Annotated in this window: 59 protein-coding genes and 1 tRNA gene (2 of these 60 running past the window's edge); 38 read left to right on the plus strand and 22 right to left on the minus strand. The window is 68.8% G+C overall.

Translation table 11 applies throughout. From position 1 onward, the window contains the following. The 5 genes in view from OH802_RS07945 to OH802_RS07965 are tightly spaced (at most 60 nt apart) and all read left to right on the plus strand, a layout consistent with a single transcriptional unit that may run on beyond the window. On the plus strand, window positions 1-689 hold the 3' portion of the coding sequence (locus OH802_RS07945) for an alpha/beta fold hydrolase (protein ID WP_406026770.1). Its footprint begins 142 nt before the window's first position; 689 of the gene's 831 nt are visible here — the last part of the coding sequence; its start codon lies off the left edge, out of view; the stop codon is at window positions 687-689. Further along, complete coding sequence (locus OH802_RS07950) at window positions 686-1,621, plus strand: metal-dependent hydrolase (protein WP_406026772.1); 936 nt, start codon at window positions 686-688, stop codon at window positions 1,619-1,621. The genes OH802_RS07945 and OH802_RS07950 overlap by 4 nt, the downstream gene beginning before the upstream one ends. Further along, a complete protein-coding gene (locus tag OH802_RS07955) occupies window positions 1,618-2,694 on the plus strand; it encodes a PDR/VanB family oxidoreductase (RefSeq protein WP_406026774.1) in 1,077 nt (358 codons plus the stop codon). The genes OH802_RS07950 and OH802_RS07955 overlap by 4 nt, the downstream gene beginning before the upstream one ends. Window positions 2,695-2,754: 60 nt before the next feature. Further along, window positions 2,755-3,288, plus strand: a complete 534-nt coding sequence (locus OH802_RS07960) for a GNAT family N-acetyltransferase (RefSeq protein WP_406026776.1) — start codon at window positions 2,755-2,757, stop codon at window positions 3,286-3,288. Continuing rightward, window positions 3,285-3,563: a hypothetical protein gene (locus OH802_RS07965; protein ID WP_406026778.1), complete on the plus strand. Its 279-nt coding sequence runs from the start codon at window positions 3,285-3,287 to the stop codon at window positions 3,561-3,563. The genes OH802_RS07960 and OH802_RS07965 overlap by 4 nt, the downstream gene beginning before the upstream one ends. A 6-nt stretch (window positions 3,564-3,569) precedes the next feature. Here the strand turns inward: OH802_RS07965 and OH802_RS07970 are convergent, their stop codons facing one another. Continuing rightward, window positions 3,570-4,340 (minus strand): IclR family transcriptional regulator, encoded by a 771-nt coding sequence (locus OH802_RS07970; protein ID WP_378819342.1) that lies wholly within the window; start codon window positions 4,338-4,340, stop codon window positions 3,570-3,572. A 70-nt stretch (window positions 4,341-4,410) separates the two neighbouring features. Here OH802_RS07970 and OH802_RS07975 point away from each other — a divergent pair, with 70 nt between their 5' ends. The 7 genes from OH802_RS07975 to mgrA all read left to right on the plus strand — a co-directional run bounded on the left by OH802_RS07975 (window position 4,411) and on the right by mgrA (window position 10,434). Continuing rightward, on the plus strand, window positions 4,411-5,214 hold the full coding sequence (locus OH802_RS07975) for a 2-keto-4-pentenoate hydratase (protein ID WP_406026781.1): 804 nt from the start codon (window positions 4,411-4,413) through the stop codon (window positions 5,212-5,214). A 5-nt stretch (window positions 5,215-5,219) separates the two neighbouring features. Beyond that, the gene (locus tag OH802_RS07980) at window positions 5,220-6,218 is read left to right on the plus strand and encodes an acetaldehyde dehydrogenase (acetylating) (RefSeq protein WP_406029251.1); all 999 of its coding nucleotides are present in this window, start codon (window positions 5,220-5,222) and stop codon (window positions 6,216-6,218) included. Next, complete coding sequence (dmpG, locus tag OH802_RS07985; RefSeq protein WP_406026783.1) at window positions 6,215-7,240, plus strand: 4-hydroxy-2-oxovalerate aldolase; 1,026 nt, start codon at window positions 6,215-6,217, stop codon at window positions 7,238-7,240. Before OH802_RS07980 ends, dmpG begins: the two co-directional genes overlap by 4 nt. A gap of 32 nt (window positions 7,241-7,272) precedes the next feature. Next, window positions 7,273-7,671, plus strand: coding sequence for a helix-turn-helix domain-containing protein (locus OH802_RS07990; RefSeq protein ID WP_406026785.1), 399 nt, complete (start codon window positions 7,273-7,275; stop codon window positions 7,669-7,671). Continuing rightward, window positions 7,655-8,899 (plus strand): type II toxin-antitoxin system HipA family toxin, encoded by a 1,245-nt coding sequence (locus tag OH802_RS07995; protein ID WP_406026787.1) that lies wholly within the window; start codon window positions 7,655-7,657, stop codon window positions 8,897-8,899. The genes OH802_RS07990 and OH802_RS07995 overlap by 17 nt, the downstream gene beginning before the upstream one ends. A 66-nt stretch (window positions 8,900-8,965) precedes the next feature. Continuing rightward, the gene (locus tag OH802_RS08000; protein ID WP_406026789.1) at window positions 8,966-9,376 is read left to right on the plus strand and encodes a DoxX family protein; all 411 of its coding nucleotides are present in this window, start codon (window positions 8,966-8,968) and stop codon (window positions 9,374-9,376) included. Further along, window positions 9,373-10,434 carry an L-glyceraldehyde 3-phosphate reductase gene (mgrA, locus tag OH802_RS08005; RefSeq protein WP_406026791.1) on the plus strand — a complete coding sequence of 354 codons (1,062 nt, stop codon included), beginning with the start codon at window positions 9,373-9,375 and terminating at the stop codon, window positions 10,432-10,434. The genes OH802_RS08000 and mgrA overlap by 4 nt, the downstream gene beginning before the upstream one ends. Window positions 10,435-10,444: 10 nt before the next feature. Here the strand turns inward: mgrA and OH802_RS08010 are convergent, their stop codons facing one another. Then, window positions 10,445-10,897, minus strand: coding sequence for a DUF4440 domain-containing protein (locus OH802_RS08010; RefSeq protein WP_406026793.1), 453 nt, complete (start codon window positions 10,895-10,897; stop codon window positions 10,445-10,447). Between the two features lie 85 nt (window positions 10,898-10,982). Between OH802_RS08010 and OH802_RS08015 the strand changes: the two genes are divergently transcribed. The 4 genes from OH802_RS08015 to OH802_RS08030 all read left to right on the plus strand — a co-directional run bounded on the left by OH802_RS08015 (window position 10,983) and on the right by OH802_RS08030 (window position 17,683). After that, complete coding sequence (locus tag OH802_RS08015; RefSeq protein WP_406026795.1) at window positions 10,983-12,458, plus strand: amidase; 1,476 nt, start codon at window positions 10,983-10,985, stop codon at window positions 12,456-12,458. Between the two features lie 97 nt (window positions 12,459-12,555). Further along, entirely contained in the window at window positions 12,556-14,364 is a 1,809-nt protein-coding gene (locus tag OH802_RS08020; RefSeq protein ID WP_406026797.1) for a serine hydrolase, read from the plus strand. Between the two features lie 25 nt (window positions 14,365-14,389). Beyond that, window positions 14,390-15,709, plus strand: a complete 1,320-nt coding sequence (locus OH802_RS08025) for a M20 family metallopeptidase (protein ID WP_406026799.1) — start codon at window positions 14,390-14,392, stop codon at window positions 15,707-15,709. A 138-nt stretch (window positions 15,710-15,847) separates the two neighbouring features. Beyond that, on the plus strand, window positions 15,848-17,683 hold the full coding sequence (locus OH802_RS08030) for a bifunctional metallophosphatase/5'-nucleotidase (protein ID WP_406026801.1): 1,836 nt from the start codon (window positions 15,848-15,850) through the stop codon (window positions 17,681-17,683). A gap of 81 nt (window positions 17,684-17,764) precedes the next feature. Here the strand turns inward: OH802_RS08030 and OH802_RS08035 are convergent, their stop codons facing one another. Continuing rightward, the gene (locus OH802_RS08035) at window positions 17,765-19,237 is read right to left on the minus strand and encodes an MFS transporter (RefSeq protein ID WP_406026803.1); all 1,473 of its coding nucleotides are present in this window, start codon (window positions 19,235-19,237) and stop codon (window positions 17,765-17,767) included. 83 nt (window positions 19,238-19,320) lie between these two features. On the opposite strand from OH802_RS08035, the gene OH802_RS08040 reads away from it, so the two are divergent. After that, entirely contained in the window at window positions 19,321-19,794 is a 474-nt protein-coding gene (locus OH802_RS08040) for a MarR family winged helix-turn-helix transcriptional regulator (RefSeq protein WP_406026805.1), read from the plus strand. Between the two features lie 21 nt (window positions 19,795-19,815). Here the strand turns inward: OH802_RS08040 and OH802_RS08045 are convergent, their stop codons facing one another. Further along, on the minus strand, window positions 19,816-20,517 hold the full coding sequence (locus OH802_RS08045) for a TetR/AcrR family transcriptional regulator (RefSeq protein WP_406026807.1): 702 nt from the start codon (window positions 20,515-20,517) through the stop codon (window positions 19,816-19,818). A gap of 156 nt (window positions 20,518-20,673) precedes the next feature. Between OH802_RS08045 and OH802_RS08050 the strand changes: the two genes are divergently transcribed. Next, a complete protein-coding gene (locus OH802_RS08050; RefSeq protein ID WP_406026809.1) occupies window positions 20,674-21,549 on the plus strand; it encodes a helix-turn-helix domain-containing protein in 876 nt (291 codons plus the stop codon). Between the two features lie 31 nt (window positions 21,550-21,580). After that, window positions 21,581-21,653: transfer RNA gene (locus tag OH802_RS08055), tRNA-Lys, on the plus strand. Window positions 21,654-21,711: 58 nt separating this feature from the next. On the opposite strand, the gene OH802_RS08060 is transcribed toward OH802_RS08055, so the two are convergent. The 3 genes from OH802_RS08060 to OH802_RS08070 form a co-directional block, all read right to left on the minus strand. Further along, complete coding sequence (locus tag OH802_RS08060) at window positions 21,712-22,179, minus strand: MarR family winged helix-turn-helix transcriptional regulator (protein WP_406026811.1); 468 nt, start codon at window positions 22,177-22,179, stop codon at window positions 21,712-21,714. A 13-nt stretch (window positions 22,180-22,192) separates the two neighbouring features. Further along, window positions 22,193-23,254 carry an alkene reductase gene (locus OH802_RS08065; RefSeq protein WP_406026813.1) on the minus strand — a complete coding sequence of 354 codons (1,062 nt, stop codon included), beginning with the start codon at window positions 23,252-23,254 and terminating at the stop codon, window positions 22,193-22,195. A gap of 67 nt (window positions 23,255-23,321) precedes the next feature. Next, window positions 23,322-24,227 carry an NADP-dependent oxidoreductase gene (locus tag OH802_RS08070; RefSeq protein WP_406026815.1) on the minus strand — a complete coding sequence of 302 codons (906 nt, stop codon included), beginning with the start codon at window positions 24,225-24,227 and terminating at the stop codon, window positions 23,322-23,324. A gap of 451 nt (window positions 24,228-24,678) precedes the next feature. Between OH802_RS08070 and OH802_RS08075 the strand changes: the two genes are divergently transcribed. After that, window positions 24,679-24,882: a cold-shock protein gene (locus OH802_RS08075; protein WP_045548871.1), complete on the plus strand. Its 204-nt coding sequence runs from the start codon at window positions 24,679-24,681 to the stop codon at window positions 24,880-24,882. Window positions 24,883-25,126: 244 nt separating this feature from the next. After that, entirely contained in the window at window positions 25,127-25,273 is a 147-nt protein-coding gene (locus OH802_RS08080; protein ID WP_165111317.1) for a hypothetical protein, read from the plus strand. 5 nt (window positions 25,274-25,278) lie between these two features. Here the strand turns inward: OH802_RS08080 and OH802_RS08085 are convergent, their stop codons facing one another. Then, entirely contained in the window at window positions 25,279-26,412 is a 1,134-nt protein-coding gene (locus OH802_RS08085) for a hypothetical protein (protein WP_406026819.1), read from the minus strand. Window positions 26,413-26,462: 50 nt separating this feature from the next. Between OH802_RS08085 and OH802_RS08090 the strand changes: the two genes are divergently transcribed. The 5 genes from OH802_RS08090 (at window position 26,463) to pstB (ending at window position 31,523) form a co-directional block, all read left to right on the plus strand. Then, window positions 26,463-27,329 carry an NUDIX domain-containing protein gene (locus tag OH802_RS08090; RefSeq protein WP_406026821.1) on the plus strand — a complete coding sequence of 289 codons (867 nt, stop codon included), beginning with the start codon at window positions 26,463-26,465 and terminating at the stop codon, window positions 27,327-27,329. A 177-nt stretch (window positions 27,330-27,506) separates the two neighbouring features. Next, window positions 27,507-28,604, plus strand: coding sequence for a phosphate ABC transporter substrate-binding protein PstS (gene pstS, locus OH802_RS08095; protein WP_406026823.1), 1,098 nt, complete (start codon window positions 27,507-27,509; stop codon window positions 28,602-28,604). A gap of 100 nt (window positions 28,605-28,704) precedes the next feature. Next, entirely contained in the window at window positions 28,705-29,664 is a 960-nt protein-coding gene (gene pstC / locus OH802_RS08100; RefSeq protein WP_406026825.1) for a phosphate ABC transporter permease subunit PstC, read from the plus strand. Next, a complete protein-coding gene (gene pstA / locus OH802_RS08105; protein ID WP_406026827.1) occupies window positions 29,661-30,740 on the plus strand; it encodes a phosphate ABC transporter permease PstA in 1,080 nt (359 codons plus the stop codon). The genes pstC and pstA overlap by 4 nt, the downstream gene beginning before the upstream one ends. Before the next feature lie 9 nt (window positions 30,741-30,749). Next, on the plus strand, window positions 30,750-31,523 hold the full coding sequence (gene pstB, locus OH802_RS08110) for a phosphate ABC transporter ATP-binding protein PstB (protein ID WP_406026829.1): 774 nt from the start codon (window positions 30,750-30,752) through the stop codon (window positions 31,521-31,523). 71 nt (window positions 31,524-31,594) lie between these two features. On the opposite strand, the gene OH802_RS08115 is transcribed toward pstB, so the two are convergent. From OH802_RS08115 to OH802_RS08125, 3 genes are all read right to left on the minus strand, one after another. Continuing rightward, window positions 31,595-32,596 carry an anion permease gene (locus OH802_RS08115; protein WP_406026831.1) on the minus strand — a complete coding sequence of 334 codons (1,002 nt, stop codon included), beginning with the start codon at window positions 32,594-32,596 and terminating at the stop codon, window positions 31,595-31,597. A gap of 4 nt (window positions 32,597-32,600) precedes the next feature. Then, a complete protein-coding gene (locus OH802_RS08120; RefSeq protein ID WP_091045846.1) occupies window positions 32,601-33,218 on the minus strand; it encodes a DUF47 domain-containing protein in 618 nt (205 codons plus the stop codon). Between the two features lie 82 nt (window positions 33,219-33,300). After that, the gene (locus OH802_RS08125; RefSeq protein WP_406026833.1) at window positions 33,301-35,496 is read right to left on the minus strand and encodes an RNA degradosome polyphosphate kinase; all 2,196 of its coding nucleotides are present in this window, start codon (window positions 35,494-35,496) and stop codon (window positions 33,301-33,303) included. 122 nt (window positions 35,497-35,618) lie between these two features. Here OH802_RS08125 and OH802_RS08130 point away from each other — a divergent pair, with 122 nt between their 5' ends. Further along, window positions 35,619-36,665 (plus strand): alpha/beta hydrolase, encoded by a 1,047-nt coding sequence (locus OH802_RS08130; RefSeq protein ID WP_406026835.1) that lies wholly within the window; start codon window positions 35,619-35,621, stop codon window positions 36,663-36,665. A gap of 88 nt (window positions 36,666-36,753) precedes the next feature. Here OH802_RS08130 and OH802_RS08135 read toward each other — a convergent pair whose 3' ends face one another. Then, window positions 36,754-39,363 carry a hypothetical protein gene (locus OH802_RS08135; RefSeq protein ID WP_406026837.1) on the minus strand — a complete coding sequence of 870 codons (2,610 nt, stop codon included), beginning with the start codon at window positions 39,361-39,363 and terminating at the stop codon, window positions 36,754-36,756. Window positions 39,364-39,465: 102 nt separating this feature from the next. Continuing rightward, window positions 39,466-39,825, minus strand: coding sequence for a DsrE family protein (locus OH802_RS08140; protein WP_406026839.1), 360 nt, complete (start codon window positions 39,823-39,825; stop codon window positions 39,466-39,468). Window positions 39,826-39,885: 60 nt separating this feature from the next. On the opposite strand from OH802_RS08140, the gene OH802_RS08145 reads away from it, so the two are divergent. Genes OH802_RS08145 through OH802_RS08155 form a run of 3 tightly spaced genes read left to right on the plus strand, consistent with a single transcriptional unit; the run spans window position 39,886 to window position 41,808 of the window. Continuing rightward, window positions 39,886-40,389 (plus strand): FABP family protein, encoded by a 504-nt coding sequence (locus OH802_RS08145; RefSeq protein WP_350661015.1) that lies wholly within the window; start codon window positions 39,886-39,888, stop codon window positions 40,387-40,389. Window positions 40,390-40,407: 18 nt separating this feature from the next. Beyond that, window positions 40,408-40,839: a Fur family transcriptional regulator gene (locus tag OH802_RS08150; RefSeq protein WP_406026841.1), complete on the plus strand. Its 432-nt coding sequence runs from the start codon at window positions 40,408-40,410 to the stop codon at window positions 40,837-40,839. Window positions 40,840-40,848: 9 nt separating this feature from the next. Then, complete coding sequence (locus OH802_RS08155; RefSeq protein WP_406026843.1) at window positions 40,849-41,808, plus strand: YgfZ/GcvT domain-containing protein; 960 nt, start codon at window positions 40,849-40,851, stop codon at window positions 41,806-41,808. Between the two features lie 54 nt (window positions 41,809-41,862). Here OH802_RS08155 and OH802_RS08160 read toward each other — a convergent pair whose 3' ends face one another. The 3 genes from OH802_RS08160 to OH802_RS08170 are packed head-to-tail and all read right to left on the minus strand — an operon-like array spanning window position 41,863 to window position 44,418. Further along, window positions 41,863-42,834 (minus strand): ADP-ribosylglycohydrolase family protein, encoded by a 972-nt coding sequence (locus tag OH802_RS08160; RefSeq protein WP_406026845.1) that lies wholly within the window; start codon window positions 42,832-42,834, stop codon window positions 41,863-41,865. Between the two features lie 9 nt (window positions 42,835-42,843). Next, complete coding sequence (gene mshD, locus OH802_RS08165; RefSeq protein WP_406026847.1) at window positions 42,844-43,662, minus strand: mycothiol synthase; 819 nt, start codon at window positions 43,660-43,662, stop codon at window positions 42,844-42,846. 9 nt (window positions 43,663-43,671) lie between these two features. Continuing rightward, window positions 43,672-44,418 (minus strand): response regulator transcription factor, encoded by a 747-nt coding sequence (locus OH802_RS08170; protein ID WP_160026765.1) that lies wholly within the window; start codon window positions 44,416-44,418, stop codon window positions 43,672-43,674. A 122-nt stretch (window positions 44,419-44,540) separates the two neighbouring features. Here OH802_RS08170 and OH802_RS08175 point away from each other — a divergent pair, with 122 nt between their 5' ends. Continuing rightward, entirely contained in the window at window positions 44,541-44,810 is a 270-nt protein-coding gene (locus OH802_RS08175) for a MoaD/ThiS family protein (RefSeq protein WP_160026766.1), read from the plus strand. Between the two features lie 75 nt (window positions 44,811-44,885). Here the strand turns inward: OH802_RS08175 and OH802_RS08180 are convergent, their stop codons facing one another. After that, window positions 44,886-45,320: an Hsp20 family protein gene (locus OH802_RS08180; RefSeq protein WP_350661003.1), complete on the minus strand. Its 435-nt coding sequence runs from the start codon at window positions 45,318-45,320 to the stop codon at window positions 44,886-44,888. A gap of 94 nt (window positions 45,321-45,414) precedes the next feature. Here OH802_RS08180 and OH802_RS08185 point away from each other — a divergent pair, with 94 nt between their 5' ends. The 6 genes from OH802_RS08185 to OH802_RS08210 all read left to right on the plus strand — a co-directional run bounded on the left by OH802_RS08185 (window position 45,415) and on the right by OH802_RS08210 (window position 49,015). Continuing rightward, window positions 45,415-45,705 carry a MerR family transcriptional regulator gene (locus OH802_RS08185; RefSeq protein ID WP_406026852.1) on the plus strand — a complete coding sequence of 97 codons (291 nt, stop codon included), beginning with the start codon at window positions 45,415-45,417 and terminating at the stop codon, window positions 45,703-45,705. Between the two features lie 29 nt (window positions 45,706-45,734). Next, window positions 45,735-46,196, plus strand: coding sequence for a thioredoxin family protein (locus OH802_RS08190; protein WP_406026854.1), 462 nt, complete (start codon window positions 45,735-45,737; stop codon window positions 46,194-46,196). A 241-nt stretch (window positions 46,197-46,437) separates the two neighbouring features. Then, window positions 46,438-46,884, plus strand: coding sequence for a DUF4395 domain-containing protein (locus tag OH802_RS08195; protein WP_406026856.1), 447 nt, complete (start codon window positions 46,438-46,440; stop codon window positions 46,882-46,884). Between the two features lie 38 nt (window positions 46,885-46,922). Beyond that, entirely contained in the window at window positions 46,923-47,771 is an 849-nt protein-coding gene (locus OH802_RS08200; protein WP_406026858.1) for a sulfurtransferase, read from the plus strand. Between the two features lie 2 nt (window positions 47,772-47,773). After that, on the plus strand, window positions 47,774-48,073 hold the full coding sequence (locus OH802_RS08205) for a DUF1416 domain-containing protein (RefSeq protein ID WP_045549621.1): 300 nt from the start codon (window positions 47,774-47,776) through the stop codon (window positions 48,071-48,073). A 117-nt stretch (window positions 48,074-48,190) separates the two neighbouring features. Further along, on the plus strand, window positions 48,191-49,015 hold the full coding sequence (locus OH802_RS08210; RefSeq protein ID WP_406026860.1) for a 3-keto-5-aminohexanoate cleavage protein: 825 nt from the start codon (window positions 48,191-48,193) through the stop codon (window positions 49,013-49,015). A gap of 38 nt (window positions 49,016-49,053) precedes the next feature. Here OH802_RS08210 and cysC read toward each other — a convergent pair whose 3' ends face one another. From cysC to OH802_RS08235, 5 genes are all read right to left on the minus strand, one after another. Continuing rightward, window positions 49,054-50,253, minus strand: a complete 1,200-nt coding sequence (gene cysC, locus OH802_RS08215) for an adenylyl-sulfate kinase (RefSeq protein ID WP_406026862.1) — start codon at window positions 50,251-50,253, stop codon at window positions 49,054-49,056. 91 nt (window positions 50,254-50,344) lie between these two features. After that, on the minus strand, window positions 50,345-51,595 hold the full coding sequence (locus OH802_RS08220; RefSeq protein ID WP_201451214.1) for a GTP-binding protein: 1,251 nt from the start codon (window positions 51,593-51,595) through the stop codon (window positions 50,345-50,347). After that, complete coding sequence (gene cysD, locus OH802_RS08225; RefSeq protein ID WP_350660983.1) at window positions 51,595-52,509, minus strand: sulfate adenylyltransferase subunit CysD; 915 nt, start codon at window positions 52,507-52,509, stop codon at window positions 51,595-51,597. The genes OH802_RS08220 and cysD overlap by 1 nt, the downstream gene beginning before the upstream one ends. 167 nt (window positions 52,510-52,676) lie before the next feature. Next, window positions 52,677-53,528, minus strand: coding sequence for a HipA N-terminal domain-containing protein (locus OH802_RS08230; RefSeq protein ID WP_406026865.1), 852 nt, complete (start codon window positions 53,526-53,528; stop codon window positions 52,677-52,679). Further along, complete coding sequence (locus OH802_RS08235) at window positions 53,528-53,815, minus strand: helix-turn-helix transcriptional regulator (RefSeq protein WP_406026867.1); 288 nt, start codon at window positions 53,813-53,815, stop codon at window positions 53,528-53,530. The genes OH802_RS08230 and OH802_RS08235 overlap by 1 nt, the downstream gene beginning before the upstream one ends. A gap of 125 nt (window positions 53,816-53,940) precedes the next feature. On the opposite strand from OH802_RS08235, the gene OH802_RS08240 reads away from it, so the two are divergent. Then, window positions 53,941-55,023, plus strand: the 5' portion of a protein-coding gene (locus OH802_RS08240) for a nucleotide sugar dehydrogenase (RefSeq protein ID WP_406029253.1). It continues 48 nt past the right edge of the window; only the first 1,083 of its 1,131 coding nucleotides appear in the window; it begins with the start codon at window positions 53,941-53,943; its stop codon lies off the right edge, out of view.

Consider the following 55,023-nt stretch of genomic DNA (forward strand, 5'->3'; position numbering starts at 1 on the left):
CCGAGCGCTTCCACGTCGTCACCTATGACGTACGCGGCACGGGGGAGTCGGGGGTTCCGGACTCGACCGCCGGCTACCGCCTGGCGCAGCTCTCCGCAGACTTCAAGGCGGTCATCGACGCCGTCTCGCCCGACGCGCCGGTGCACGTCGCGGCGCACGACTGGGGCTCGATCCAGACCTGGGAGTCGGTGACAGACCCGGCGCTGAGCAGCCGGATCGCGACGTACGTCTCGATCTCCGGGCCCGACCTCGGGATGGCGACCACCTGGCTGCGCGAGCGGACCCACCTGGGGAGCTCGCTGCGGCAGCTCGCCCACTCCTGGTACGTCTTCGCCTTCCAGCTGCCGCTGCTGCCCGAGGCGATGGTGCGCTCGGGGCTGCTCGCCAAGTTCGTCGGTGGCGAGGCGCGGCCGACGAAGGACCAGGTCAACGGGGTCGAGCTCTACCGGGCCAATTTCCTCGGCAAGCTGCTCCGCCCGTCGCCGCGGTCGACGGAGGTGCCGGTGCTGGTGATCGCCCCGCGTGACGACGACTACGTGACGGTGCCGCTGCAGACCGAGGCACCCCGGGCGTACGCGACATCGCTGGTCACCCAGGTCATCGACGGCGGCCACTGGGTGGTGGCCGCGGATCCGGAGCTGGTCGCGGGCGAGATCGCGGCCTTCATCGAGAAGGAGGGCGTGCGATGAGCAAAGAGACCAAGGAGAGCAAGCGCGGGCACGAGCCGGCCAAGGTGGCCCTCCATCCGCGGAACGTGAAGTTCGACTGGAGCAAGCTGCCGCTGGTGTGGATCCCGGGCGAGGTCTTCGCCTCCCACTACGTCAACGTGCTGCACCTGCTGCTGCCCGAGGGCGAGCGGTGGTTCGTCAAGGTGTTCTCCGAGATCCTGCCGCTGATCGAGGACGACCAGCTGCGCGAGGACGTGATCGGCTTCATCGGTCAGGAGGGCGTGCACGCCGCCGCCCACCAGGAGGTGCAGGACTACTTCACCGACAATGGTCTCGACGTACGTCCGTTCGCGGCCGAGATCGAGGCACTGTTCCGCAAGATCCTCGGCGACCGCGACCTGACCGGCCGGGCCAAGGAGGAGTGGCTGATCGAGCGCGCCGCGATCATCGCCGGCCTCGAGCACCTCACCGCCGTGCTCGGCAACTGGGTCCTCAACTCGCCCGCACTCGACGAGGCCGGCGCCGACGAGACGATGCTCGACCTGCTGCGCTGGCACGGCGCCGAGGAGGTCGAGCACCGCAACGTTGCCTACGACGTCTTCCAGCACGTCGACGGGCGCTACGTCCGTCGGGTTCGCTCGTACCTGCTCGGCGGCACCGCCCTGCTCGTCCTGTGGTGGCGAGGCGCCGGCTACCTGATGAAGAACGACCCGACCCCGCTCGATCCTGAACAACCCGATCCGGCGAAGCGGCCGAAGGCGGGGCTGATCAAGCTGATCGACGCCGAGCGCCGCGGGCTGGTCCCGGGCGTCGTACGCATCGGGTGGGCGACCTGGAAGTTCTTCCTGCCCAACTACGACCCGTCCAAGGAGGGTTCGACCGCGCAGGCGGTGAGCTACCTGGCCAAGTCGCCAGCGGCGTTGCGGGCCGACGCCATCGCGGAGGCGCAGTGACCGGCCCCGCCCACTACGCCGCCCCGGACATCCCTGACTCGCGGCTCTACCGGGGCTTCGAGGCGATCGTCGGGGGCTACTGGACCAAGGCCGCCTACCGATCCTGGCGGCGCCGCAAGCCGCTCGGCAGGATCGACCGCGACCTGCACGTACGCGTCAGCCGGATCGACGACGAGGGCCTCGACGTCAGGGCGATCTGGTTCGAGCGTGAGGACGGCAGCGACCTGCCGGCCTGGGACCCGGGGGCGCACGTCGACGTGGTGCTGCCAAGCGGCCGACTGCGGCAGTACTCGCTCAACTCCGACCCCGACGACCTCTCCGCCTATCGGATCAGCGTGCGGCGGATCGAGCCGACCGCGGGCGGAGGCGGCGGCTCCGTCGAGGCGCACTTCCTCTCCGTCGGCGACCGGCTCGTCCTGAAAGGGCCGCGCAACGCCTTCCCGTTCGTCGACTCGCCCGCCGGCTACCTCTTCGTCGCCGGCGGCATCGGGATCACTCCGATCCTGCCGATGCTGCGCGACGTGGTGCGGCGGGGCGTGCCGTACGAGTTCGTCTACACCGGCCGCTCGCGCGAGACGATGCCGTTCCTGGCGGAGATCCGGGAGATCGTCGGCGACCACGAGATCCAGCTGTGGCCCGACGACGAGATGGGCACGCCGGACGCCGCGAAGATCATCTCGCTCGCTCCGGCGGGAGCGGCTCTCTACTGCTGCGGGCCGATGCCGATGATCGACGCGATCCGTGCGCAGATCCCCGACCCGCAGATCGACACGCTGCACTACGAGCGGTTCTCGCCGCCGCCGGTGCTCGGCGGCCGCCCGTTCCGGGTACGCCTAGAGGACTCCGATGTCGACGTGGAGGTGGGCGCCGAGGAGTCGGCGTTGACGGCGGTCCGCCGGGTGCGGCCGACCCAGGCGTACTCCTGCCAGCAGGGGTTCTGTGGCACCTGCCGGGTGCGGGTGCTGGAGGGTGAGGTCGAGCACCGCGACCATGCGCTGGCCGACTACGAGCGCGACGGCCACATGATCCTGTGCGTCTCGCGTGCGAAGGGGACCGTGGTGATCGACGGCTGATACCCGTCGTTCTGCGATAACGGTTTGTTCCGGCGGGCCGTGGACTGGTCTGCTTGCGACATGACAGCACTTGCCCTTCCCTCGCTCGATCTCTACGACTCCTGGGCGGCGTCCGTCGCCGAGTTCGGCGGGGGTCATGTCGACGGCGCCGCCATCCCCGACGAGGAGGCCGCCGACGTGAGCCGCGAGGCGTGCGAGCGGCTGGTCGCGAAGACCGCGCGGGACCGGAACCTCACGATCCCGCCGCCCGCCGGGCGGGTGCACGCCTCGTCCTTCTGGATCACCGACGACGGCCAGGTCGTCGGGTTCATCCAGCTTCGGCACGAGCTCAACGAGTTCCTGCAGAACGTGGGTGGGCACATCGGCTACTCGGTGCGGCCCTCGTCCCGTCGCCAGGGGCACGCCCGGCGAGCGCTGGGTCTGGTGCTCGACGAGGCCCGGGCGCTGGGCCTCGAGCGCGTCCTGATCACCTGCGACGAGGACAACGGTGCCTCGGCGCGCACCATCGAGTCCCAGGGAGGCGAGCTCCAGGACGTCATCGACGCGGCTGCGTACGGCTACGGGCTCACCCGGCGCTACTGGGTCAAGCTGTGAGTGAGGACGGCGTCGCGACCGAGGGGGAGGTGGAGTGGGCGCTGGCCGGCGATCCTGCCGCGCCTGCCGAGCAGGTCGAGGAGGTGCTGACGGCTCTGCGCAGCACCGGACGTACGCCCGAGGTGGGTGTCGATGTGCTGCGCGCCGCTGCCTTCCGGCTCGTCTCGGAGGACAGGCTCGACGAGGTCGGCCGTGGGTGGCTGGAGCTCCTCGACGCCGTTCGAGCCCATCCGGACGCCAGGTTGGCCGACCTGCCGCCGGCCCGCACGGACTGACCCGCGTCAGCTGGACAGGGAGCGGCGGCGACTCGCCAGGCTGGAGAGGCCCTGAGCCGCGGCCCGGACGATGGTCACGTGGGCCTCGGGGCGGAAGCGGCCCACCGGGCCGGTGACGCTGATCGCGGCGATCGCCTTGTCGCCGCCCTCGGCGAGGACCGGGGCCGCGATGCACTGCAGCCCGGCGGCCGACTCCTCGCGCTCGAAGGCGACGCCGTTCTCGAGCACGGCGGCGAGCTGTCGCTCCAGCAGGCCGGGCGCCACGATCGTGTGAGGCGTACGCCGCTCGAGGGGGCTGCTGAGGACCTCCTGCTGCACCTCGGGATCGGCGTAGGCGAGCAGGACCTTGCCGATCGCGGTGCAGTGGACCGGCATCCGGCCGCCCGGCCGGGAGGGTGACTTCGCCTGGCGGTGGCCGCCGATCTTGGCGACGTAGACGACGTCGTGGCCCTCGCGTACGCCCAGGTGGACGGTCTCGTGGGTGCGCTCGTAGAGGTCTTGGAGGAACGGCATCGCCAGCTCCAGGAGCGAGCGCTCGACCGAGGCCCGCATGCCGAGCTCGAAGAGGCCGCCGGAGAGGCGGTAGCCGAGGTTGGTGCGGTCCAGGAGGCGGTTGGTGACCAGGTCACCGGCGACGCGGTGGGCGGTCGCCTTGGGGAGTCCGGTGCGGCGCACGAGCTCGGCCAGCGACAGCACCTGGTCGTCGACCGTGAAGGCCCGCAGGATGGTCACCGCCTTGCCGAGCACGGTGTCGAGATCGGCAGGCTGGTGCGGCATGAGATCACCGTACCGGTCAGCGGGACGCCTACCCCGCTTCTTTCGCCCATCTGCTGAGACCGTGGGGGATATGAACGAAGTGACCTCCCCGTCCGATGCTGCCGTCGATGCCGCGGCAGATCGGCTGCTGACCGCCTCGGCGACGGGCACCCCCGTGCCGCCGATGCGGGACCTGCTGGACGCGACCGACCTGAAGACGGCGTACGCGATCCAGGAGCGCCTGACCGCCACCCGGCTCGCCGGCGGGGCGAAGATCGTAGGCCGCAAGATCGGGCTCACCTCCAAGGCGGTGCAGGAGCAGATCGGCGTGGACACCCCCGACTTCGGTGTGCTCTTCGACGACATGGCCTATCCCGACGGGGGAGTGCTCCCCGCCGACGCGATCCTGCAGCCGCGGGCCGAGGCCGAGATCGCCTTCGTGCTCGCTGCCGACCTGGCCGACGGTGACCTCTCCTACGGCCAGGTCAGGGAGGCCATCGACTACGCCGTTGCCGCGATCGAGATCTGCGGCAGCCGGATCGCCGACTGGAAGATCGCCTTCGGTGACACCGTCGCGGACAACGCCTCCGCGGGTGCCTACGTCCTCGGGACCGAGCGCCGGCGGCTGGACGAGTTCGAGCCCAAGGACGTCTCGATGTCGATGTCGATCGACGACGAGGAGGTCTCGACCGGGACCGGGGCAGCCTGCCTGGGCGACCCCGTCAACGCCGTCCAGTGGCTGGCTCGCTACGCGCGTGACTTCGGTGAGCCGCTGCGCGCCGGCCAGCTCATCCTCTCTGGCGCGCTCGGGCCGATGCGGCCGATCGCCCCGGGCAACACCGTTCGTTCCACCGTGTCGGGCCTCGGCTCGGTGGCCTTCAGCGTAGGGAAGTGACCTTCATGCCAGCGGAAAGCACAGCCAAGACGAAAGTGGCGATCATCGGGTCGGGCAACATCGGCACCGATCTGATGATCAAGGTGATGCGTACGTCGCAGCACCTGGAGATGGGCGCGATGGTCGGGATCGACCCGTCCTCCGACGGCCTGGCTCGCGCCGAACGCTTCGGGTTCGCGACGACGTCGGACGGCGTCGAAGGGCTGATCGGGCTGCCGGGGTTCGACGACATCGAGATCGTCTTCGACGCGACCTCGGCCAAGGCGCACGTCGCCAACGCGGCAGCGCTGGAGCCCTACGGGAAGCGGCTGATCGACCTCACCCCCGCGGCGATCGGGCCGTACGTCGTCCCGGCCGTCAACATCGACGAGCACATCGACGCCCCGAACGTGAACATGGTGACCTGCGGCGGGCAGGCGACGATCCCCATCGTGGCCGCGGTCGCACGGGTGGTGCCGGTCGCCTACGGTGAGATCGTCGCCTCGATCTCGTCGCGCTCCGCCGGTCCCGGCACGCGAGCCAACATCGACGAGTTCACCGAGACCACCTCTGGCGCGATCGTGCAGGTCGGCGGCGCCAAGCGCGGCAAGGCGATCATCATCCTCAACCCGGCCGAGCCGCCGCTGATCATGCGCGACACCGTCTTCGCGCTGGTCGAGGGCGGGACTCGCTCCCTGGAGGAGCTGACCGCGGAGATCACCGAGTCGGTCGAGAAGATGGTCGGTGACGTGGCTGCTTACGTTCCCGGCTACCGGCTCAAGCAGAAGGTCCAGGTCCACCCGATCCCTTCGGACCAGCCGGTCGAGACCTTGCTGGCCGAGGGTGAGACGACCCGGCCCACGCATCAGGTGTCGGTGTTCCTCGAGGTCGAGGGCGCCGCGCACTACCTCCCGGCCTATGCCGGGAACCTCGACATCATGACCTCGGCCGCGCTGCAGATGGCCGATCACGTTGCGGTAGCGACAAAACAGCAGAGCGCTTCGTCCAAGGAGGTCGCGCGATGAGCACGCCCATCTATGTCCAAGAGGTCTCCCTGCGCGACGGCATGCACGCCGTACGCCACCGGATCACGCCCGAAGACGTCAAGCGGATCGTCATCGCCGCCGACGAGGCCGGTGTCGACGCCATCGAGGTTGCCCACGGCGACGGCCTGACCGGCGGCTCGGTCAACTACGGCCCCGGCTCCAACTCCGACTGGGAGTGGATCGAGGCAGCGGCCTCGGTCATCAAGAACGCCCGCCTGACGACGCTGCTGCTTCCCGGTGTGGGCACGATCGAGGACCTGCGTCGGGCCTATGACCTCGGCGTACGCTCGGTGCGCGTCGCCACCCACTGCACCGAGGCCGATGTGTCGGCACAGCACATCGCCGCCGCGCGCGAGATGGGGATGGACGTCTCCGGCTTCCTGATGCTCAACCACATGGCGCCGACCGAGGTGGTCGCGCAGCAGGCGAAGCTGATGGAGTCCTACGGCGCCCACTGCGTCTACATCACCGACTCTGGCGGCCGGCTGACGATGAACGACGTCCGCGACCGCGCCCGCGCCTACCGCGACGTACTGAACGACGAGACCGAGATCGGCATCCACGCCCACGAGAACCTGTCGCTGTCGGTGGCCAACTCGGTCGTCGCTGTCGAGAACGGCGTCTACCGCGTCGACGCCTCCCTCGCCGGTCACGGTGCCGGCGCCGGCAACTGCCCGATCGAGGCGTTCATCGCGGTCGCCAACCTGTCGGACTTCAAGCACAACTGCGACCTGTTCAAGCTCCAGGACGCCGCCGACGACATCGTCCGCCCGCTCCAGGACCGCCCCGTACGCGTCGACCGCGAGACCCTCACCATGGGCTACGCCGGCGTCTACTCGTCCTTCCTCCGCCACGCAGAGAACGCGAGCGCCCGCTACGGCGTCGACACCCGCGACATCCTCATGGAGTGCGGCCGCCGGGGTCTGGTGGGCGGCCAGGAGGACATGATCGTCGACATCTGCCTCACGAAGCTCGAGGAGCGGGAGGCTGCCGGCGCCTGATCAGCCTCTAACTCGAAGATCGCAGTCACCAGGTGGCTGCGATCTTCGAGTTGGTCACGGTGGTTCACGGTACGGATCGATTGCGGGTGCCGTCGTGCGGGTATCGGGAAATCACGATACCGTGGTGCTATCGCGATTTCGCGATACTCTGGGTTCATCGTGAAATCGCGATGGAAGGAGCGAGCGAGATGAGTCGTGCGCGATTGCGGGCACCGGCCGACTTCGGGCTGGCGGTTCAGCAGGCAAGGTTGGCTAGCGGGATGACGCAGACGGAGCTGGCGGATGCGGTCGGCGTGCCGCAGAGCACGGTCAGTGACGTCGAATCGGGCAAGTCGACGATCTACGTACGCCGCCTGCTCGACATGATGCGCGCAACCGGAGTCGAGCTGACCGCCACCTGGGAGGACGAGCGCGATGCGTCTCGCCGTTGAGCTCTACGGCACGGTCATCGGCGAGCTGACCGGCCAGCCTGCGACGTACGACTTCGTCCCGAGCAGTGACGGAGTCGATCGTTTCGGCGCGAACAGCTCCGTGCTCTCGGTGGCGGTTCCGCTCGTCGCCGTGTCACGCAAACATCAGGCCTCGCGGCGCCGCAACTGGTTCGCTGAGCTGCTGCCCGAGGGCGACCAGTACGGCTACATGCTGAGTCAGGCGGGGCTGCGTCGCGGGGACACCTTGGGTTTCCTCGCTCGCTATGGTCGTGATGTCGCGGGAGCGCTCCAGATCTGGGATCTCGATGACCCGACGGAACCGAAGACGCCTTCGCTTCAACCCGTCGGCGATGTCGGAATCCGGCAACTGCTCGAGGATCCGGTCGGTGCTCCGCTGGCCAACGAGCCGTTGCTCGGGAAGTCGTCTCTCGCGGGCGTGCAGCCGAAGGTCGTTCTGGTTCGTCAGGACGGTGGTTGGGCGCAGGCACTGGGCGGTCATCCGACGACCCACATCCTCAAGCCGCGGCTGGATCGGCGTCCGAGCGTGATCTTCGACGAGGAGTACGGCGCTCGGATCTCGCGAGCGCTCGGGCTGGCCCGTCACGACGCCTGGATCGACGACTTCGACGGTCTGCCGACTCTGGTCATCGAGCGCTTCGACCGCTCGGCCGCCGGTCGGATCCACCAAGAGGACTTCAGTCAGGCGCTGGGAGCCTCGGGGGATCAGAAGTACCAGGAGTACGGCGGTCTGGTGAGCCTGCGTCGTGTCGCCGACACGCTCCAGCGGACCACGCAGTCGGCTGACATGGTGACCCTCGCGCAGATGGCCGTGCTCGCGGTCGCCGTCGGCAACCTCGACATGCACGCCAAGAACCTTGGCATCCTCCATCCACTCGACAACGAGCCCCGCCTAGCGCCCGCCTACGACGTCGTACCCCAGACCCACATCGCCGACATCGACGGGAAGATGGCTCTCGCCGTCAACGGGGCCTACCGCCACGCCGGTCTCACGACGGGTGATCTGGTCGCCGAGATCACGAAGTGGGGCGTACGTCGTGCCGACTCCATCGTGGCCGAATGCCTCGCGGACATCGCGGATGTGGTCGGGAAAGAGGACCCGCTGGAGGGTGCGCACCCGAGGCTCCACCAAGACATCACGAGCTTCGTAAGAAATCTCCGCAACGGCGATCCAGCAGGCCGACCCGGGAGTCCTGAGGCGGTGTCCTGAGCCTGTCGAAGGGTCACTGAGTGACTCCCGACTCCCACGTTGGGGCGAGCGTGACAGAGTCGTCCTGTGAGCACTGAATCTTCTTCGCGGCTCGATCTGCCGCTGGCCGGGTTGGCCGCATTGTTCCTCGGGTCGGGGACCCTGCACCTGGTGAGGCCGCAGGTCTTCGAGCCGATCGTGCCGTCGGCGCTGCCGGATGCGCGCAAGGTGGTCGAGGTCTCCGGGGTCGCGGAGATCGTCTGCGGGCTGGGGCTGCTGCACCCGAAGACCCGTCGGATCGCGGGGCTCGCGAGTGCCGCGCTGCTGGCGGGTGTGTTTCCTGCCAACGTGCAGATGAGCGTCGATGCGGGGAAGCGGGCGAACCGGAAGCGGACCCCCAAGTCGGCCGGGTTCTTCGCCGGTACGGTCGCGCGGCTGCCGCTGCAGTGGCCGATGATCAAGGTGGCGCTGCGCGCCGGAAAGGGGACCGGCGCATGACGTACGTTCCTTCGGAGTCGCGCTACGACGCGATGCAGTATCGGCGGACCGGCAACAGTGGCCTGGATCTGCCGGCGGTCAGCCTGGGGCTGTGGCACAACTTCGGTGACGACCTGGCGTTCGAGCGGCAGCGGGCGATCCTGCGTACGGCCTTCGACGCGGGCATCACCCACTTCGACCTGGCCAACAACTACGGCCCGCCCTACGGGTCCGCCGAGGAGAACTTCGGGCGCCACCTGCGCGGCGACTTCGCCAACCTGCGCGACGAGCTGGTGATCTCGACCAAGGCCGGCTGGGACATGTGGCCGGGGCCGTACGGCAAGATCGGCGGCTCGCGGAAGTACCTGATCTCCAGCCTCGACCAGTCGCTGAAGCGGATGGGGCTCGACTACGTCGACATCTACTACCACCACCGTCCCGACCCCAGCACGCCGCTGGAGGAGACGATGGGCGCCCTCGACCAGATCGTGCGGTCCGGGAAGGCGCTCTACGTCGGGCTCAGCTCCTACTCCTCGGCGCTGACCCGTGAGGCGGCGGCGATCCTGCGCGACCTCGGTACGCCGCTGCTGATCCACCAGCCTTCCTACTCGATCCTCAACCGCTGGCTCGAGACCGACGGCCTGCTGGACACGCTCGACGAGGTCGGGGCCGGTGCGATCTCCTTCTCGCCGCTGGCGCAGGGTCTGCTGACGAACAAGTACCTCGGCAGTGGCGGGATCCCGGAGGACTCGCGCGCCGCCAAGGCCCGCTTCCTGACCCCCGAGGCACTCACGCCCGAGACGCTCGCCGGCATCGAGTCGCTCAACGCACTCGCCGTCGACCGTGGCCAGACGCTCGCTCAGATGGCGCTCGCCTGGGCGCTGCGCGATCCGCGGATGACCTCGGTCGTCATCGGCGCCTCCCGCCCCGAGCAGGTCACCGACTGCATCGGCGCGCTCTCCGGTCCGGAGTTCACCACCGAGGAGCTGGCTAGGATCGACGAGTACGCCGCTTCCACCGGCATCGACCTGTGGAAGCGCGACCGGGTCGAGGGTGACTACCGGGAGATCTTCAACTGACCGGCCCTCATCAACCCTGACGCTCGTCGTCCCAGGCAGCCGAGCTGATCCGCCAGCCGTCGTCGGTGCGTACGAACGACATCGTCTTCATGCCCCTGCCGGTGTGGATCTCGCCGTCTGCGCGCCAGCGCTTCCCGTAGGCGCCCCACCAGTGGGCGATGTCGCCGAAGACGTCGGTGCGACCGGGCTCCGGCCACTCCTCGAACTCGCTGATCTCGCCACTGGTCAGGAGCGCGAGGCGCGGGGCGATGAAGGAGTCGACGTCGTAGACCTCGACCGGCAGGCCGCACGTGCGCACCACGGTCGCGCCGGGAAGCATGATCCGGCGAAGATCGTCCAGGCGTGAGGCCGCGTCCGGTCCTGAGGTGAAGGCCGAGAAGAACGCGGCCACCAGGGCCTCGATCGCCGTCTCATCCGCGGTCTTGTCCGACGTGGGTGCGGCTTCGCCGTCGATGATGGCCATGCCCGGAAACATAGCCCCGGGGCGAAATCAGGATCGACCGACTCACATCGGCCCGCGACGCCGGTCTGGCCGCTAACCTGCGCTCATGCGGGTCGATGAGTATCTGACGTACGACGCCACCGGGCTGGCGCAGCTGGTCGCTGCCAAGGAGGTGACCGCGGCCGAGGTCCTGGCCGCGGCGCGGGAGCGGGCGGCGGCGGTGAATCCGCGGATCAACGCGATCGTCGCGGACATCCCCGAGGCCGACGCCCAGGTCTCCGGCGACGGCCCGAGCGGGCCGTTCGCCGGGGTGCCGTTCCTGGTGAAGGACCTGGCTCAGGAGTATCAGGGGCACCCGACGACCTACGGCTCGCGGTCGCTCGTCGACGACGTCGCCGAGGAGCACTCCTACTTCACCCAGAGTGCCCTGGACGCGGGCCTGGTGATCTTCGGCAAGACGAACACCCCGGAGTTCGGGTCGAAGGGGATCACCGAGCCGGAGCTGTTCGGCGCCGCGCGCAACCCGTGGAACACCGACCACACGCCCGGCGGCTCCTCGGGTGGCTCCGGGGCCGCGGTGGGCGCCGGGATCGTCCCGGCCGCAGGCGCCAACGACGGCGGCGGGTCCATCCGGATCCCGGCTGCCTGCAACGGCTTGGTCGGTCTCAAGACCACCCGCGGACTGCTGCCGCTGGGCCCGCAGAGCCTGGATGCCTCCAACGGCTTCGTCGTCCAGGGCGTGGTGACCCGCACGGTCCGCGACGCGGCCGGGCTCTACGACGCGCTCATCGGTGACCAGCCGATGGCGATGATCCACGCGCCGCACCCCGGCGCGGCCTTCTCCGAGGCCATCGCGGCCGCGCCGCGCAAGCTCCGGATCGGGTTCACCTCGACGTCCTCGATCACCGCGCCCGACCCGGAGGCGATCGCGGCCGTTGAGGATGCGGCCAAGGCCCTCGAGGTGCTCGGCCACGACGTCGAGGAGGTCGAGGCGCCCTACGACGCCGCCGAGCTCGGCCGCGACTTCCTCACCATCTGGTTCGCCTCCGCCGCTGCCGAGGTCGCCGAGGCCAAGCTCCGCGTCGGAGCCAAGAACGCCGACTTCGAGGCCGACACCCTGGCCGTGGCCGAGCTCGGCCGGGCCGGGGGAGTGGTCGCCGTCGAGCTCGCGCACATCAACCGCCGCAACCACGTACGCCGCCTCAGCGCGTTCCACGAGACGTACGACCTGCTGCTGACTCCGACGTTGGCGAAGCCGCCGCTGAAGGTCGGGCAGTTGACCACGCCCAAGGCGCTCCAGACCGCGGCACGGGTGCTGCACAAGGTGCACGGCGGGCGGGTCATGCGCGCGACCGGGATGATCGACCAGCTGGTCGCCGAGAACCTCGGCTGGGTGCCCTACACCCAGCTCGCCAACATCACCGGACGCCCGGCGATCTCGGTGCCGACCTACCGGACCGCCACCGGACTGCCGCTGGGCATCCAGCTCTCCGGTCAGCTCGGCGACGACGGTCTGCTGCTGCAGGTCGCTGCTCAGCTGGAGCAGACGAAGCCGTGGGCGGAGCACTGGCCGACGCTCTGATACCGGACCTGAGACCGGCGCCGTGAAAGAAAATTTCTTTTCACGCACGAAGCTCGCGCCGGAGCGGCAGTATCGGGGTATGACACCGTCTCCGGACATGCTCATGACCTCTCGGCGCACGCTTCTCGGCGGCACCCTGAGCGGAGTCGCGATGACTCTTCTCGGCGGCGCCGCGGTGGCCTCGACCCCGGAGGACCCGACCAAGGCAACCAGGTCGCTCGCATCGCTGGCCGGCCAGCCACCGACGATCACGCCGGACGAGCTGACCTTCACCCCGCGCACCGTCCTGCGTCCCGGCCATGCCCGCCAGGTCGGCCTCGATCCGGCGCAGATCGCGAGGATCCGCACCGAGCTGACCCGGTTCCTCGAGCCGACGACGGAGAACCCCGCCCACCCCCTGTACGCAGGGGCCACCGCGATCGCGGTCAAGGACGGCGTCGTCGTCGCCCACGAGAGCGTGGGCAAGGCGCTCCGATACGGCCTCGACGGCACCACCGTCGTCGAGCTCCCGGCCGAGCAGCAGGTCGCGGCCGGGCTGGACACGATGTGGGACATCGCCTCGATGTCGAAGCTCTTCACCACGACCGCGATCCTCCAGCTGATGGAGCAGAGCAGCCTCGACCTCGAGGCGCCGGTGGTCACCTACCTGCCCGAGTTCGCGCCGCACGGCAAGGACGCGATCCTCGTACGCCACCTCCTCACCCACGTCTCCGGTCTGCTCGCCGGCCCGTCGCCGTCGCTGTGGGCGGGCTACGACACCTACGAGGAGCGGGTCACGGCGATCATGGACACGACGCCGACGCACGCGCCCGAGCAGATATATCGCTACTCCGACATCAACCTGATCACCCTCGGGCTCCTGGTCGAGCGGCTCTCGGGGAAGAAGCTCGATGTCTACGTCCGCGACCACATCACCGAGCCGCTCGGGATGCGCGACACCATGTACAACCCGCCCGCCGACCACCTCGACCGCGTCGCCGCCACCGAGTACCAGCCGTGGGCCGGCCGCCCGATGATCCGTGGCGAGGTGCACGACGAGAACGCCTGGGCGCTCGGTGGCGTCGCCGGCCACGCGGGCGTCTTCTCGACCGCGGCCGACATGGCCAGGTTCGGCCAGATGTACCTCAACGGCGGCGTCTACAACGGCACCAGGATCCTGGCGGAGGAGACGGTCAGGCTCTCGCTGCGCGACTACACCGGTGCCCGGTTCCCCGGCAGCAGCCGCGGCCTCGGCTGGGAGCTCGCCACGACCTGGTACCACGGCCCGATCTGGTCCCCGGTCTCCTTCGGCCACACCGGCTACACCGGCACCAGCATCGTGATGGACCCGATCGGCCACCAGCTCGTCGTGCTGATGACCAACCGCGTCCACCCCAGCCGTGACTGGGGCAGCAACAACCCCTCCCGACGCGCCGTCTCAGACGCGCTCGGCATGGCCTCGGCGGTCCGCCCGGCGACGGGACGTACGTCGTGGTTCTCGGGTCGCACGAACGCGAAGAAGGCGACGCTCGACGTGCCGCTCGCGGCCACCGACGGCGCGAGGCTCCGCTTCGACTACTACTTCGACACCGAGCCGCGCTTCGACTTCGGCCGCCTGCAGTACTCCACCGACGGCACCACCTTCAGCCCGCTGCTCTGGACGCTCGAGGGTGGTGACTGGAGCTGGGAGACCAGCGAGGCGGTCAACGGATACGGCGGCCGGCGATGGCTGTGCGGCCGCGCCGAGCTCCCGGACGGCACGACCACGGTGCGGTGGACCTACGAGACCGACTCGTCCTCCCAGGGTCGCGGGATCTACGTCGACGGCATCGTGGTCAGCGAGGGTCGGCGTACGTCGTTCGACTCCTCCCGACCCGCCGACGAGGCACGCATCGTCGCCGACGGCTGGGCCCCCAGCGATCGATGACACATCACCGATAGCCTCGGGCGACATGAGCCAGCCGCAGCAGCCGAACCCGTTCCTGGTCAACCAGCTCCGCGACGAAACAGACGCCAAGGCGCTCATCACGAAGGCCGCCGAGTCGACCTCGGCGGGTGCGCCGAGGGGGATCCTGGACGCGATCCGCGACAAGCTCGTGGACCTGGGCCCCGAGCTGGTAGCGGTCTCCCACGACCTCGCCGAGCACCCGGAGACCGGCTTCGAGGAGCACCGGAGCTCGGCCGGGCTGGCCGAGTTCGTCGAGGCTCACGGCATCGAGGTGGCCCGTGGCGCCTACGGCCTCCCGACCGCCCTCTACGCCTCGGCGGGCGGCGCCAAGGACGGCCCGACGATCGCCGTGCTCTCCGAGTACGACGCGCTCCCCGGCATCGGCCACGGCTGCGGCCACAACCTGATCGCCACGGTCGGCGTGGGCGCGTTCCTGGCCATCGCGAGCGTGATCGACCGCCTCGGCGGCCGCGTGATCTGGCTCGGCACCCCGGCCGAGGAGGGCGGTGGCGGCAAGGAGCTGATGGCGCAGAAGGGCGCCTTCGACGGCGTCGACGCGGCGATCATGGTCCACCCGTTCACCTACGACAGCTCCGAGCCGGTCTTCCTGGGCCGGAGGCAGCTGAAGGTGACGTACGTGGGGGTGCCGGCGCACGCCTCGATCCAGCCGTTCATGGGGCGCAACGCCCTGGACGCGGCCAACCTGCTCTACACCGGCGTCGCGCTCAACCGGCAGCAGATGCCGCCGACCGACCGGGTGCACGCGATCATCACCGACGGCGGCCTGCGTCCCAACGTGATCCCGGAGCACGCCTCGATCGAGTTCTACGTACGCTCCGCCTACCCGGAGACGCTCAAGATCCTCTCCCAGCGGCTCGAGGAGATGGCGATGGGCGCGGCGCTGATGACTGGCTGCGGTGTCGAGTTCAGCTGGGACACGTCGCCGGTCTACCTGCCGATCCGCAACAACAGCGGGCTGGCGCAGGCCTGGAACCGCCGCTACCAGGAGCGCAACCACACCGTCCTCGCGCCCGGCGTCGTCCCTGACCTGCTCGCCGGATCCACCGACTTCGGCAACGTCTCCTTCCGGGTCCCCGGCCTGCACGCGATGGTCAAGATCGCCGAGCCCGACGTGTCGCTGCACAGCCGCGAGTTCGCCGCTGCCGCGGTCACGCCGTACGCCGACGAGGTGCTCGTCGACGCGGCCTACGGCCTCGCCGGGGTGGCTGCCGACTATCTCTCCGACGCGAAGCTGCGGGAGGCGGTCCGCGGCGAGTTCGAGGATGCGGGTGGAACGGTCAGCGTTACCGAATTTTTTGGCTGAAGCGGAGCCCGAAGCGAAAATTTGCCGTTGATTAACGGTTGATGACGATTCGGCGGCGGTAATCCTGTTACCTCTTCACAATCAGAACCCGAAGGGGCATTGTTCCCCTCGTTGATCACTCAGATGGGGAGCACAGCAATGCCTCGTTTCACTCGAACTCTTCGCCCCGCTGTGGCCGTTGCCGTCGTCGCCCTAGCGGCCGCCGCAGTTGCCACTCCGCTCGCGAACTCTGCCTCAGCCAAGCCAGGGAAGAACCTGGTCGATGTCCAGCTGCTCTCGTTCAACGACTTCCACGGCAATCTCGAGGCGCCGTCGGGTTCGAGCGGGCGACTGGTCACCGGCCACCACATCGACCCAGCCACCGGCAAGCCGGTCGATGACACCGTCAACGTGGGTGGCGTGGAATACCTCGCCTCCCACCTGGCCGAGGCGCGCAAGGGCCACGACCGTTCTCTGACCGTCGCCGCGGGTGACCTGATCGGCGCCTCGCCACTGCTCTCGGCCGCCTTCCACGACGAGCCGTCCATCGAGGCGCTCAACAAGCTCGGTCTGGACGTGACCGCGGTCGGCAACCACGAGTTCGACGAGGGCTATAAGGAACTGCAGCGCATCGCCGACGGCGGCTGCATCGACGACGGCGACGGCGAGGACAACCAGAACTCCTGCGCCGCCCACGAGTACGCGGGCGCCGACTTCGACATCCTCGCCTCCAACGTGATCGAGGACGCGAGCGGCAAGACGATCCTGCCGTCTTACGCGATCAAGGAGATCGACGGCGTCAAGATCGGCTTCATCGGCATGACCCTGGAGGGCACTCCCGACATCGTCACCGCCGAGGGGGTCAAGGGCCTCACCTTCAAGGACGAGGTCGAGACCGCCAACGCGCTCGTGCCCAAGCTGAAGAAGAAGGGCGTCAAGGCGATCGTCACCCTGATCCACGAGGGTGCCAACCTGCCGAGGGAGAAGTGGACCGACCCCGCCACCGGCACGGTCTACGACGTCAACGCCAGGTACGACTACACCTGCGAGGGCGGCGGCGAGCTCGTCGCCGGCTCGCCGATCGTGCCGATCGCGCAGAACCTCGACCCCGAGATCGACATGGTGGTCACCGGCCACACCCACAACCCCTACGTCTGCGACGTACCGGACCCCGAGGGCAAGTCCCGCCTGATCACCTCGGCATCGTCCTTCGGTCGGCTCTACACCGAGACCAACCTGAAGTACAACCTCAAGTCGCGCGACATCGTCCGCTCGTCGGTCAAGGGCTCGAACCTGCTCGTCACCCGTGACGTGGCCAAGGCCCCCGAGCAGACCACGCTGATCAACACCTACAAGGAGCTGGTCACCCCGATCGCCTCCCGGGTGCTCGGTTCGATCTCCGGTGACGTCACCCGCACCACCAACGCCTCCGGCGAGAGCGCCCTCGGTGACCTCATCGCCGACGCCCAGCTCGCCGACCAGTCGACGGTCGTCAACGGGCAGACGCCGGTGATCGCGTTCATGAACCCGGGTGGCATCCGTGCCGACCTGACCGCGACCAACTCGCCCTACGGGGAGGCCGTGGGTGAGGTCACCTACGACGAGGCGTTCACGGTCCAGCCGTTCAACAACTACCTCGTCTCGCTGACCATGACCGGCCAAGACATCTACGACCTGCTCACCCAGCAGGTCACCGGAGCCAACGCCGCGTCCCACAAGATCCTGCAGGTCTCGGAGGGCTTCTCCTACCAGATCAGCCCCTCGGGTCCCGTCGACGGTTCGGTCACGCTCAACGGCCAGCCGATCGACAAGGCCGCCTCCTACCGGGTCGTGACCAACAACTTCCTGCAGGGCGGCGGCGACGCCTTCGCGGCCTTCACCAAGGGCACCGACCCCTACTACGGCGGCCTCGACATCGACGCCTTCGCCAACTACCTGGAGGCCAACTCGCCCTACACCCCGGGCACGCTCGACCGCATCACCGGGACCCACTGAACGAAGATTCGTTCGTACGCAGCGGGCCCGACCAGCTCTGAGCTGGTCGGGCCCGCTGTCGTATCGGCGCGGCGTTGCCGGTCAGCGCGATCCGGCGAGCACCGCGTCGTCCGCGGTGTCGTCGGCCGCCTCCCGCCGCGGCCTGGGGATGAGGAGCACGATCAGCGCACCGACACCGGCCGCCAGCGCCCCGATCACGAAGCAGAGCTGGAACGCGCCTGCGGTCGGGATCTCGGGTGTGCCCGGGGCGAGGATGGTGGTCCGGCTGGTCAGCACGATGGCCATGACCGCGCCCGCCACCGTGGTGCCCATCGAGCGCATCAGGCTGTTCAGGCCGACGCTCGCGGCGGCCTCGGCGGCCGGGACGTTGCTGAGGATGAGCGTGGGCATCGCGGCGTACCCGATCCCGACGCCTGCCGAGGCGATGCAGGAGGCGAGCATGAGCTGCCACGGGGCATCCATCAGGAACACCGCGACGACGTAGCCCGCGGCCAGGACGACCGCGCCGATCGCCATCGTGCCGCGTCCGCCGAGGCGGGTCAGCAGGCGCGAGGAGACCGGGGTGAAGAGCATCATCATCAGACCGGCCGGCGCCATCCACATGCCGGCCTGGAAGATGGTCTGGCCCAGGCCGTAGCCGGTGGTCTCGGGCATCTGGAGGAGCTGCGGGACCACGATCGACTGGGCCATCATGCCGAAGCCGATGAGGACGGCCGCGATGTTGGTGAACAGCACGGGCTTGCGCGCGGTGGTGCGCAGGTCGACGAGCGGGTCGTCGTGGCGCAGCTCGTACCAGCCCCAGAGCAGCAGGATCACGACGCCACCGACGATCATGCCGAGAGTCTTCGGCTCACCCCAGCCCCAGTCGTTGCCCTTGGAGACGCCGACAAGTACGCCGACGAGCCCGGCCGCGAGCCCGAGCGCGCCGACGATGTCGAGGCGGCCGGGGTGGGCGTCGCGTACGTGCGGGACGACGGCCGCGGTCAGCACGGTGACCGCGAGGGCCAGGCCGGCGGAGACCCAGAAGAGGGTGTGCCAGTCGAAGTCCTGGGCGATCCAGGCGGCCAGCGGCAGGCCGAGCGCGCCGCCGACCCCGAGGGTGGCGCTGACGCCGGCGACCGCGGTGTTGCGCAGGTGCTCGGGCGCGACCTCGCGTACGAGGCTGATCGCGACCGGGATGTAGCCCATCGCCATGCCCTGGAGCACGCGGCCGACCAGGACCGGACCGACGGCGTCGGAGAGTGCCACGATGACGGAGCCGACCACCAGCACGATCCCCGAGATCACCAGGACCGGCTTCTTGCCGTAGAGGTCGGCGAGGCGGCCGGTGACGGGCATCGTCACCCCGGCACCGAGCAGCGTGGCGGTCACCACCCAGGAGGCGGTGCTGGCCGTGGTGGAGAGCAGCTTGGGGAGCTCGCTCTGGATCGGGATGACCAGTGACTGCATCAGCGCGGCGCAGAGGCTGCCGAAGCAGAGCACCATGACGACGGCCACGGCGCCACCTGTCGAGCGCGTGGTCGGCTCGCGGGTGGGGGACGGGGAGGAACTCAAGGCACACCTCTGATGTGTAATCTACATATTGACGTATGTATGCTACACATCATGAGGTTCACGCGACAATGCCCGGAGATGTGATGCCGTCCACAAAGCCGTCCTCCGAAGACCCTCTCTTCAGGCCGATCAGCCCGGATCTGTCCACCGACCGCCGCCTGGCCTCCTTGGTTGGGCGACTCGAGGTCCACCGCCGTCTCGCCGAGGATCGAAGCGCGCTCAACCACGCCGACGGCCGTCTGCTCTGGTTCCTCTCCGATGGCCGGCCGCGTACGCTCCGGGAGATCGCCGACGGCCTCAACCTCGAGCAGTCGACCGTGAACAGGCAGGTGAACGCCGCGCTCTCGGCCGGCCATCTGCGGAGGTTCGCCGAGCCGGGGCGCTCGGCGCGACTGGTCGAGCCGACCGAGGAGGGGCTCGCCGTCTACGAGGCGGCCTCGGCGCGGGCGCTGGGCGCCTACGCGGACGGGCTGGCTGCTCTCGGAGACGAGTCCGAGAAGTTCCTCGAGCTGCTCGAGCGCTTCGTGGGTGCCTACGGCGAGGCCGTGCGGGAGTGATGATGTGCGGCATCGAGGGCACTAGTCGCCGGAGCGGCTCGTTGTCAGCCCGCCCATCAGGGTCGACGCTGACGAGGCTGCCGGGGTGATGCGACTGTCGGGGATCCCGCAGGCGCGCAGGCAGGTCGAGGCGATGACGGCGGCGGTTGCGTCGTCGATCGGCGCACCGCTGCCGCGGAGGGTGGTGGTGACCTCGACCAGATGCATGAGCATCTCACCGAGGTGGCCCGGATCGGCCGCTGTTGCGACGCCGCGCGTCGCGGCCCGAGTGGCGATCCGCCCGTAGGCGTCGGCGAGCTCGGCGCGAATGCTGCGAAATGCATCGAATGCCTCGCTGCTGGTCACATCGGGATGAGTGGCCAGCACCCCGATGTTGTCCGGCGCCTCGGCGAGCGTGTGGATGTCGACGAGGGCCAGCAGGTAGAGCGCGGCCTCGGGGCCCGCGGACGCGGTCAGCTGCTCGATCTGGTCGACCCGATCGACGGTGGGTCGGACGGACCGCTCCAGGAGCTCGGCGAGGATCTCGTCCTTGCCCGTGAAGTGGTAGTAGAGCGACGCCTGCCTGATCCCGACCTTGTCGGCGATCTCCCGTGTGGAGGTCGCCGCGAAGCCTTTGGTCACGAACAGCTGCGCCGCGGCGTGAAGCACCTGCTCGCGCGGTGGGGCTGCCGTGTTCGAGGGGACGAGGCGTGGTCGTCCGGGGTGGGTTCGTCGGATGCTCATCGCGGCTCTGCCTTCCTGTCGACGTCGACCCCGGACTCAGTAGAGCATAATATTTCGATCTTGCCAATCATGATGTGCATCTGGACGTGACGTATGCCCATCGGGCACGATGGTGGTTCGCCGAACCTGTCGAAGCCGTCGAAGGAGGCTTTCGCCGTGCCCCGCCCCAACCGTCGAGCCCGTGAAGCACTGACCGAGGCGCTCCGGGATGCCCGTCGTGCCGCCTGCCTGACTGGAGCCGGTCTGGCGGATGCCCTGGGCTCGGGCTGGTCCCAGCCGAAGGTGTCGAAGATCGAGTCCGGCCGGCAGTCGGTCTCCGAGGCCGAGGTCCGTGCCTGGGCGGCCGCGGTGGGTGCGGACCGGGAGATGCTGCTCGCGCTGCGCGCCCGCGCCGACCAGGAGCACGCCGCGTTCCGCGACGCTCATCCGACCGGCGGTGGTGCGGAGCAGCATCAAGATGCGTACGCAGCGACCGAGGTGGCCACCAAGGTCCTGACCAGCTACCAGCCGCACAGTGTCCCCGAGCTGTTGCAGACCCCCGACTACGCGCGTGCCCTCTTGGCGCTGGCGGGTGGTTCGCGCGACCGGGATGCCCTTGCCGGAGAGGTCTCCCACGTGATCGCGGCCAGGCTCCGTCGCTCGGCGATCCTCTACGAGCCCGGCCGGACGATCACCATCCTGGTCGGCGAGGCCGCCCTCCATCACCTGGTGGGCTCGCCCGACATCATGCGTGCCCAGATCGAGCACATCGCCAACCTGGCGACCACCACACAGGCGACCATCGGGATCGTCCCCTTCGAGAGCTTCCCCGTTCTGGTCCAGCACGGCTGGGACCAGCGCGACCGGATCGTCACCCTCGAGACCAGTGCAGGAGACCTCGAGATCGCCGATCCGGTCGAGGTCGCCCGCTACGAGCGCTGGACGCAGCTCCTGCTCGAGCACGCGTTGACGGGCGAGGCGGCCGCCGAGCGATGCGCCCGGATCATCAGCGAGCGCGGAAGGTCCGCGACCCGGCTGGGTGACCACGAATAGGACACGGCCGCTGCTCCGGTAGACTCCCGGCGGGCCGTTAGCTCAGTTGGTAGAGCAGTGGACTTTTAATCCATGGGTCGTCGGTTCGAGACCGACACGGCCTACAGCGGGCTCGAGCCCCGAGCCGCATATGCGACTCGGGGCTCGGCCGTGTGATGAGGGTCAGCCGGACTCTTCTTGCGGCAGCGGACGGCCGCTGATCGAGTCGGTGATCGCGCCGGCAGTCTCGACGAACGCCGCTGCCTGCTCCTCGGTCAGAGTGCCTGCCGAGGCTCCCTCCAGGCTCTGCCACAGGGCGGCGATGGGTTCCCGCATGGCGCGGCCCTTGTCCGTGAGATGGACGACCATCACCCGCCGATCGTGCTCGGCCGGCTCGCGGACCAGCAGGCCCGCTTCCTGCATGCGGCGCAGGGACTTGGAGACGGTGGAGTGGTCGAGGCCGACGCTCTCGAGAAGCTCGGACTGGGTCTGGCCCTCGCGGTCCAGCAGCTGCATCAGGAGCAGCTCCTGGCCGGGGTGCAGGTCCATCTTGCGCAGCAGGGCGCCGGCGTAGGCGCGGTGGGCGCGGGCGAGCTGGAAGATCGCGTAGCTCATCGGCCCGCCTGCGGCAGTGGTGGGAATCTCGGGCATGGTCTCCGCTTCTTCAGCCGGTGTGGGTGGGGTAGTCGGTGTAACCGACCGCTCCGCCACCGTAGAAGGTCGCCGGGTCGGGAGTGTTCAACTCTGCCCCGACGCGCAGCCGCTCGACCAGATCGGGGTTGGCAAGCGCCAGTGCACCGACGGAGACCAGGTCGGCCGTGCCGTTGTCGACGTCCTTGGCGCGAGTGGGGATGTCGGCGCCTGGCCGGTTGAGGATCAGAGTGCCGCGCCACTGCGCGCGGAGCGTGTCGAGCAGCTGCTCGTCGCCCACATGCATCAGGTGCAGATAGGCCAGGCCCATCGGGCGCAGCGCCTCGACAAGGGCCGGGTACAGCTCGTGGGTGTCGGAATCGACGATGTCGTTGTACGGGTTTCCGGGCGAGATACGGATGCCGGTGCGCTCGGGGCCGATCTCGTCGGCCACCGCGGCGACAACCTCCACGGCGAAGCGGATACGGGCCTCGACCGAGCCGCCGTAGTGGTCTGTGCGCTGGTTGGCGTTGCCGGAGAGAAACTGGTGGATCAGGTAGCCGTTGGCGCCGTGGATCTCCACGCCGTCCGCGCCCGCCGCAACCGCTGCAGCAGCCGCGCGCCGGAAGTCCTCGACGGTCTCGGCGACCTCCTGCGTCGAGAGCGCACGGGGCTCCGGCATCTCCTGAGGGCCGGAGGCGGTGAACATCACGCCGGCTGGGCGGATCGCCGAGGGGGCGACGGGCTGGTGGTGGTGGGGAGTGTTGTCGGGGTGGGAGATCCGGCCGACGTGCATCAGCTGGATGAACACCCGGCTGCCTGCCGCGTGCACCGCATCGGTGACCTTGCGCCACCCGGCGATCTGCGCGTCGTTGTAGATACCAGGGGTGAGCAGGTAGCCCTGGCCATCGGCGGAGGGCTGGGTGCCCTCGGTGATGATCAGCGCCTTGGAGGCGCGCTGTGCGTAGTACTCGGCATTCAGCTCCGTCGGCACGCCCTCCGGGGTGGAGCGGTCACGGGTCATGGGGGCCATGACCAGACGGTGTGGCAGAGAGGTGCCGCCGAAGGTGATCGGGGCCCACAGGGATTCCAACATGAAAGTCACTTTCGGTGAACGCGGTGGCCCGAATGGCCACCGCAACAGGTGGGTTGGGGTGGAGCGCTCAGTCGACGGTGAGGACGAGCTTGCCGCGTACGTGTCCGGCGTCGCTGGCCTGCTGGGCGTCGGCCGCCTTGGCGAGCGGGTACGCCGTCACGGTGGTGGTCAGCGTTCCGGCCGCGGCGTGCTGCGCCACGGCGGTCAGCCGCTCGACGGGGTGGTCCCCGCCGCCGGGGGAGAAGGCGACGCCCAGCTCGCCCGCACTGAAGTCGGCGATGGTGACGATGCGCTCGGTGCCGCCGCGCAGGGTGATGGAGTCGGGCAGGGCGCCCTTGCCGGCCAGGTCGAAGACCGCGTCCACGCCGTCGGGAGCCAGGGCCCGCACCCGCTCGACCAGGCCCTCGCCGTAGGTGGTCGGGGTCGCGCCAAGCGAGGTGAGGTAGTCCTGGTTCGAGGCGCCGGCCGTGGCGATCACGCGGGCACCGCGGGCGGTCGCGAGCTGGACGGCCACGGTGCCGACCGCTCCGGAGGCGCCGTGCATCAGCACGGTCTCCCCGGCGGCCACCCCCAGCTCGTCCAGGACCCGTTCGGCGGTCTCGCTGGCGACCGGCAGCGCGGCCGCGACCTGCCAGGAGAGGTCTGCGGGCTTGGGGGCCACGGCGGTGGCCAGGGCGTACTCGGCGTACGAGCCGGTGTCCGCCCAGCCGAGCACCTCGTCGCCGACCTGTACGTCGCTCACGCCCTCACCGAGCGCGTCGACGACACCTGCGACCTCGGCGCCGGGGATGGCGGGGAACGCCGTCGGGAACACGGCCTCGAGCATGCCGGCGCGCTTCTTGCCGTCCAGCGCGTTCAGCCCGGCGGCCTTGACGCGTACTCGGACCTGGCCGGGGCCGGGCTGCGGGACTTCGACGTCCGCCTCGTGCAGCACATCCGGACCGCCGAACTCATCGAAAATGATCGCTTTCATGAACACTCCACTTCGGGTCGCGTTGCTCTGGCGAATAATGTGGCCAGCCACATATTCACCATAACAGCAATCATGTGGCTAGCCAAGTATTGCGGCGGCGGGCGGAGTCGGCTGGACTCTCGTGGGCTGGAGGCTGCCTCGGAACCCGTGGTCGTACGTCCCGCTGAGCGGTCGTTTCACGGCTCTGTTGCGCAACCTTCACCGCTTCGCGCGTAAAACGATCGGTCAAGGGGGGTTCGCACAGGCGCGTGAGTTGCTAGTGTCACTCCCGCAACAGGTGCAAGTTCCAGAAGGTCTGACGCCTGCGGAGTTTGTGATCCAACGGCGTTTCTGCTCTGTGCCCGCCCGGACCCCGGTCCGGGAACACAGGTCGGAGCGACGTGTCACCCGCCCCTGATGCGGGGCTACCGAACCTGGTGGCCTCTCGCCCCGACTAAGGAGTAACGAGCAGATGGCTCAGGGCACCGTTAAGTGGTTCAACGCCGAGAAGGGTTTCGGCTTCATTGCGCAGGAGGACGGCGGCGACGACGTCTTCGTTCACTACTCTGCGATCCAGACCAACGGCTACAAGTCGCTGGACGAGAACCAGAAGGTCGAGTTCGACGTCACCCAGGGCCCGAAGGGCCCGCAGGCGGAGAACGTTCGCCCTCTCTGAAACAAGGCTCTATGAGTAGCTAAGGCGATCTCGGGTTCGGCACCTGCCGACAATGATCATCTGCAACGAGGCCCCAGCCGTTCGGCTGGGGCCTCGTGGTCTGATTGGAGCCCTCTCAGGCTTCTGTGTCACGCTTGATGTGACAACTTTTGATGGTTCTTGGTGGATCAGCGCGCAGATCCACCGAGACTGGGCGATGATGTGAAGACGAGCTTTTTGAGCGTGACGTGAGGAGGCGGCGAGCGTGGCTGATCAGTTCGATGTGACGCTGGAAGATCCCGAGCTGCTCCTCGAGGTCGAGCTCACGACCAATCTCATCGTCGCCGCCAGCGAGTCCGAGGATCACCTCTCCCAAGAGGAGATCGACCGCATCCTCGGGATCATCCCCTAAAGGCGTCAGCAGGTCGCGAAGAGCAGCGGCCCGTTCGCCAGGTCGGAGAGCACGGCTGCGCCGTCCTTCGGCCGCAGCTGCATGGTGACGACCTCGTCCTTGGCCGCGACCTTTCCGAGCTCGAACCGCTCGTCGAACGTGCCGCCCTGGCCGGGCGCCGGGCCGACGGCGAGCTTGGCCCGCGTATCGGCGTTCGTACGCGCCTGGTCGTCGTTCTCGAACGACATCGCGACACGTACGTCTCCGCTCGACTCGGCTGCTATGGCGAAGCCCGCGATCGGGTTGATGTCTCCGGCGGCGTCGACGAGGCCGTCTGCCTGGTCCTGGTCGGCGGCCGAGGCACCGCCCAGCCCGATCTCGGTGCAGGTGAAGTCGCCGTCGTACACGAACGCGGAGAGAGGGTCGCCGATCCGGTCGGCGGCGTCCGTCATCGGCTCGTGCAGGTCGCCGTCGCCGAGGCTCTCGACCTGGTCGCTCAGATATCGCCTGCCGTCCGAGGCGAGGATGAGGTCATCCTCGGGCAGGAAGGCGATGTAGGTGAGCTGCGGGCTGATCGTCGAGTCGATCCCGGAGTCCGTGAAGCTGGAGAACGGGACCAGGGTGCCGTCCCAGACACCACCGTCCGCGGGATCGTCCTCGGGAGCGGTGAACCCCATCGAGGTGAGCTGCTCGACGAGGTGGTCGGCATCCATGTCCTCGAGGTGCCCGACCATGAGCGCTCCCTCGGTCGACTGGGTGTAGAGCTCCCAGTCGAGGGTCGCAGGCGACCAGCCGAAGTGCTGCTGCAGCAGGCCGGAGGCGTCGGGGAGCACCGAGGTCGAGGTGAGGTCCTTCGTATAGGCCTCGTCGATCATCTCGTGGACCTCCTCCGGTGTGGAGTCGGCATCGAGATCGGCACCGACGCTCTCGCGGATTCCCGTCCAGTCGGTGAAGGAGACCCGGGTCGCCTCGGCGGGGGCCAGGCGTAGCGCCTCGTCGAGGTCGCCCCCGCGGGTCGCCCATGCGCGGGCGAGGAAGATGACGAGCGCAACGACGACGACGCCCACCGCGATGGTCAACAAGGGGTGGGCGCGTACGACTCGGGATGATCGGTCTGCCCACGTCCTGGGGCGGCCGAGAAGCTGGGGGGTGCGGAGCATTGCGAGGAACCTTAGACGAATCAGCCGCCTTCACGACATACCCTGTGCGCATGCCCGAGATCCCGGCCGCCGGCGTAGTGGTTTTTCGCGAGCACGACGACCTGTCGGAGGTGGCGCTGGTCCACAGACCCAAGTACGACGACTGGTCCTTTCCCAAGGGGAAGGTCGACCCCGGCGAGACGGTCCCGGTGGCCGCGATCAGGGAGGTGCGTGAGGAGACCGGCCTGCGGGTCGCGCTCGGTCGCCCGCTCCAGCAGCAGCGCTATCCCGTCGAGGCGGGGCAGAAGGTGGTCCACTACTGGGTCGGCCGCACCGCTGCCGGCACCGACGACGACGTCGAGGGCTACCTGATCAACGACGAGATCGATGACGTCGAGTGGCTGCCGGTGGACGAGGCGCGCCAGCGGCTCACCTACCCGCACGATCGGGCGACGCTGCAGCAGGCCGAGGACGTACGCGACCCCACCACGCCCCTCGTGGTCCTCCGTCACGCCTCGTCCGTCGGCCGTTCGGCCTGGTCGGGTGCAGACCAGGAGCGGCCGCTCGACGACACCGGCCGGACCCAGGCGGTCACTCTGGCCGGCCTGCTGATGGCCTACGACATCCGCCGGGTGATCACCTCGCCGAGCGTTCGCTGCACGCAGTCCGTCGCGCCCTACGCCGGGCTCGCCGGCATCGCGTCCGAGCAGATGAGACTGCTGAGCGAGGAGGGTGCGGAGGAAGGTAGCGTGTCGGCCCTGATTGCGGACACCCTGCGTGACCTGGCCGTTCCGACGGTGATCTGCACGCACCGACCGGTGCTGCCGTGGGTCTTCGAGGGGCTGGGGATGCGTGACCCGAAGCTGGCGAAGGGCGAGCTGATGGTGCTGCACGTGCGCGCAGGTGAAGTGCGTGCTGTTGAGGCATTTCAGGTCTAACAGAGGCTTGAGGCCTGCCTGTTCATCTCCTGTGCCCGGAACTGACACTGATTTGCCACCGACTTTGAATTCCTCGTTCAGCCTGTGTTCACCTTCACCGAGTTTCCCGTCCACCTCGGCTCCTTACGGTCATCGCGACAACTCCGAATCGACTGCATCATCAATCAGGAGACTTGCGTGAACACCACCTCGCTGCGCCGGGCACTCGTCCCGGGCATCACGGCTGCGGCCCTTGCTCTTGCGATCAGCGCCTGCGGCGCTGCCAACGAGCAGAACAGCGGCAGCGACGGGGAAGGCACCCTCTCGGGCACCATCAAGGGTGGCGGAGCCTCCTCGCAGGAAAAGGGCCAGGCGGCATGGGTCGCCGGCATCCAGGACGCCAACCCCGACCTCAGCGTCGTCTACGAGCCCGTGGGCTCCGGCTCGGGTCGTGAGGGCTTCATCACCGGCGGTTACCTCTTCGCCGGCACCGACTCCGCTCTCAACGACGACGAGGGCGAGCTGAGCAAGGCCAAGGAGCAGTGCGGCGCCGACCCGATCCAGGTCCCGGGCTACGTCTCGCCGATCGCCGTCGTCTTCAACGTCGAGGGTGTCGACGAGCTCAACCTCGACGCCAAGACGCTTGCCAGCATCTTCTCCGGCAAGATCACCAAGTGGAACGACCCGGCGATCGCCGCGACCAACCCGGACGCCAAGCTTCCGGACACCGCGATCACCCCGGTTCACCGCTCGGACGACTCGGGCACCCAGGAGAACTTCACCGACTACCTCTCGAAGGCCGGTGGCTGGACCGAGGAGCCCGACGGTGAGTGGCCCGCCTCCATCAAGGGCGGCGAGGGCGGCGACGGCACCTCCGGTGTCGTGACCGCCATGCAGGGTGCCGGCTACATCGGCTTCATGGACGAGTCGGCGGCGCGCGAGAACGACCTGGCCACTGTCAAGGTCAAGGTCGGCGAGGACTTCGTCGAGCCGACCGCCGAGGCCGCTGCCAAGATCCTGGCCGCCTCGAAGCCGGTCGGCACCAGCGACAACGACATGGCCGTCGAGGTCGCCCGCACGACCACCGAGGCCGGCGTCTACCCGGTCGTGCTGGTCTCCTACCTGCTGGCCTGCCCGACCTACGAGAACGCCGAGGACGCGGCCAACGTGAAGGGCTTCCTGGAGTACATCCTCTCCGAGGAGGGCCAGAAGGTCGCCGCCGAGGAGGCCGGCTCCGCACCGCTCGACCGTGAGACCGCCGACAAGGCTCTCGACCTGGTCGGCGGCATCAAGTAAGTGCCGGTACGTCTGATCTGATCGCCGTTCGGGCGGTGGCTGCGGCCGCCGCCCGTACGGCTGTCTTGAGAACCGAAACAAGAAAGTCGAGGAATGCCTTGTGACTGTCGCCGCTGACCCCGGCGCCGACCCTGGCGTTGATCCGAAGCCGGAGCTCTCCTCCGGCCGTGGCTCGGTGGGTGATGTCGTCTTCCGTGGCCTCGCCGTCACCGCTGCCACTCTCATTCTGGTGGCGCTGGCAGCCGTCTTCATCTTCCTGGGCATCGAGGGCATCCCGGGCTTCAACGTGGACGAGCAGAACTACGCCGGCCAGGGCTCGTTCCTGGGCCTGGTCGTGCCGCTGCTGTACGCCACCATGTACGCCGCCGTCCTGGCACTGATCGTCGCGGTCCCCTTCAGCGTGGCGATCGCGCTCTTCATCAGCCACTACGCCCCGCGGCGTATCGCGACCCCGGTCGCGTACGTCATCGACCTGCTCGCCGCGGTCCCGTCGGTCGTCTTCGGCCTGTGGGGTGCGGTGGCGCTCGGCCCCTACCTGGTGCCGGCCCACGCCTGGCTCTCCGAGAACCTCGCCTGGCTGCCGTTCTTCGACGGCCAGCCCTCGGGCAACGGTCGTACGCTGTTCACCGCCTCGATCGTGCTGGCCGTGATGATCCTGCCGATCATCACCTCGATCTGCCGCGAGGTCTTCGCGCAGACGCCGCGGCTGCACGAGGAGGCGGCTCTCGCGCTCGGCGCGACCCGCTGGGAGATGATCCGCTACGCGGTCTTCCCCTACGCCCGCTCCGGCATGGTCTCCGCGGTCATGCTCGGCCTCGGCCGGGCCCTAGGTGAGACCATGGCGATCGCGATGATCGCCTCGCCGAAGGTCTTGATCTCGCTGTTCATCATCGGCACCAACAACCCGCAGACGATCGCGGCCCACATCGCCCAGGGCTACAAGGAGAGCACGCCCGACCGGCTCTCCGTGCTGATCGCGACCGGCCTCGTGCTGTTCGCCTTCACCTTCCTGGTCAACGCACTCGCCCGCTGGATCGTCGCCCGAGGGAGGGCCAAGTGAGCAACCCTTCGACAGGCTCAGGACATCGCATCGACGTCTCCAACGAGGAGACCAAGCTCTCCCACGCCACGCTCCCGCGAGGTGCCCAGTGGCTGGTCGGCGTCGCAGCCGTCGCCCTCGGCGGCCTGGCGCTGGTCCTCGGCGTCAGCATCGTCGGGGCGGCCGTCATCGGCCTGCTCGGGTTCCTGATCGGCTACCCGCTGTGGGCTCTGCTGGTGGAGAACCGGCGCTCGGCCACCGACAAGCTCGTCACCGGGCTCGTGTGGACGGCCTTCGCCGTAGCGGTCATCCCGCTGATCTGGCTGGTCTACATGGTCATCGCCCGCGGTGCCGCGGTCATCAGCCCGGAGTTCCTCACCTTCTCGATGCGCTCGGTCACCGGCGACGAGCAGGGCGGCCTCTACCACGCGCTGATGGGCACCCTGATCGTCACCGGCATCGCCGCGCTGATCTCGATCCCGATCGGCATCATGACCGCGATCTACCTGATCGAGTACGGCAAGGGCAACCGTCTCGCCAAGGCGATCACCTTCCTGGTCGACGTCATGACCGGCATCCCGTCGATCGTCGCGGGCCTGTTCGCGTTCGCGCTCTTCACCCTGATCGTCGGGCCGGGCACGCGCTTCGGCTTCGGCGGTGGGGTCGCGCTCTCGCTGCTGATGATCCCGACCGTCGTCCGCTCGACCGAGGAGATGCTCAAGCTGGTCCCCGACGACCTGCGCGAGGCTGCGTACGCCCTCGGCGTGCCGAAGTGGCGCACCATCACCCGGATGGTGCTCCCGACCGCCATCGGCGGCATCATCACCGGCGTCGTGCTCGCGATCTCGCGCGTGATCGGCGAGACCGCGCCGCTGCTGGTCGCCTCCGGGTTCAACCCGAACCTGAACACCAACGCCTTCGATGACAGCCCGATGATGACCGTGCCGGTCTTCATCTACACCCAGCTGTCCGAGGCCACGGCGAAGGGCGTCGAGTACGCCTGGGGTGGAGCACTGGTGCTCTTCATCCTCGTCATGGTTCTCAACCTCATCGCCCGTATCGTCGGCACGATCTTCGCCCCCAAGACCGGGCGCTAGGAGAAACACATGTCCATTCAAGTCAAGGACGCCAGCATCTTCTACGGCGACTTCAAGGCCGTCGAGGACGTCTCCATGTCCATCAAGCCGAAGTCGGTGACCGCCTTCATCGGGCCCTCCGGCTGTGGCAAGTCGACCTTCCTTCGCACCCTGAACCGGATGCACGAGGTCATCCCCGGCGCGTACGTCGAGGGCAAGATCTCGATCGCCGGCGAGGACATCTACGGGCCGAACGTCGACCCGGTGGCCGTACGCCGCAAGGTCGGCATGGTCTTCCAGCGGCCCAACCCGTTCCCGACGATGTCGATCTACGACAACGTGCTCGCCGGCAACAAGCTCAACTCCAAGCGGATCAAGAAGTCCGAGGCGGACTCGATCGTGGAGGGCGCGCTGCGCGGCGCCAACCTGTGGAACGAGGTCAAGGACCGTCTCGGCAAGCCCGGCATGGGCCTGTCCGGTGGCCAGCAGCAGCGTCTCTGCATCGCCCGGGCGATCGCGGTCCAGCCGGAGGTGCTGCTCATGGACGAGCCGTGCTCGGCTCTCGACCCGATCTCGACCGCCGCGATCGAGGACCTCATCCACGAGCTGAAGTCCGACTACACGATCGTGATCGTCACCCACAACATGCAGCAGGCCGCCCGTGTCTCCGACGACACCGGCTTCTTCAACCTGAAGGCAGCCGGCCAGCCGGGCCACCTGGTGGAGTTCAACCCCACCAAGCAGATGTTCACCAAGCCGGACAACCCGGACACCGAGGCGTACATCTCCGGCCGCTTCGGCTGAGCCGGAGCACGCGCCACATGCGAAACCGCCCTGCACCGACACGGTGCAGGGCGGTTTCTCGTCGACCAGGATCAGGGCAGCTGGAAGACGAAGTGGCAGAGCAGGTAGATCAGGGCTGCGGCGGTGCCGGCTGCCGGGAAGGTGAATACCCACGCGGCGACGATGGATTTCGCGATACCCCAGCGGACCGCGGAGAACCGCTTGGTCGCGCCGACACCCATGATCGCCGAGGTGATCGTGTGGGTGGTCGAGATCGGGGCCTCCCAGATGTACGCCGTGGAGTAGAGCACCGAGGCGGCGACCGACTCGGCGGCGAAGCCGCGGGACGGGTCCAGGTGGATGATCCGGCGGCCGAGGGTGCGCATGATGCGCCAGCCGCCGGACATGGTGCCGAGGGAGATGGCGGTCGCGGCCGCGGCGATCACCCAGAACGGGAGGTCGTCATCGGCTGTGAGGAAGCCACCGGTGACCAGGGCGAGGAAGATGACGCCCATCGTCTTCTGGGCGTCCTGGAGGCCGTGACCGAGAGCCATCGCGGCGGCCGAGATCGTCTGGGCGATCCGGAAGCCCTTCTGGGCCTTGTGCTGGTTGGCGCGGCGGAAGAGCCACATGATCGCGAGCATCACGCCGAACCCGAGGCCGAAGGCGACCACTGGCGAGATGAACATCGGGATGACGACCTTCTCCAGCACCGTCATCCAGTTGACGAACGCGCCGGCGGCGATCGCCGAACCGGCCAGACCACCGATGAGCGCGTGCGACGAGGACGAGGGAAGACCGAAGTACCAGGTGATCATGTTCCAGGCGATCGCGCCGAGCAGGCCGGCCATCACCACGGTCAGACCATGTGCCCCTGATGGTGGCGTGATCGTGTCGGAGACGGTGTGGGCGACCTTCTGGCCCAGGAACGCGCCGACGAAGTTCATCACCGCCGCGAGCAGGAGGGCGATGCGCGGCGTGAGCGCGCGCGTGGAGACGGAGGTCGCGATGGCGTTGGCGGCGTCGTGGAAGCCGTTGGTGTAGTCGAAGACCAGGGCGACGACGACCACCGCGATGACGATGGCAAGTTCCACGGTGTCAGGATTCCTTGACGGCGATCTGCTCGACGGTGTTCGCGACCTTCTCGAAGCCGTCGATCGCGTCCTCGAGGGACTCGACGATGTCCTTCAGCTTGAGGACCTCCATCGCGTCGTACTCACCGGAGAAGAGCTTGGCGAGGATGCGACGGTGGTTCTTGTCGCCCTGGTTCTCGAGACGGTTGATCTCGATCCAGTACTCGGAGAGCTCCTTCATCGAGCGCAGCTTGGGCATCGCCGCCGCGGTCAGCTCGGCGCAGCGCTGGAGCACGGTGACCTGGTCGGAGAGCTCCGGGGGCAGGATGTTGACGCCGTAGACGAAGATCTGGTCGACGACCTCGTCCATCGAGTCCATGACGTCGTCGAGACCGGAGCCGAGGGCGTAGATGTCCTCGCGGTCGAACGGCGTGACGAAGGTCGAGTTGACCTTCTTGACGATCTCGTGGGTGGACTCGTCAGCGGCGTGCTCCGCGTCGCGCATCCGTCGCGCGACGTCCTCGCGATCGGCTGTGTCGCTGAGCATCTCGGCGAGCAGCGAGACACCACCGACGAGGTGGTTGGCGGACTCGGTGAACAGGTCGTAGAACGACGTGTCGACCGGGCGGATTCGGAAACGCACGGGGGGCTCCTGGCTGGATGAGGCAGACCTGCGGGCTCATGTTAGGCGAGTCCGCTTGACACGACGAAAGCCAGGGGCGTGTTCAGCCCGCCGCGGCGCGCCTGCGCTGGCGCTGGCGTGTGATCAACATCGCCTGGAGATGGTTGGGAGCGTGGTTTCGGGTCCAGGTCCCGTCGGGCCCGAGGAGCCAGGCATCCGTGGTCGGTTCGAATGCCAGATCGAACAGTGCGCCGACCTCGGCCACGAGCTCGGGGGTGGGGAGACGTACGAGGGCCTCCACCCGTCGGTCGAGGTTGCGGTGCATCATGTCGGCCGAGCCGATCCAGGCGCTCGGGCCGTCCCCGTCGTCGGCGGTGCCGTTCTCGAACCAGAAGATCCGCGAGTGCTCCAGGAACCGGCCCAGGATCGAGCGCACCTCGATGGTCTCGCTCAGCCCCTCCACGCCCGGACGGAGCGCACAGATGCCGCGCACCAGCAGCTGCACGGGCACGCCCGCCTGGGAGGCCAGGTAGAGCGCGTCGATGATGGCCTCGTCGACCACCGAGTTGGCCTTGAGCCGGATCCTCGCCGGCCGCCCCCCCAGATGGTGGGCGATCTCGGCGTGGATCTGCTCGATCAGGCCGTTGCGTACGTTGCCGGGGGCGACCAGAAGCTGCTCGTACGTCGCCTCCCGGCTCCAGCCGGACAGGTTGTTGAACAGGTGGGCGACGTCCTCGCCGATCCCCTCGTTGGTGGTGATCAGCCCCATGTCCTCGTAGAGCCTGGAGGTCTTCGGGTTGTAGTTGCCGGTGCCGATGTGGGTGTAGCGACGGATCGTGCCGTCGGGCTCCTCGCGCACCACCATCGCCAGCTTGCAGTGGGTCTTCAGGCCGACCAGGCCGTAGACCACGTGGCAGCCGGCCTGCTCGAGCTTGCGCGCCCAGCGGATGTTGGCCACCTCGTCGAAGCGTGCCTTGATCTCGACGAGCACCAGCACCTGCTTGCCGGCCTCGGCGGCGTCGATCAGGGCATCGATGATGGGGGAGTCGCCGGAGGTCCGGTAGAGGGTCTGCTTGATCGCCAGCACCCGCGGATCGGCCGCGGCCTGCTCGATGAAGCGCTGCACGCTGGTCGCGAACGAGTCGTAGGGATGCTGCAGGAGTACGTCACCACGACGGGCCGCCTTGAAGACGTCGACCGGCGCGGCGCTCTCGACCGGCGCGAGCGCCGGGTGGGTGCTCGGCACGAAGGCCGGATACTTCAGCTGCTCGCGGTCGATGTCGGCGATCCCGTGCAGCCCGCGCAGGTCGAGCGGACCGGGCAGCCGGAAGACCTCCTTGTCGGAGATGCCGAGCTCGGAGACCAGCAGGTCGAGCGTCGAGTCGGTCATCGACTCCTGCACCTCGAGGCGTACGGGAGGGCCGAAGCGCCGCCTGAGCAGCTCCTTCTCCAGCGCGGTGAGGAGGTTCTCGGTGTCGTCCTCCTCGACCTCGAGATCCTCGTTACGAGTGACCCGGAAGGTGTGGACCTCGAGGATCTCCATGCCCGGGAACAGCTTGGACAGACGCTCGCCCATGACCTCCTCGAGCGGCACGAAGCGGTCGTTGCCCAGCGGCACGAAGCGGCTGAAGATCGGCGGGACCTTCACCCGGGCGAAGTGCTTCTTCTTGGTCTTCGGGTCCCTCAGCCGGACGGCGAGGTTGAGCGAGAGGCCGGAGATGTAGGGGAACGGGTGGGCCGGGTCCACCGCGAGCGGCGTCAGCACCGGGTAGACCCGCTCCTTGAACAGCTTCTTGCAGGCCTTGACCTCCTCGGGGGTGAGGTCCTCCCAGTGCAGCAGCTGGATGCCCTCCTCGAGCAGCGCCGGCTTGATCTTGCCGCGGAACACCTCGGCATGCCGCTCGGAGAGCTCCCGGGTCGTACGCCAGATCACCTCGAGGACCTCACGCGGCATCAGTCCGGAAGCGGCCTTGACCGCCACCCCCGCCGCGATCCGCCGCTTCAAGCCCGCCACCCGGACCATGAAGAACTCGTCCAGGTTGGAGGTGAAGATCGCCAGGAAACGTACGCGCTCCAGCAGCGGCAGCGTCTCGTCCTCCGCCATCTCCAGCACCCGCTCGTTGAACCGCAGCCAGGACAGCTCCCGGTCGAGGAACCGGTCCTCATACTTCTCGACCTCGGCCAGCGCCTCGTGATCAGGGATGTACTCGGGCTCGACGTCGAACGGCTGGTCAGGAACCGCGGTCAGGCTCACGGTGTCCTCGGCCGAGCGGGTGGGGGCCTGCGGGTCGAGACTCATGAGGCCAGTGTGACTCACCTGCGTGTCTTTGGGGGAGACGTGATCCGAACTCTGGCCTTTGGCCCGGTCGCCAGGTGAACTACCTGTTACACGATGTCCCTGGTAACCGGTACTTTGGGCGCATGTCGATTCTTGATCGCGTCTCGTCCCTGATCGATCCGTTGCTGGTGCCGGTGAAGCGGCCCGCCTTCACGACGGCGTTGAACCTTCCGGCTCCCGTGCAGCGTCGGCTCGTCGGCAAGCCGGTGACGTACGACGGGCAGACGCTCGCGGTGGACACGCAGATCATGCTCGCCCTGATGAAGGTGTCGGGGGAGCCGGACCCGTCGACGCTGCCGATCCCGAAGGGGCGGGTGGCGCTGCTGCGGCAGTCGCAGCTCGGGGGCGGTCGTCAGAAGATCGGGTCGGTCCGCGAGCTCTGGGCCGCGGGGCTCAAGGCGCGGCTCTACGTCCCGGAGGGTGCCTCGGGCAACGCGCCGCTGCTGGTCTTCCTGCACGGTGGCGGCTTCATCTTCGGTGACCTCGACAGCCACGACGCCCCCTGCCGGCTGCTGGCCAGCGAGTCGGGTGTCAAGGTGCTCTCGATCGACTACCGGCTGGCGCCGGAGTCACCGTTCCCGGCGGCGTACGACGACTCCGTCGCGGCGTTCCGGTGGGCGGTCGAGCATGCGGCCGAGCTCGGTGCGGACCCGGCCCGGATCGGTGTCGGCGGTGACTCGGCCGGCGGCAACCTGGCCGCCGGGGTTGCGCTCGCCGTTGGTGAGGACTGCGCGTTCCAGCTGCTCATCTACCCGGTGACGCAGTCGGAGGCGAACACCCGCAGCCGCGAGGATCTCAGCGAGGGCTTCTACCTGACCGCCGACTTCATCGCCGCGGCGACCGACAACTACCTGCCCGAGGGCATCGACCGCCGCGACCCGCGCCACGCCCCGCTGTACGCCGAGATCCCGGCGACCGGGATCGCCCCGGCGTACGTCGCGACCGCGGGGTTCGACCCGCTGCGCGATGAGGGCGAGGCGTACGCCGCCAAGCTCGACGAGGCCGGGGTGAAGGTCGTGCACCGGCGCTTCGCCGACCAGATCCATGGGTTCCTGAACGTGGTCGGCGCCGGGCGTACCTCACGCGCCGCTGTGCTCGAGATCGCGCAGGTCCTGCGCGACAACCTCTGACTTCTCAGGTGTTTCCTGCACTTCTCAGGTGTTGCAACGCCTGAGAAGTGCAGGGATACCCGGTTAACCGGGTATCCCAGCAAGCCGCTCAGCCAGCCATGTCGGGGCGCCAGCGGAGAACTTCGCGCTGGAACGCCTCGGGGTCGACCATCGACTTGTCGACCTGGACCGCACCCGCCTCGTCGGTGTTGAACTCGACGACCCACTCGTCGGCGGCCGGCTCACCCTTGATGGTGATGTCGGTGTGGGTGTCGTAGAGGTCGTAGGTGTGGGTCTGCTCGTCCTTGCGTACGTCGAGCACACCCTCCTCGGTGACCGTGACGGTGCTCTCTGTCATGAGCGAGCCGTCCTCGGGCCTGAAGGTGCGGACGGTGAGCCTCTTGGTGCCGACCGGCTCGCCCTCCGCGTCGTCGGCAGACATGGCGGCCTCGGGCGCGGCGCTGCCGGCGCCGGGGATCTTGGCGCCGGGGAACTTGCCGGACTCGGCGAGCTTGACCGCCGCCAGCCAGCCGCTCGAGCGCTGGGGGAGGGAGTCGCTCGGGGTGTCGGGCAGGTCCGCCGGCTCAGCGCGCGAGTCCTCGGACTGCTTGTTGGCCTGCTTCTTGCCGGTCGGCCGCTCGGGCAGCGTCACGGGCGCGGTCGGAGGACCGGCCGTCGGCGCTGCCGGTGAGTCGACCGGCGCGGGCGCGGTGGCCTTCACGGGCTCGACCGGCTCGATGGGCTCGACCACGAGCGGCTCGTCAGGAGCGTCCGGGATCGGGAACTGCGCCTCGGGCGGCGACGGGGTCGCGGCGAGGGTGAGCTCGAGGGCCTGCATCGCACGCTTGTTGGTGCTGCCGCCCTTGACCGCGAGCATGACGGCCTCACGCAGGTCGGCGAGCTGCTTGGCGAGCTGCGCGCTGCGGCGCTCGGCGATCTGCCGGTCCACGATGGCCTGCTCGACCAGCTGGGTGTTGTGCAGGATCGAGGCCTCGACGGCCTGACGGTCGATCGCCTTCTGGCCGGCGACCTCCTCGGCCTCCGCCCGAAGGCGTACGGCGTCGGCGGCCTGCTCCTGGACGTCGGCGAGACGGTTCATCATCTCCGTCATCCGGCGCTCGGCCTCTTCACGCTCGCGGGCCTGTCCGGTGATGAGCTCGGTCATCGACTCGTGGGCGGTACGCAGCGCGGACTCCGCCGCGCGACGACCCTCGTTGGCCTCGGTCGCGGCACGCTCGGCAGCGCGGCGGCCCTCCAGGGCCTGCACCGCGAGATCGGCGTGCTCGGAGGCGCGCTGGTCGGCCGCCATCCGGGCGAGGTTGGCGGACTCAGCCGCCTGTTCGGCCTGGGAGGCGAGCTCGGTGAGCTGCCGGTAGCGCTCCTCGTTCTCGTTGGCCTCGTGCGCGGCGGCGGCGGCGAACTCGGCGTACTGCTTCGCGCTCTTCTCGGCCTCGAGACGGGCGTCGTTGGCGGCGTCGGCGGCCTTGAAGGCGCGCAGCGCGGCCTCCTCCGCCTCGGTGCGCGCGGCGAGCGCCTCGGCTGCCACGGCGTACTGGTCGGCCGCGGTGGCCTCGGCCGCGGCCCGAGTCATCGCGTGGTCCTCGGCGTTGGCGTCGGCGGCCTTGCGCTCCTCGAAGGCCTCCTTCGCCGCTTCCTCGGCCTCGGCACGGGCGGTCGCGGCCGCCTCGGCGGCGGCATAGGCGGCCTCGGCCGCAGCCTCGGCCTCCTTGCGGGCCTGCTCGGCAATCTCGGCCTGGGTCGCCATCGCGACCGCGGACTCCTCGGCCGTGATGCGCGCAGCGGCTGCCTTCTCGGCCTCGGTCGCCCGGTCGTTGGCGGCCTGCTCGGCGGCCTGACGCGCGGTGAACGCGGCCAGCGCCTCGTCGGCGCGGCCGGCTGCGGCCGCGTCGGCCTCCTCGCGCATCCGCGCGAGCTCCTCGGACCGGGTGTCGGCCGCGGCGCGGGCGGTGTAGGCAGCCTCGGCGGCGGCCTCCGCCTCGCTGCGTGCCTCATAGGCGGCACGGGCCTCGTCCGCGGCCTTGCGAGCAGCCTTCTCGGCTGCCGCCAGCGCGTCGCGAAGCTCGTCCATCTCCTCGAGGCGGTCCTCGGCGGCTGCCTCCGCGACGCTGCGCGCGGCGTAGGCGGCCTGGGCCAGCTCGGCGTGCTCGGCTGCCTTGGTGTGGGCCTCAGCGGCGGAAGCGGCGGCGGCGGCGGCCTCCTCGGCCCTGGCGCGGGCGGACTCCTCGGCCTCGGTGCGTGCGCTGGCCTGCTCCTCGGCGACACGGGCCGCCTCGAGCAGGCGGTGCTCGGCCGCCTCCAGCTCCTTGCCCCTCGCGACCGCGGCCTCCTCGGCCTCGGCGCGCTCCTTGGCCCGGGTGTCGGCGAGCTTCTCGGCCTCGACCCTGGCGAGGGCATACTTCTCGGCTGCCTTCTCCGCGACCTCGCGCGCCTGGTGGGCGTCGGCGGCGAGCTGGGCGTGGAGCTTGGCGGTCTCGTCGGCCTTCCCGCGGGCGGTGGCGTGCTCGGCAGCAGCTTCCTCGGCAACCAGCCGCTCGGCCGCCTGCTCGGCGGCCGCCTGCTCGGCTGAGATGCGAAGTGACTCGGCTGCGGCAGCGGCGCGGGCCAACTCCGCAGCGCGCGCCGTCAGGTCCTCGTCGTCACCCGGCTGGGCGGCCGAATCACGGCTCCACCACTTGCCACTGGGGGTCTGCGTGCTCACGAGGGTGAATGCTAACGGCGAAGTAGGCGGTGTGTGGAGTCTCCGAGAGGATTAACACGCCTGCTACCTGGAACTACATTGGTGTAGTTCTGGTAAGGGGTCTCAGTAGACGAGTGCCTGGACGCCGTCGCGCAGGATCTCCTCGGCGAACACGACCGCGCCCTTGATGGTGACGCCGTCGATGAGGTCGTCCTCGGACAGGTCGCGGCGTGAGGCGCACTGGCTGCACACGGTCACCTGGCCGGACTCGATGACCAGACCGATCAGCTCCTGCAGCGGCGCCGCGTTCTCCAGCGTGAACTCCTCCGCCTTCCCGGGCACCGCGAACCAGGTCGCCTCACCGGTGAGCCAGAGGGACACCTTCGCCCCGGCGGTCGCGGCCGCCGAGGCGACCGTGAAGGCCTGGTTCGTACGCTCGGGCGCCTCGGCGCCCACGGTCACCTTCACCACGAGTTCTTGCATGCCGAGCACACTAGCGCTTGCGTTTCGGGTCGTAGCCGACGTACGGCCTAAACTCGGCGTGTGGCTTTCGAACTTCCGGAGAACCTTCACCCCGATGCCGGTCCCTGTGCGTGGATGCTCGGCACCTGGCAGGGCAACGGACACGGTGACTATCCGACGATCGACAAGTTCGAGTTCGGGCAGGAGCTGATCTTCACCCACGACGGGCGACCGTTCTTCCACTACTTCGCGCGCTCGTGGATCATCGACCCCGAGACGGGGGAGAAGGTGCGGGACGCGGCGCTGGAGACCGGCTTCGTGCGCTTCCGCCCCGAGGGCGAGGTCGAGTGGGTGATGACGCACAACACCGGCATCGTCGAGGTCTGGTACGGCAAGGCAGAGGGCGGCAAGCTCGACCTCACCACCGACGCGGTCGCCCGCACGGAGACCGCGAAGGAATACACCGCCGGCAAGCGCCTCTACGGCAACGTCGAGGGCGACCTTCTCTACGCCTTCGACATGGCCGCGATGGGCCAGGCGCTGCAGCCCCACCTGTGGGCGCGGCTCAAGCGGGCCAAGAAATAGGCGGAGGAAGTAGTCGCGATGACCGAGGCGGCTGAGGACTGGCGCGAGGCCCTTCGGGCGAAGGGCTATCGACTCACGCCCCAGCGCGAGCTGGTCCTCGGCGCCATCGAGCGGCTGCGGCACGCCACCCCCGAGGAGGTGCTCGCGGTCGTACGCGAGTCGTCCTCGGCGATCAACCTCTCCACCGTCTATCGCAACCTCGAGGTGCTCGAGGAGCTGGGACTGGTGCGCCACGCCCACTTGGGTGAGCGGGCGTCGACCTACCACTCCGTTTCCGGCCGTCCGCATTTTCATGCCGTTTGCAGGAAGTGTCAGAAGGTCACCAGTGTTGACCCCTCAGTGGCCGACGGTATCTGCGAGCGGCTGCGTGAGGAGTACGCCTTCGAGGTAGATGTCGCTCATCTGACCGTCTTCGGGGCGTGCGTCGACTGTTCTTCCGAGCCCACGTAGGAGCACAGCATGATGACTGCCAGCCCGCTTCTGTCCCTGCCCGGTGCCGTCGCCGGCGATGGTGCTGACGCACCCGTCGCCGCGCACTACGGATCGTTCAACCTGGAGCAGCGGACGTTGGCCTCCGGTGAGGGATTCGTCGACCTCTCCCACCGTGACGTCCTACGGATCGCCGGTCCCGACCGGCTGACCTGGCTGCACTCGTTGACCTCGCAGGCCTTCGAGGGACTGGCGCCCGGCGTCTGGACCTCGGCCCTGATCCTGTCCCCACAGGGACATGTCGAGCACTTCTTCTCCGGCATCGACGACGGCTCCTCCTTCCTGGCGTGGACCGAGCCCGGTGCCGGCGAGGCCCTGGTCGCCTATCTGGAGCGGATGAAGTTCTGGTCCGATGTGACCGTGACGGCAGAGCCGTCGCAGGCTTCCGTCTGGCGTCCCTCGCAGGGCTACTCGTTCGTCCCACGCGAGTCGTTGGAGACGTACGCCGCTGCCGCGGGCCCCGCCTGCGGGTTCTGGGCGTTCGAGGCTCTCCGGATCGAGCGCGGTGAGCCGCGGTTCGGCGTGGACACCGACGCGCGCACGATCCCCAACGAGGTCGGCTGGGTGCCGGGTTCGGAAGAGACCGTCGGCCCGGAGTACGCGGTCCACCTCGACAAGGGGTGCTACCGCGGCCAGGAGACGGTCGCCCGCGTCCACACGCTCGGCCGCCCGCCGCGGCGCCTGGTGCTGCTCCACCTCGACGGCTCCGAGAACCGGCTGCCCGCCGCTGGTTCCGAGCTGGTCTTCGGTGAGAAGACGGTCGGCTTCGTCGGCTCGTCGGCTCGCCACCACGAGCTCGGCCCGATCGCGTTGGGGCTGGTCAAGCGCAACGTACCTGTGGACGCGCAACTCGTCGTGGACGGGATGCCGGTCGCTCAGGAGGTCCTCGTCGATCCCGAGATCGGCCTCCACATCCGCCCGCTCCGCTGACCGGGTCCAGCCCGTTGGGCTAGAGCTGGCGCGCCAGTTCTGCCGAGTCGACCGTCAGGGACGGCTCGCGGCAACGGTGTCGAGGGCGAGCGTGGCGAGGACGGCGCCGGTGATGCCGGGGTAGCCGTGGCTGAGCTCGCGCCACTCGGCCGGGATGGCGGTGGCGCCCCAGCGAGCACCGAGGAGGCCACCGGCGATGGCGGCGACGGTGTCGGTGTCGTTGCCGATCCGGATGGCGGTGTTGAGCGCATCGACGTAGTGGCTCGCGGGGTCGGCCTCGGGCACGGGGGTCTGGGCGATCGAGGACCAGGCGGCTTGCAGCGCGGTGACGACCCAGCCGTTGGGGTTGAAGGTCGCCGGCGGCGCGGTCTCGGCCTCGTCGAGCTTCTCGGTCCAGAAGCTGGCTTCGGCGGGGGAGAGGAGGGAGAGGCCGGAGCGTGCGTCGAGCTCGCCGTGCATCACCGCGTGCTCGATCGCCAGGGACCACAGGACGCAGCCGGACCGGGCGTGCTCGTCCCAGTGGGTCAGAGCGCTCACCGCGGCGGCGGCCTCGACGACGGCCGGGCGGTCGCCGAGATAGCGGAGCGGGACCGGGGCGGTACGCATCAGGGAGCCGTTGCCTCCCGTGTGGCCGGTCGTCGCGTGCAGCTTCTCAGAGACCTGTTGCAGCTGCGCGGCGGTCGGCGCGGGACCGGCGGTGTCGAGCACCCGGGCGGTCTGGTTGCCGATGTCCTTCGGCTCCGACTCCGCCCACGTCCGGAAGTTGCGGGCGACCGCGGTCAGCCCCTCCTCGGTACGCAGGTCGAGACCGCCCGCGGCGGCGTCGAGGATGCACCACGACATCGTCGTGTCGTCGGTCCACTCCCCGGGCGCGAACGGGCCGAGCCCGCCGCCGAGCATCTGCGCCCTCTCGTCCGCGCCGAGCCGAGGGCGGTCGAACTCGTAGTGAGCCCCGAGCGCATCCGCCACCGCGGTTCCGACGATGGCCCCGACGGCCCGGTCACTCTGAGACTCGGTCAGCTTCACGCGAAGACACTAGCGGCGCGTGTACTGCACATGCGTGTCCGCCGCGGCACGGGTGAAACCGAGGCCCTCGTAGAGACGTACGGCCGGGGTGTTGTCGCCTTCGACATAGAGATGGATCCGCTCGACGCCGACAGCAGCCAGGTGGTTCAGCCCGAGGAGGGTGACGAGCTTGCCGAGCCCTCGGCCCTGCGCGGCGGGATCGACCCCGACGACGTAGACCTCGCCCTCGGTCTTGCTGTGGCGCTTGGTCCAGTGGAACGCCAGGAGCTTGTCGCCCTCCCACGCGGTGACCAGCCCCGACGGGTCGAACCACGACTCAGCCATCCGCTCGCGCAGACCGGCCTCGTCCAGCGATCCCTGCTCGGGGTGGTGCGCGAACGCGGCGGCGTTGACCCGGAGCAGCTCGGCCTCGTCGCCGGGCTCGAAGCCGCGTACGACGATCCCGTCGGGGGTCTCCGGAGCCGGCGGCAGACCGGCGACCGGGCGCCGCATCACCCACAGCTCACGGGTGCGCTCCCACCCCTGGGTCGCGGCCAACCGGGCGGCAGCGGGGTTGTCCCCGTGGGACCAGGCCGTGGTCCCGGGTGCCAGCGCCGGCGCCCGGAGCAGCAGCTGGCGACCCAGGCCGACACCGCGATGCTGGGTCAGCACCACCAGCGACAGCTCGGTGCCGATCATCAGCCCGAAGCCGCGTACGTCACCCCAGATCGTGGCGTCCTCCGGACGGTTGCGCAGCGTCAGGAGGGTCGCCTCGTCGAGCGGCGCTACGCCGTCGTACGCCTCGGTCGCCTTCGCGATGGCCAGGACCTGCTCGACGGTGAGTGCCATAGGTGAAGCCTAGGCGTCGGCCCCCAGGCGAGGAGACGGGGTCAGTCGGGCGCCGTCGGCGGCAGCCTCGTTGTTCTTCGACGGCAGCACGAAGCGGTAGCCGACGTTGCGGACGGTGCCGATGAGGGTCTCGTTCTCCGGGCCGAGCTTGGCGCGCAGGCGACGTACGTGGACGTCGACGGTGCGGGTGCCGCCGAAGTAGTCGTAGCCCCACACCTCCTGCAGCAGCTGCTGGCGGGAGAAGACGCGGCCGGGGTGCTGGGCGAGGAACTTCAGGAGCTCGAACTCCTTGAAGGTCAGGTCGAGCGGGCGGCCGCCGATCTTGGCGGTGTAGGTGGCGTCGTCGACGACGACCTCGCCGGAGCGGATGACGTGGGCCTCGGGGTCGGAGGCCTCGCGGGCCGCCGAGATGCGGCCGATCGCGAGCTTGATCCGGGCCTCGAGCTCCGCCGGACCGCAGGTGTGCAGCACGACGTCGTCCATGCCCCAGTCGTGGGCCACGACAGCGAGGCCACCCTCGGTGGCGATCAGCAGAACGGGGATGTCGGTGCCGGTCGTGCGGATCAGACGACACAGGTCACGGGCCTGGGCGAGGTCCTGCCGGCCGTCTACCAGCAGCAGGTCGGAGTCGGGCGCCTCGAGAAGCGCGCTACCTTCAGCAGGAAGGATCTTCACCTGATGGCCGAGGAGCGAGAGCCCGGGAAGGACATCTGCCGAAGGCTGGAGCGAACTGGTCAACAACAGAAGCGAGCTCATTGGGGGTGCCTCTCGGTCAGAGAAAGAGGAGCACCGAAACGCAACATTGAGCCTCGGTGAGGTGATCGTTGCACCATATTAACGAAACCTCACGGTGACATAGGAAGGATGTCCACGAGAAAGTGACGAATGTTATAGAGGTCCGCTACTGGGCCGCGGCCAAGTCGGCGGCCGGGACTCCGTCCGACCGGTTCGAGGTCGACGGCCCGTTGACGCTGGCAGAGGTCGTACGCCGCGCCGCGGAGCTGCACGCCGACACCCGCCTCCCCGAGGTCCTCAAGGTCTGCTCGGCACTCATCGGCGACCGCCCGGCGGGTACGGGCGACCCCGGCGGGATCGAGGTCCCACCGGGGTCGACGGTTGAGTTCCTTCCGCCGTTCGCCGGCGGCTGATTCGCGAGGGGCTGGGGAGCCCGCGCCCGGCGACTCACCTGCGTAAGGGCCTGCCGGGGCGGGCAGGTCCTTCCCTCAGCTCTCGATCGCGGCGGGCTCCGGCTTGGCGCTCGTGGCGATCTCGATCTTGCGCGGCTTGGCCTTCTCGGCGACCGGCACGACCAGGCGCAGCACGCCGGCGTCGTACGCAGCCTCGATGTGGTCGAGGTCGAGGTTGTCGCCGAGCACGAGTTGACGGCTGAAGCTGCCACGGACTCGCTCGTTGGCGAGCATCTGCCAGTCGCCGTTCTTGGCGACCCGCTCGGCCTTGACGGTGAGCACGTTGCGCTCGACATCCAGGTCGATCGTGTCCGGGCTGACGCCGGGAAGGTCGAACTCGATGACGAACCGGTCGCCCTCGCGCCAGGCATCCATGGGCATCACGGCCGGTCGGTTGGTGGTGCCGCCGCCCAGGAGCTGCTGGGTGATGCGATCGAACTCGCGGAACGGATCGGTGCTTCGGATCAGCATGGTTTCCCTCCTCACGGGATCTATATCAGCGGATACATCTTTCATATATCCCAGACGCTAGATGATTTCAAGCCCTCATGCCAGAATTGATCGTGTGACGGAGCGAACCAGGGCTGTCTACGCCATCTCGGTGGCTGCGGAGATGGCCGACATGCAGATCCAGAACCTCCGCGTCTACGAGCGGCGGGGGCTGGTGGATCCTGCGCGGACCTCGGGAGGCACCCGGCTCTACTCCCGCGCCGACGTCGAGCGTCTCGTCCGCATCCGTGACCTCCTCGCCGACGGCCTCAACCTCGCCGGCATCGGCCGCGTGCTGGCCCTGGAGGAGGACGTACGCCGCCTGGAAGCGGCCAACGAGAGCCTTCGTCGCGCGGCGAGGGAATGAGTCGGGCGGATTGCCGGTTCAATAGTTCCATGAGCACCGGAGCCTGGATCGCCGTCGTCGCGATAGCCGTCGCCCTCGCCTTCGGTCTGTTCCGGATGCTCAGCGACGGCCGCTTCCGAGGCACGAAGGAGCTCCACGTGACCCACGAGGACCACCCGCCCGAGACGCACGCGTGGGACGCGGTCACCGACGCACTGGGTGAGTCCGAGCTCGGTGCGCGCGCGACCCTCGTGCAGTTCTCCAGTGCCTTCTGCGCGCCGTGCCGGGCGACCCGGCGGATCCTGGGCGAGGTCGCCGACATCGTCCCGGGCGTGGTGCACGTCGAGATCGACGCCGAGCACCACCTCGACCTGGTGCGCCGCCTCGACATCATGCGTACGCCGACGACCCTGGTGATCGACGGCGCCGGCAACGAGATCGCACGTGCCTCGGGGGCTCCGCGCAAGGAGCAGGTCCTGAGTGCGATTCCTGCCGTGAATCTCGAATCCTGACACGCTCGTCCATATGACGAGACATTCGTTTCGTGGCCGTCGAGCATCGCGCTACTGTCATCGCATGTTCTCGACCATGCTGACCAAGCGCCGCGCAGTGGATCACTGCCGCGTGCGCTCGGCGCTGTGTCGTTCCTGCCGCTGATTCCCTGAGATTGTCGACCGAGTCGACCCTGGGGATCGCTTTCGCCTGTCAGGCTCGTCCTGACGACCTCCCCTCCACTCTCGCAGGAGCACATCTATGTCCGAGACCTCAGGCCAGACGGCGACACAGACCGGAATCGACCCTCGTGGCCCGCAGTTCGCTGCGGCGCTGACCGTTGTCGTACTCCTCCTGGCTCTGCTGCTCCCGCAGCCATGGGCTCTCGTGGTGACGGCGATCCAGACCGTGCTCTTCGCGATCGGGGCAGGTCTCGGCGTTCAGCGGACCCCACACGCCTGGCTCTTCAAGAAGTTCGTACGTCCCCGCCTCGGCGCCCCGGACGAGCTCGAGGACCCAGCACCGCCCCGGTTCGCCCAGGGCGTTGGCCTCGCCTTCGTGCTGGTCGCGCTCGTGGCCTTCCTGGTCGGCGCCACGCTCGTGGCGCAGATCGCCCTCGGCCTCGCGCTGGTCGCGGCCGTGCTCAATGCCGTCTTCAAGTTCTGCCTCGGCTGCGAGCTCTACCTGCTGATCAGGCGCTTCGCCTGATCCCCTGAACGCAAGAAACACCAACGAAAGGTACCTAGATGACCCGCGAGAACTCCCTCGTCTCCGCCCAGTGGGTGGAGGAGCACCTCGATGACCCCAAGGTGGTGCTGATCGAGGTCGACGAAGACACCACCGCCTACGACAAGGGCCACATCAAGGGCGCGATCAAGCTCGACTGGACCACCGACCTGCAGGACCAGGTGCGCCGCGACTTCGTCAACAAGGACCAGTTCTCCGCACTGCTCTCCGAGCGTGGCGTCTCCAACGACAACACTGTGGTGCTCTATGGCGGCAACAACAACTGGTTCGCCGCGTACGCCTTCTGGTACTTCAAGCTCTACGGCCACCAGGACGTCAAGCTCCTCGACGGCGGCCGCAAGAAGTGGGAGCTCGACTCCCGCGAGCTGACCGACGAGACCGTCACCCGTGAGGCGGCCAGCTACACCGCCCAGGACCAGGACCTCTCGATCCGCGCCTTCCGCGACGAGACCGTCGAGGCCATCGGCGTGAAGAACCTGGTCGACGTGCGGTCGCCCGACGAGTTCGCCGGCCGCCTCCTCGCCCCGGCCCACCTCCCGCAGGAGCAGGCCCAGCGTGCCGGTCACATCCCGACCGCGGCCAACGTCCCGTGGTCCAAGGCGGCCAACGACGACGGCACCTTCCGCTCCGACGAGGAGCTCAAGGAGATCTACTCCGAGGCCGGCGTCGACTGGAGCAAGGACACGATCGCCTACTGCCGCATCGGCGAGCGCTCCTCGCACACCTGGTTCGTGCTCAAGGAGCTCCTCGGCCAGGAGAACGTGAAGAACTACGACGGCTCGTGGACCGAGTACGGCTCCCTCGTCGGCGTCCCGGTCGTCACTGGCGACGAGCCCGGGGAGGCCTGAGCATGTGCGGAGCAACTGAGGGCGGGCTCTCGCTCGCCGGCGTCGATGTCGCCAAGGAAGCAGTCATCCAGGGTCAGGTGACCCGAGGTGGCGAGCCGGTCCACGGCGCGTACGTCCGGCTGCTCGACCGCACCGGCGAGTTCACCGCCGAGGTGCCGACCTCGGCCACCGGTCACTTCCGGTTCTTCGCCGGCGACGGCGAGTGGACGCTGCGTACGCTCGCGCCGAAGGCGGAGCCGGTGGACAAGAAGGTCCACGCCGCGGTCGGCAACGTCGCCGAGGTGACGATCCCGATCGGCTGACGATCCCTGACGTGGGAGCCCCGGTGTCATTGGTCGACACCGGGGCTCCCGCGTCGTTTTGCCATCATGCGATGGAGATATTGCGGCAGATCGCTTGAATGGCGCTAGATTGTCCGGGTGACTGGACTGCTTGTGACCGTTGCCCCGACCGGCGCGGAGACCGCGAAGGAAGACTGCCCGCAGCTGCCGACGACGCTGGAGGAGCTGGTGGCGACGGCCGTCGAGTGCGAGGAGGCGGGGGCGCGGATGATCCACGTCCACATCCGCGACGACGGCCATGCGCCGACGCTCGACCTGGGGCGGCTGACCGAGACGGTCGACGCGCTCCACGAGAAGACCGAGCTGATCGTGCAGCTCTCCACCGGCGGCTCGGTCCATGACCCGCTGGACAAGCGGCTGAAGGTGCTCGACGCCGGCCCGGACTCGTGCTCGCTGACGATGGGCACGACCAACTTCGGCGACGACGTCTTCTCCAACCCGTGGCCGTTCATCTCCGAGCTCTACCAACTCACCCAGGAGCGCGGCGTGGTGCCGGAGTTCGAGCTCTTCGATCTGGGGCACGTCGCCGCGCTGCAGCGGCTGCTGGGGAAGTACGGCCTGCCCGCCGGCGGCAAGGTCCACGTCGACTTCGTCATGGGCGTGCCCGGTGGCATGCCCGGCACCTCTGCCGCGCTGGTCGCCGGCGTCGCCGCGCTGCCGGACGAGGTGACCTCGTGGTCGGCGACCGGCATCGGCCGCTCGACCCTCCCGGTCATGCTCACCTCGCTGGCCATGGGCGGGCACCTGCGGGTCGGGATGGAGGACGTACTCACCCTCGCCAAGGGTGTCCCGGTCGACGCCAACCGCCAGCTCGTCGAGCGAGCCGTCGAAGCGGCCGCGGTCGCTCAGCGTGAACCGATGAGCGCCGACGAAGCCTGGGCCCTCCTCGGTCTCAAGCGCTAGGCATGCTCGCCCGCGTGCAGGACGAGCCGGGTCGGCCGTCAGGCGAGGTCGAGGTAGCCGGCCTCGCGCAGGCCCTCGATGACGTCGTCCAAGGCGTCCTCGATCGAGCGGCCGGTGGTGTCGACGCGTACGTCGGCGTCGGCCGGCTCCTCGTAGGGCGAGGAGATCCCGGTGAACTCGGGGATCTCGCCGGCCCGGGCCTTGGCGTAGAGGCCCTTGCGGTCACGCCGCTCGCACTCCTCCAGGGGCGTGGCCACGTGGACCAGGAAGAAGGCGCCGCCGGCGTCGTCGACGTAGCCGCGTACGTCCTGGCGGGTCCCGTCGAACGGGGCGATGGGGGAGCAGACGGCGAGGCCGCCGTGGCGGGAGATCTCTGCGGCCACCCAGCCGATCCGGCGGATGTTGGTCTCCCGGTCCTCCTTGGAGAAGGTCAGCCCGGCCGACAGGTTGCGGCGCACGACATCGCCGTCGAGCGAGGTGACCGTGCGCACGCCCTGCTCGAGGATCCTGTCCATCAGGGCGCGGGCGAGGGTGGACTTGCCAGAGCCGGACAGGCCGGTGAAGAAGATGACCAGGCCCTGGTCCTCGGGCGCCGGCTGGTCGGAGGCGATGACCGCGGCGATCGCCTCGGTGTAGTCGGCCGACTCGGTCGAGGCGCCCGAGGAGAGCGCGTGGATCGGGTCACCCCCGGCGTACGCCTCCACCACGGCCACGCCGAGGGCGTGGTCGGCCTCGGGGTCGTCGTGCGAAGCCAGCGGCACCGCGACGACGGCGGCATCGGGCAGGTCCTCCGCGGCCAGCAACGAGGCGCGCAGCAGGGCGACGGGCGACAGGGACGGCGTGCCGTGCCCGACCAGGGCGAGCAGCAGCACCGGCCCGAGGGCCGCGATCTCCGCGATCTCGGCGGTGGTGAGTGCGTCGGTGACCGGGACGACCGTCCGTCCGGCGTACGCCTTCCGGGTCTGCTCCGGGGTGAGGTAGAGACGTCGGAAGGGGCCGTAGGCGGGGGAGGACAGGCCGGTCACCTCGCCCGCGGGCCAGGTGACCCGCGCCAGCGGGAGTCCCTCGGGGTCGACGATCTCCACCGCACCGTCCGCGGCCGCGCTCTCCGCAACCGAGGCGGGGAGGGAGAGCGTCAACGCCGACGCGGGAGCGTTCAGCGGACCCGGAAGGGCACCGGAGACGATCAGCTCGATGTCATCGAGCTCGCGCGGCGTGGGAGAGAACTGCTGAGGCACAAGATCACCTGGTCAGGTTGGTATGAGATGGAGAACGGGCGGCGCATCCCGTTGCCGGAATGCGCCGCCCAGTTCTGAGTAGCTCGGCTGATCAGTCGTTGATCATGCCCGCGCCGACGGTGACGCCGGTCGCCTCGTCGATGAGGATGAAGGAGCCGGTGGTGCGGTTCTTCGAGTAGGGGTCGCACAGCAGCGGCTTGGTGGTGCGCAGTTGGACGCGGCCGATCTCGTTGAGGCCGAGCTCCTTGGTCTCCAGGTCACGGTGGAGGCTGTTGACGTCCAGGCGGTACTGGATGTCCTTGACCAGCGCTCGCGCCGAGTTGGAGGTGTGCTTGATGGCCAGCTTCTGCCGCGGACGCAGCGGAGCGTTGGTCATCCAGCAGATCATCGCGTCGATGTCCTGGCTCGGCTCGGGGGCGTTCTTGACCCGCGAGATCATGTCGCCGCGGCTCACGTCGACGTCGTCCTCGAGCCGGACGGTCACCGACATCGGCGGGAACGCCTCGGGGATCTCCTTGTCGAACAGGTCGATCCCGGCGATCTTGCTGGTCATCCCGGAGGGAAGCACCATGACCTCGTCGCCCGGCTTGAGCACTCCACCGGCGACCTGGCCCGCGTAGCCGCGGTAGTCGTGGTGGTCGTCGGACTTCGGCCGGATGACGTACTGCACCGGAAGTCGCACGTCGACCAGGTCGCGGTCGGAGGCGACGTGGACGTGCTCGAGGTGGTGGATCAGCGTCGGGCCGGAGTACCAGTCCATGTTGGTGGAGCGGGTCACCACGTTGTCGCCCTGGAGCGCCGAGATCGGGATGACCTCGAGGTCCGGGATGTTGAGCTTGGTCGCGAACGCGGTGAACTCGGCCGAGATCTTGTTGTAGACCTCCTGGGAGTAGTCCACGAGGTCCATCTTGTTGATGCACAGGACCAGGTGGGGCACTCGCAGCAGCGAGAGCAGCACCGCGTGACGGCGGGACTGCTCGGTCAGGCCGTGACGAGCGTCGACGAGCACCAGGCCGAGGTCGGCGGTGGAGGCACCGGTGACCATGTTGCGCGTGTACTGCACGTGGCCCGGGGTGTCGGCGATGATGAACTTGCGGTTGGGCGTCGCGAAGTAGCGGTAGGCCACGTCGATGGTGATGCCCTGCTCGCGCTCGGACCGCAGTCCGTCGGTCAGCAGCGACAGGTCGACGTAGCCGTGGCCCTTGTCCTGCGAGGTCTTCTCGACCGACTCGAGCTGGTCGGTGAAGATCGACTTCGAGTCGAACAGCAGCCGCCCGATGAGGGTGGACTTGCCGTCGTCGACCGAACCGGCGGTGGCGAACCGCAGAAGGTCCATGGCCATCAGAAGTAACCTTCCTTCTTGCGGTCCTCCATGGCAGCCTCGGAGAACCGGTCGTCACCGCGGGTCGCGCCTCGCTCGGTGACCCGGGCGGCGGCGACCTCCTCGATGATCTCGGGGATCGTGGATGCGGTCGACTCGACGCAGCCGGTCAGGGTCATGTCGCCGCAGGTGCGGTAGCGGACCGTACGCTCGGTGACTACCTCGCCCTCGCGCAGCGGGTTGAGCGGGGTCTCGGTCAGCAGCATGCCGTCGCGCTCGAAGACGCGACGCTGGTGGGCGAAGTAGACCTGCGGGATCTCGATGCCTTCGCGGCCGATGTAGTCCCAGATGTCGAGCTCGGTCCAGTTGGAGATCGGGAAGATCCGCATGTGCTCGCCCTCGTGGAGCCGCCCGTTGTAGAGCGACCACAGCTCGGGGCGCTGCATCTTGGGGTCCCACTGGCCGAACTCGTCGCGGTGGGAGTAGACGCGCTCCTTGGCGCGGGCCTTCTCCTCGTCGCGGCGACCGCCACCGAAGGCGGCGGTGAAGCCGTTCTCCTCGATCGCGTTCAGCAGGGTGGGCGTCTGGAGCCGGTTGCGCGAGGTCTTGCCGTCGTCGACGACGATGCCGCGCGCGATGGCGTCATCGATGCTCGCGATCACCAGGCGTACGCCCAGACGGCTGACCCAGCGGTCACGGGTCTCGGCGACCTCGGGGAAGTCGAGGCCGTTGTCGATCTGGAGCACAGGGAACGGGATCTTGGCAGGGAAGAAAGCCTTCTCCGCAAGTCGCAGCATCACGATGCTGTCCTTGCCGCCCGAGAACATCAGGACAGGCTTCTCGAACTCTGCCGCGGCCTCGCGGAAGATGTGGATCGACTCGGCTTCCAGCTGGTCGAGCTGGCTGAGCCGGTAGTCGGCGTGTGTTGCAGTCATTACGGAACCAGAGGACCTCTCCGTCAGGTTGAGGCGCCCATGCTAGTGGCGGCTTCCACGGCACGGCGAAATGTCCCATCCCCGCGTGGGCAGGAATCCGAGTGTACGCACGCGTCGGCCCGTGTCCGGCAGCACCACTCGCACGGTGAGATGGCCGGCTGTACGTGTCAGCGCCGTGGTGCCACGGCGACCCGGTCTCCGGCCAGCAGGAAGCCGATCTTGTCGACGTCATCTGCCGGAGGCGGCGCCATGTCGAGCCGTAGGAACAGGTCGCGTACGCCGCCCGGGTCGGTGTCCTCGCCGGGCCGGAGACCCAGTGCCTGCCGGATCGTCTCGGCATGGATGCGCCGGCCGCCGAGCCGGTCCCAGCGCTCCGCGACGAGCGCCGCCTGCGCGCCGAAGGTGACCAGCTCGGTGCGGGTGGCGGGGGTCCCGCCGGAGCGGGCCCGGCGAAGGGCGGCGATCCTCGCGGAGGCCTCCTCGGATGTCGTCGGCCGCAGGATGTGCGTCGAGGGATGCTCGTACGTCGGCCAGAACCACTTCCCCGAGGCCCGCCGCAGCGCGAACTTCCCCTGGTGGCCGCCGAGGGAGAACCGGGGCCGGGCCCGCTGGTCGAGCCACGAGGTGGGCTGGTTGCGCAGCGCCGCGAGCCGGGTCGTGATCTCGGGCAGTGGCGCCTCGACGGGATGCGGCGCCCGGCGCCAGGGCAGGTCGGGGTCGGCCGAGAGCGAGACCGCGCCGGGGAGATCGTCGCCGTAGGAGGCGAGCAGCGTCATCGGTTCGGTGTCGGGCAGCCCTCGCTCGCGCGCCCATCTGCGGCGTACGTCCTCGCGGGCGGGGAGCAGGTTGTCCAGCCAGGCGCGGGCGGCTCCCGGGTTCAGGGCGGGGCCGGTGCGGGGGAGAGAGAGCGAGATCGGCGTCGGTCCGGCGGTCTCGGCGTAGGTGAAGTCGATCCGATCCCCGACTTGGCGGAAGGTGCCCATCCGGCGGCGGCCGGCGAAGGCGTACAGCTCTCGCATCAGGGGCCGGTCAGACAGCGGGCTAGGACGGCGTCGAGGTCGACGTCCTCCAGGGGCGGGGCGATCGGGGAGAGCTGCGTGGGCGCGAGGTAGACGTCGAGGACCTCCAGCAGCGCGAGCGCCTTGCCCAGCTCGGCGCGCGGGTGGCCGGACTCGACGTCGACGACGAACCGCCGACCCACCCCGGCCCGGTGGGCCAGGTCACTCTGGGTGAGGCCGGCGCGGCGCCGTGCGGAGCGCACGGCTGACCCGAAGGCGGCCGGTGAGGTCAGGTAGGGCGACGGCATGATGAACACTTTACGCGATGTTCCCGTACGGGAACATCGCTGCCTTTTACGCTGTCACCGGTCTCGAACCGCTGCTTACAGTGCCGAACATGAAGATCACCGTTGTCGGCGTGGGCTACGTCGGGATGTCGCTCGCCGTCCTGCTCGCCCAGAAGCACGACGTCGTCGTCCTGGACATCTCCCAGGAGCGGGTCGACCTGGTCAACGCGGCCAAGACCCCGATCGAGGACGCCGAGATCACCAGCTTCCTGGCCACCAAGCAGCTCGGCCTGCGTGCGACCCTCGACAAGGAGGACGCCTACGCGGACGCCGCGTACGTCATCGTCGCCACCCCGACGAACTACGACGAGGCCTCGAACTACTTCGACACCTCCACCGTCGACAGCGTGATCGCCGACGCGGTGACCTATGCGCCGGAGGCGGCGATCGTGGTGAAGTCGACCATCCCGGTCGGCTACATCGCGGCCAAGCGCGAGCAGCACCCCGAGACGACGCTCTTCTTCAGCCCCGAGTTCCTTCGTGAGGGCAAGGCGCTCCACGACAACCTGCACCCCTCCCGCATCGTCGTCGGCGACGACTCCCCGGCGGCGAAGGGCTTCGCCGAGCTGCTGCTCGAGGGCTCGCTCGAGCCGAACGTACCCGTGCTGATGACCGGCGCCGCCGAGGCCGAGGCGATCAAGCTGTTCGCCAACACCTACCTGGCGCTGCGGGTCGCCTACTTCAACGAGCTGGACACCTACGCCGCCACCCACGGCCTCAACACGACCCAGATCATCGAGGGCGTCGGCCTGGACCCCCGGATCGGCTCGCACTACAACAACCCGAGCTTCGGCTACGGCGGCTACTGCCTGCCCAAGGACACCAGGCAGCTGCAGGCCAACTACCAGGACGTCCCGCAGAACCTCATCTCGGCGATCGTCGAGGCCAACACCACGCGCAAGGACTTCGTCGCCACCGACGTCCTGCGGCGCGAGCCGAAGGTGGTCGGCGTCTACCGGCTGATCATGAAGTCGGGCTCGGACAACTTCCGCGAGTCATCGATCCAGGGCGTGATGAAGCGGATCAAGGCCAAGGGCGTCGAGGTGGTCATCTACGAGCCCGAGCTCGACGAGCCGGAGTTCTTCCACTCCGAGATCATCAAGGACCTCGACGAGTTCAAGCAGCGGGCCGACGTGATCATCGCCAACCGGCGCACCGAGGTGCTCGCC

The sequence above is a fragment of the Nocardioides sp. NBC_00850 genome, assembly GCF_045207335.1.
Lineage (GTDB): Bacteria > Actinomycetota > Actinomycetes > Propionibacteriales > Nocardioidaceae > Nocardioides.

What these genes read in the sequence shown, in the direction of transcription:
- OH802_RS08085 (WP_406026819.1), bottom strand. Translation starts at nt 26,412, where the DNA reads ATGCTCCGCACCCCCCAGCTTCTCGGCCGCCCCAGGACGTGGGCAGAC.
- OH802_RS07975 (WP_406026781.1), top strand. Translation starts at nt 4,411, where the DNA reads ATGAACGAAGTGACCTCCCCGTCCGATGCTGCCGTCGATGCCGCGGCA.
- OH802_RS08030 (WP_406026801.1), top strand. Translation starts at nt 15,848, where the DNA reads ATGCCTCGTTTCACTCGAACTCTTCGCCCCGCTGTGGCCGTTGCCGTC.
- OH802_RS08060 (WP_406026811.1), bottom strand. Translation starts at nt 22,179, where the DNA reads ATGCCCGAGATTCCCACCACTGCCGCAGGCGGGCCGATGAGCTACGCG.
- OH802_RS08015 (WP_406026795.1), top strand. Translation starts at nt 10,983, where the DNA reads ATGCGGGTCGATGAGTATCTGACGTACGACGCCACCGGGCTGGCGCAG.
- OH802_RS08230 (WP_406026865.1), bottom strand. Translation starts at nt 53,528, where the DNA reads ATGCGAGAGCTGTACGCCTTCGCCGGCCGCCGCCGGATGGGCACCTTC.
- OH802_RS08025 (WP_406026799.1), top strand. Translation starts at nt 14,390, where the DNA reads ATGAGCCAGCCGCAGCAGCCGAACCCGTTCCTGGTCAACCAGCTCCGC.
- OH802_RS08200 (WP_406026858.1), top strand. Translation starts at nt 46,923, where the DNA reads ATGACCCGCGAGAACTCCCTCGTCTCCGCCCAGTGGGTGGAGGAGCAC.
- OH802_RS08220 (WP_201451214.1), bottom strand. Translation starts at nt 51,595, where the DNA reads ATGGCCATGGACCTTCTGCGGTTCGCCACCGCCGGTTCGGTCGACGAC.
- OH802_RS08195 (WP_406026856.1), top strand. Translation starts at nt 46,438, where the DNA reads ATGTCCGAGACCTCAGGCCAGACGGCGACACAGACCGGAATCGACCCT.
- OH802_RS08130 (WP_406026835.1), top strand. Translation starts at nt 35,619, where the DNA reads ATGTCGATTCTTGATCGCGTCTCGTCCCTGATCGATCCGTTGCTGGTG.
- OH802_RS08150 (WP_406026841.1), top strand. Translation starts at nt 40,408, where the DNA reads ATGACCGAGGCGGCTGAGGACTGGCGCGAGGCCCTTCGGGCGAAGGGC.
- OH802_RS08070 (WP_406026815.1), bottom strand. Translation starts at nt 24,227, where the DNA reads ATGAAAGCGATCATTTTCGATGAGTTCGGCGGTCCGGATGTGCTGCAC.
- OH802_RS07970 (WP_378819342.1), bottom strand. Translation starts at nt 4,340, where the DNA reads ATGCCGCACCAGCCTGCCGATCTCGACACCGTGCTCGGCAAGGCGGTG.
- OH802_RS08040 (WP_406026805.1), top strand. Translation starts at nt 19,321, where the DNA reads ATGCCGTCCACAAAGCCGTCCTCCGAAGACCCTCTCTTCAGGCCGATC.
- OH802_RS08235 (WP_406026867.1), bottom strand. Translation starts at nt 53,815, where the DNA reads ATGCCGTCGCCCTACCTGACCTCACCGGCCGCCTTCGGGTCAGCCGTG.
- OH802_RS08075 (WP_045548871.1), top strand. Translation starts at nt 24,679, where the DNA reads ATGGCTCAGGGCACCGTTAAGTGGTTCAACGCCGAGAAGGGTTTCGGC.
- OH802_RS08170 (WP_160026765.1), bottom strand. Translation starts at nt 44,418, where the DNA reads ATGAGCTCGCTTCTGTTGTTGACCAGTTCGCTCCAGCCTTCGGCAGAT.
- OH802_RS08205 (WP_045549621.1), top strand. Translation starts at nt 47,774, where the DNA reads ATGTGCGGAGCAACTGAGGGCGGGCTCTCGCTCGCCGGCGTCGATGTC.
- OH802_RS08180 (WP_350661003.1), bottom strand. Translation starts at nt 45,320, where the DNA reads ATGCTGATCCGAAGCACCGATCCGTTCCGCGAGTTCGATCGCATCACC.
- dmpG (WP_406026783.1), top strand. Translation starts at nt 6,215, where the DNA reads ATGAGCACGCCCATCTATGTCCAAGAGGTCTCCCTGCGCGACGGCATG.
- OH802_RS08190 (WP_406026854.1), top strand. Translation starts at nt 45,735, where the DNA reads ATGAGCACCGGAGCCTGGATCGCCGTCGTCGCGATAGCCGTCGCCCTC.
- OH802_RS08045 (WP_406026807.1), bottom strand. Translation starts at nt 20,517, where the DNA reads ATGAGCATCCGACGAACCCACCCCGGACGACCACGCCTCGTCCCCTCG.
- OH802_RS08125 (WP_406026833.1), bottom strand. Translation starts at nt 35,496, where the DNA reads ATGAGTCTCGACCCGCAGGCCCCCACCCGCTCGGCCGAGGACACCGTG.
- pstB (WP_406026829.1), top strand. Translation starts at nt 30,750, where the DNA reads ATGTCCATTCAAGTCAAGGACGCCAGCATCTTCTACGGCGACTTCAAG.
- mshD (WP_406026847.1), bottom strand. Translation starts at nt 43,662, where the DNA reads ATGGCACTCACCGTCGAGCAGGTCCTGGCCATCGCGAAGGCGACCGAG.
- OH802_RS08010 (WP_406026793.1), bottom strand. Translation starts at nt 10,897, where the DNA reads ATGGCCATCATCGACGGCGAAGCCGCACCCACGTCGGACAAGACCGCG.
- OH802_RS07950 (WP_406026772.1), top strand. Translation starts at nt 686, where the DNA reads ATGAGCAAAGAGACCAAGGAGAGCAAGCGCGGGCACGAGCCGGCCAAG.
- OH802_RS07960 (WP_406026776.1), top strand. Translation starts at nt 2,755, where the DNA reads ATGACAGCACTTGCCCTTCCCTCGCTCGATCTCTACGACTCCTGGGCG.
- OH802_RS08090 (WP_406026821.1), top strand. Translation starts at nt 26,463, where the DNA reads ATGCCCGAGATCCCGGCCGCCGGCGTAGTGGTTTTTCGCGAGCACGAC.
- OH802_RS07980 (WP_406029251.1), top strand. Translation starts at nt 5,220, where the DNA reads ATGCCAGCGGAAAGCACAGCCAAGACGAAAGTGGCGATCATCGGGTCG.
- OH802_RS08065 (WP_406026813.1), bottom strand. Translation starts at nt 23,254, where the DNA reads ATGTTGGAATCCCTGTGGGCCCCGATCACCTTCGGCGGCACCTCTCTG.
- OH802_RS08155 (WP_406026843.1), top strand. Translation starts at nt 40,849, where the DNA reads ATGATGACTGCCAGCCCGCTTCTGTCCCTGCCCGGTGCCGTCGCCGGC.
- OH802_RS08020 (WP_406026797.1), top strand. Translation starts at nt 12,556, where the DNA reads ATGCTCATGACCTCTCGGCGCACGCTTCTCGGCGGCACCCTGAGCGGA.
- OH802_RS08140 (WP_406026839.1), bottom strand. Translation starts at nt 39,825, where the DNA reads ATGCAAGAACTCGTGGTGAAGGTGACCGTGGGCGCCGAGGCGCCCGAG.
- cysD (WP_350660983.1), bottom strand. Translation starts at nt 52,509, where the DNA reads ATGACTGCAACACACGCCGACTACCGGCTCAGCCAGCTCGACCAGCTG.
- OH802_RS07995 (WP_406026787.1), top strand. Translation starts at nt 7,655, where the DNA reads ATGCGTCTCGCCGTTGAGCTCTACGGCACGGTCATCGGCGAGCTGACC.
- mgrA (WP_406026791.1), top strand. Translation starts at nt 9,373, where the DNA reads ATGACGTACGTTCCTTCGGAGTCGCGCTACGACGCGATGCAGTATCGG.